This is a genomic window from Sediminibacterium sp. C3, from assembly GCF_000508085.1.
In the GTDB taxonomy this organism is placed as follows: Bacteria; Bacteroidota; Bacteroidia; order Chitinophagales; family Chitinophagaceae; genus Sediminibacterium.
The window spans coordinates 1707248-1764172 of sequence record NZ_KI669560.1; the positions used below are offsets into that span (position 1 = coordinate 1707248).

Consider the following 56925-nt stretch of genomic DNA (forward strand, 5'->3'; position numbering starts at 1 on the left):
CCATTAAGTAGATTTTTTAATAGAATATTTATTTTCTTTACAGGATGAATGCCATCATAGCTGCTATTATCCAATCGTATAAATTGTTGCCTCATCCTGAAGGTGGGTATTATAAGGAAACCTATCGGTCTGTAATGGAGCTGGAAGGGACTCACTTGCAGAATGGGATGAAGGGTAAGAGAAATTGTTCTACAGCGATCTTGTTTTTATTGGTTCAAAATTCATTCTCCGCCTTTCACCGGATTAAGTCGGACGAGTTATGGCATTTTTATGATGGGGATCCGGTACAGATTCATGTAATTGAACCTAATGGAAATTACCATTTGATTAAATTGGGAAAGAATGCTTTGAGGAATGAAGTTTTTCAGGCAGTCGTTCCTGCTGGTGCCTGGTTCGCAAGTAAAACAGAAGGTGTTTATTCTTTGGTGGGGTGTACTGTTGCCCCTGGTTTTGATTTTGCTGATTTTGAATTGGCTAATGGAGAAAGACTTGCAGCTGAATTTCCTGATCAAAAGGAACTAATATTTGCTTTTTGCAGGCATTAACGACTATAATGAATTAGAAAATATCCTAGAATAATCAGTAATAAAATAGAGAGTGTTACTACAACAATCCATTGCTGATTTTCTATTTTTCTATTTTTTCTTTTGGATTTGCTTTTGCTAATTTGTTTTTTAAGTTGTTTATTTAAGAGCTGCGTGGTACTTATAATTTGTGACTTGTCTTTGAATGCGGATAAGCCTTCCAATGCATCCATATTAAAATCAGAAGAAGCAATTTTTTCCTCCAGAACATGAATATCAGCGGCATTCACTTCGTTTTTCAGATAGTTCAGTAGCTCATCATCTGAAAGTGGCTCTTCCTGTTTAAATATGTTTTTCCAGCTTTTCATATTCTGGTTTGTTTTTTTAAAAGCAACAGTTTAAGATTTCGCTTTCCATTTTGAATATTGCTTTTTACCTGTAAAAGGGTATACCCGGTGATTTCACTGATTTGCTGATAGCTTTTTTTATGATGATAAAATAAAGTTATGCAGGATTTCTGTTCTTGATTTAATTCTTCAAGTGCTTCTTCCAACAGGTTTAAATTTATTTCTTTTTCGGCTATGTATTCTTTATCGGTATCTGTTATAAATAGCTTTTCATCCTGCTGATCTAGCTCTAAGGTACTTTTTCTATCTCTTAATTTCATTAAACAATAATTGCAGGCTATTTTATATAGCCAGCTTTTGGGATAGTCAACCTGGTATTTTTCCAGCTCATTCAAAGCCTTCAGAAATATTTGCTGAACTGCATCCTTTGCTTCCTCTTCGTTTTTCAGATACTTCATGCAAACGCCTAACAGAAGAAGGGTGTACCGCTGCAATAAAATACCCAGCCATTCTTTATTAAAATCTGACTGGTACTTTTTAAGTAATTCGTTATCGGTAATATGGTTAAAAGCAGCCTTATTCACAGTTTAAATAAAAGCATTTTTCTTAAGATGCAGGCATAATTAAATTCCATATCTTCCGTTTAAAATTTAAATGACATTTATAACTGCCATCGTTGCCGTAGTGCCTATCAGGGCAGAAGCGGCTCATCAATCGGAAATGGTATCTCAATTGTTATTCGGAGAACTGGCAGAAATTATTGAAGGGAATCCTCTTTTAGTTACAGGTAGCTTTGTTAAAATCAAAACCCAATTTGATGGGTATGAAGGTTGGTGTCAGGCTGCACAGCTGGCAAGGGTGCCAGAAGCATTGGCCATTCAATTTACAGCAGAAATTGCTGGGGGCTTTTTGAACCCAATTCAAGTGAATGGGACAAATATGCAATTACCTTTTGGTGTTTCATTGGGGCTTTTCAAGGATCAGCAATTGAATCTGGAGGGGTATCAGTTTACCTATCAGGGGCAATTAATCCATCCAGAGAATAATCTGCTAACAACAGAAAAAATAAAAGAAATTGCTACTCTTTTTTTGAATACGCCTTATTTGTGGGGAGGGAGAACCCTGTTTGGAATTGATTGCAGCGGATTTGTTCAGCAGGTTTATCGTTATTTCAATATAGCGCTTCCGCGAGATGCCTACCAGCAGGCAGAATTAGGGTCCGATATTGCATTTCTTGCTGAATCAAAATGCGGAGATCTTGCATTTTTTGATAACCCTTCAGGAAAAATTACACATGTAGGAATACTGCTCAGTGAGTCGCAAATAATACACGCATCTGGTAAAGTACGTATTGACAGTATTGACCAGGCAGGTATACTGAACACAGATACAGGAGAGAGAACACATTCCCTCAGATTGATAAAGAGATATTCCGGGGAGTAAAAATTACATCAAATCCATACCCTTGGCAAAATAGGTAACCACGCCAGGAAGGGCAAGCCAGAAGAATTCACGGTATACAATCAGGAGTACAATCATGGCAGTAAGCCAGAAAAAGAACAACATCCAATATTTACCAGTAGATTGTTTAGCTTCCATTGTATCTTAATTTTTAACAAAGATAAGGAGGGTGAATCAATTCACCCTCGTCTCTTCAATAGATTGTTTATTTTTTGTTGTATGATTCGTCTCAACCGGCTTTTTTTTGTCTAAAAACAACATTTTCAGACTCAGGAATAGCATTACTAATGCAAAAATCTTCTTCATTTTATCGTCGGAAAGATTCAATGCCAGTTTGCTTCCCAGATATCCTCCTGCCAGGAAAGCCAGCGCAATTACAAATACATAATTGAAATTAATTTGACCTTGCTTGTAATACTGCCATACAGCCAGTGCTACTACAGGTAAAACAAGCACCCCAAGCGAAGTGCCTTGTGCTTGTTTCTGGGTAAATCCCAATACAAAAACAAGCGCCGGCACCATGATGATTCCCCCGCCAATCCCTACCAAGCCACTCAGAAATCCGGCAGCAAGTCCAATGATGACCAATAGCAGAAGGGTGGTGGTACTCATAAAAATTATTGTCCAAAAATTTCCTTGTAAAAGCTGATAGCTTCTTCCACAATGGTTAAGGCTTTTGCCTTATCTCCAAAGTCTTCTACCAGTACTTCCTTTTTTTCCAGGCGCTTGTATTCCTGAAAGAAGTGTCTGAGTTCATCAAAAAAGTGTCTGGGGAGTTCTTCAATATTATTATAGTGGTTCACACCCGGATCGGTGGCGGCAACTGCAATGATTTTATCATCGGGTTCTCCTCCGTCAATCATTTGCATTACCCCGATTACTTTAGCTTCCATTAAAGTTAAAGGCTGCACGGGTAAAGAAGTAATCACTAAAATATCAAGCGGGTCTTTATCTCCACCATAAGTCTGAGGAATGAATCCGTAGTTAATGGGATAATAAAAGGAAGAGAAAATTACTCTGTCCAATTTTAAAAGTCCGCTTGGCTTGTCTATTTCATATTTACATCTGGATCCCTGAGGTATTTCAATTACTGCATTTACTATGCGGGGGGCATTTTCTCCATAATGAACTCCATGCCAGGGGTGTAATACTGTAGTTTGCTTCATATCTTGGTTCTTTATTGTTTGGGTTGGTTCAAGTTCACCAACCAACGGTTATTTTGTTTGATAATGATTGTCTTTTTCCCGGTTGTATCCAATGAAGTGCTATGATACATCAAAACAGTGCTGTCATTGGGTTCTGAAACTTCTTTAATATTAATAGAAGCAGTCCTTAATTCCTGTCTGCCTTCCTTGTCTTTTTCCCTGTATTCTTTTTCTATATTTTCAAGGATGGCTTTGTTTTCCTTAGAATCCAGCATATAGAAAGAAGCTCTTTCAAAATCACCTTTTAAGCAGGCATCAATAAATTCTCTTCCTGCATCCAGGCCGTTTTCTGCCGGAACCATGGGAGCGGAAGTTGTACTACAGCTTGCAAGCATTAAGGATATTCCTGTCAAAAAATGATTCAGTTTCATTTATCGAAGTTAGTTAATTAACCCCATTGCAAAGATGGTCCATTAAAACGCCAGATAGTAGGGTTTTAGTATGGATTTAAATACTTCTGAATAATCGGGACCTACTTTTATGCAGATTTCTTCCTTTATTTCAGTCGTATTGTTTTTTTTCTCCTTTTTTAATTTTCGAAGTAAAAACATTGATCTGAAAAATGGATGAGATTCTGATTGTTTTACATAGCAGCAGTGAACAAGGGATAGTTTTTCCCTGTGGGCCAATTCCCTCCATTCTTCAGTTCTTTGATATGGTATTAATACGGCTCCAATTCCGTCATCAGATAATAAATCTACCATTGCCCTAGCCAGAAAATTTAAGCTGAACTCCTGGCTGTGCATGGCCAGATTCCGGTTATGCTGACTGCTTTTTAGCTGATTTTCAAAAAATGGAGGATTCGAGATAATTAAATCGAATTTTCTGTTCTGTTCCTGTAGGTATTCTGCCATCGATTGATGATGAACAAAGAGTTGATTTTTCCATGGACTAGCATCAAAGTTTTCCCTTGCCTGAATAGCTGCATTTTTATCAATTTCTACAGCATCAATAGTTGATTGGGTAAACTGGGCAAGCATTAAGGAAAGTAATCCGGTACCGGTACCAATATCCAGTATTTGTTTTGTCTCAGGCTTAAGTGCATGCTTTACAGTCCATGCCCCGAATAAACAGGCATCTGTGCAAACTTTCATAGCAGTTTTATCCTGGTGTACAGTAAAGGATTTAAAAGAAAAATAAGTATTAGCCATTCTGTTATTCCATAATGCCTTCCAGGGCAAGCAGGAATGCAAAGTTAAAGGCCGTTTCTTTTAAGTAGTCAAATCTTCCTGAAGCACCGCCATGACCATAATCCATATTTGTCTTTAAAAGCAGCAAATTATTGTCTGTTTTCAGACTCCTCAATTTGGCTACCCATTTAGCAGGTTCAAAATACTGTACCTGACTATCATGTAATCCGGTTGTGACCAATAAGTTCGGATATTTTTTAGCAGTAACATTTTCGTAAGGAGAGTAGCTCTTCTGATAATCGTAATAGATTTTTTCTTTTGGATTACCCCATTCATCAAATTCATTGGTCGTTAACGGAATACTTTCATCTAACATGGTATTTACAACATCCACAAAAGGTACTTCTGCAATAACACCGTTCCATAAGTCTGGCGCCATGGTACTAACAGCGCCCATCAATAATCCACCAGCACTTCCTCCGTTGGCGTACAAATGTTCTTTACTGGTAAATTGCTCTTGAATCAGATACTCTCCGCAGTTGATGAAATCGGTGAATGAATTTTTTTTCTTCAATAATTTTCCTTCTTCGTACCATTGTCTTCCCAGATCTTCGCCTCCTCTGATATGGGCCAGTGCATATACGAATCCTCTGTTCAATAAACTGATAATCGTGCTGTTGAATTCAGCATCCAGCGAATATCCGTAAGATCCGTACGCATATAATAACAATGGAGATTTCCCGTCTTTCTTTAATCCCTTCTTATAAACCAATGAAATCGGAATTTTTGTGCCGTCGCTTGCTGGTGCATAAATACGCTCTGTTACATAATCATTGATTTTATATCCTCCCAGCACTTCCACTTGCTTTTGTAAGGTTTTACTCTTATTCTGAACATGATAATCGTAAACCGAGTAAGGAGTAGTTAAAGATGTGTAGATGAATCTGATAGAGTCTGTAAAATAATTAGGATTCGCCCCTAAATTTGCTGTATAAGCTGGTTCATCAAAGGCAATATAATGTTCTCCGGAACTAAAGCTCTGTTTGATATTCAGTTGGATGAGTCCATTCTTTCTCTCTGTAATAACGGTAAATTTTTTATATGCATCAACACTTTGAACCAGAATATCTTTTCTGTGTGGAATCACTTCTTTCCAGTTGGCAACACCGGTTTTATTGAGTGGACATTCCATGACTCTGAAATTCAGGGCATCCAAATTGGTCCGGATTAAGAAACGGTCATCCAATGCAACAACGTCGTATAGTACATTTTTTATTCTTGGCTGGAATGAAACAAAAGCATCATTGGGCTGATTGGCATTGATGAATAAAACTTCCGAAGAAAGGGTTGCCTGTGAAGTAATCAGAATAAACTGTCCGTTTTTGGTTTTGCTCACCCCGATATAATTGCTTTTGTCTTTTTCTTCGTAAACTATTTGGTCTGTGCCAGAACTTCCCAACTGATGCCTCATGATTTTTTCAGACAGTAAAGTAACTGGGTTATTTAAAGTATAAAAAATCGTTTTGTTATCGTTGGCCCATACGCCCTGGCCACTGGTTCCTTTAATGGCATCTGATAATATTTCTCCGGTCTCCAGATTTTTTATTTTTAAAGTATACTGCCTTCTGGACACTTCATCAACACCAAAAAGCAGGAGCCGGTTATCCGGACTCACTGTAATGCCAGTGATGTAGTAATAGGCTTTTCCTTCGGCCATCTGATCTACGTCAAGTAAAATTTCTTCTTTTGCGTTAAGGCTTCCTTTTTTCCGGCAATATTTATAATATTGTTTGCCTTCCTCTGCTCGGGTGTAATAATAATATCCATTATTGAATACAGGAACAGATTCATCTTTTTCCTTAATCCGGGCTTTCATTTCATTGAAAAGCTGGGTCTGTAAATCTCTGGTTCCAGCCATCAATTTCTCTGTATAGTCATTTTCTTCTGTCAGGTATTTGACTACTTCCGTGCTGTCAGGACCTTTTTTAAAATAGTCAATCATCCAGTAATAAGGGTCTGGAACAGTATCACCATGCAATATTCTAGTATGTTCTTTTTGGGCGGCAACCGGTGCCTGCACTTTCGGCCATTGATAGCTCATTTCTTTCTTGTTTTTTACATTGGAACAGCCTGTCAGCAGCAGGGAAAAAACGCATATAGACAAAATCAGTCTCATGGAATGGTTCATTTTTATGAAAATAATGAATAATGAGAAAACCGGATGGTATTATATTTCGTAGATAGGGCATAAAATCATCCCTATGGTTTCAATCATCTCCAAACAAAGAGCCGCTTCCCGCAGACTTATTTCCTTTGGTGTTGTTGCACTTACCGTTATTCTGGGCACAGGTATAACCAACCATATCAGAGGTCTTTGGTTATCTGCCTGTCTTTTATACGCATTTGCATTTGTTATTGGAATCATTATGTTGTTGGATTATTGGGGCTATAGCAGGTTTAAAAATACTTCAGTGGTATTAGCAGTAAACATATTCTTGTGTGCAATCACTTCGGTGGAGGGACTAAATGCTGGGGCTTATCTCTATATTATTCCCACCATTTTTGCCCTGGTTTTTATGCTGGGCAATACCAGGGAATACAGGGCAGAAGTAATTGGGTATTTTGTTATCAGCGTACTAACTTTTGCCGCAACCATTCTTTTTGTTCCCAATTCAAGTAAATGGCAGAACATCAGCGATGATATTTACCAAAAAATGTTTACGACCAATGCCATAGCCGTGGTTGTGCTTTGTGCAGTGTTTGCCTACATTGGTATTTATTTTGAAAGGAAAGTCTATGAACGATTGATTAATGAGCGAAATAAGGCAAGACACCAGGAGCAAATGATCAGAGAGCAAAATGGTTATTTAAGAGAGATTGCATTTATGAGTTCACATACGGTCCGCGCACCTTTGAGTAATATATTGGGTCTGGCAGCATTGATGCGGGATGTTCCGAATGATCCGGATACATTTATTTTGGTAAAAGAGGGGATTGCAACCGCTGCGCAGGATCTGGATAAAGCCATTCACCATATGGTTTCTAAAACAGGCAATTTGATTAAGCGATAATTGCAGGATTGTAAAAAAAGAAAAGTCCCAACATGTTGGGACTTTTCGCATTTATTTCAGTTTAATATTGAGAACTCAACAATACTAAAAAAATTATTTCTCTGCACTTAAACTCGCACTTAGGTATTCTGCGTTGAGTCTGGCAATATTCGTTAACGAAATTTCCTTTGGACAAGTTGCTTCACAAGCACCTGTATTGGTACAAGCACCGAAGCCTTCTTTATCCATCTGCGCTACCATGTTTAATACGCGGGTCTTGCGCTCGGGTTCTCCTTGTGGCAACAGCGCCAGATGGCTCACTTTGGCGCTCAGGAACAACATGGCTGAGCTGTTTTTACATGCTGCTACACAGGCCCCACATCCAATACACATGGCAGCTGCAAAACTATTGTCTGCATTGTCTTTGTTGATAGGTAAGGCATTTCCGTCAACCGCATTACCGGTGTTAACGCTGATATAACCTCCTGCCTGGATAATTCTATCAAATGAAGTTCTGTCTACTGTTAAATCTTTAATAACCGGGAAGGCATTGGCTCTCCAGGGTTCAACCACAATTGTGTCTCCGTCTTTGAATGCACGCATATGCAATTGACAGGTAGTATTTGCCTGCCAGGGGCCATGTGGCTTTCCGTTGATGTACATTGAACACATTCCACAAATCCCTTCTCTACAATCATGATCAAATGCAACTGGTTCTTCCCCTTCGCTGATCAATTGCTCGTTCAGTACATCGAACATTTCCAGGAAACTCATTTCAGATGAAATGTTTTTTACCTGATAAGTTTTAAAGTCACCTTTTGTATTGCTGTTTTTTTGTCTCCAAACTTTTAAGTTCAGATTCATATGATAGTGTTCCATTGCTAAAAATTAATTCGGTTTTTAATTTGCTTTAAATACAACGATTATTTGTAGTTACGTTGAGTTGGCTTGATAACATCGTAGTTAAGGGTTTCTTTAAGTAAATCCCACTGATGTTCACCCTTGAATTCCCAGGCTGCTACATACATATAGCCTGCATCATCTCTTAAAGCTTCCCCGTCCGGAGTCTGGAATTCTTCTCTGAAATGTCCGCCACAGCTTTCATTGCGATTTAATGCATCTATACACATTAACTCACCCAATTCAATGAAATCTGCTACACGGTTTGCCTTATCCAGTTCGGTATTCATTTCATTAATTTCTCCTGGAATTCTAACGTCGCTCCAGAACTCTTTTTTCAAAGCCTGGATTTCTTTAATTGCCTGCTCCAAACCTTCTTTATTTCTGGCCATACCGCACTTGTCCCACATAATTTTACCCAAACGCTTGTGGAAACTTTCAACAGACTGCTTTCCTTTGATACTCATCAATTGATGAATTCTATCGCTAACTGCTTTTTCTGCTTCTTCAAAAGCCGGGTGAGAAGTTTCAATGGATTTGTTATAAATCTCGTCTGCCAGGTAGTTACCTAATGTGTACGGAATAACAAAGTATCCGTCAGCCAGCCCCTGCATCAGGGCAGAAGCTCCCAAACGGTTGGCTCCGTGATCACTGAAATTGGCTTCTCCCAAGGCATATAAGCCAGGAACGGTTGTCTGCAATTCATAATCCACCCAAAGTCCCCCCATGGTATAGTGTACCGCAGGGTAAATTCTCATGGGAACTTCGTAAGGGTTTTCACCGGTAATCTTTTCATACATATCAAAAAGGTTACCGTATTTGGCTTTCACCACTTCCTTACCTAAGGCAATAATTTCTTCCTGAGAAGCATTCACTTTACCTTGCTTACCTGCTTCAATTTTGCCATATCTTAAAATGGCATCCGCATAATCAAGATACACCGCCTGCTTACTGCTACCAACACCGTATCCTGCATCACAACGCTCTTTAGCTGCTCTGGAAGCAACGTCTCTTGGTACTAGATTACCAAAGGCAGGATATCTTCTTTCCAAATAGTAATCTCTTTCTTCTTCAGGTATATCGGTCGCCTTTCTTGTATCGTTTTGTTTTTTAGGTACCCAGATTCTTCCGTCATTTCTTAAAGACTCTGACATTAGCGTCAGCTTACTTTGATGGTCGCCACTTACTGGAATACAGGTAGGGTGTATCTGAGTAAAACAAGGGTTAGCAAAAGCGGCTCCTTTTTTGTGTGCTTTCCATGCAGCTGTTACGTTGCTACCCATTGCATTGGTAGACAAATAAAATACATTACCATAACCGCCTGAACATAATAATACAGCATGCCCGAAATGTCTTTCGAGTTTGCCGCTTACCAGGTCGCGTGCAATAATACCTCTTGCTTTGCCATCAATGGTTACCACTTCCAGCATTTCGTGTCTGCTGTACATAGTTACATTACCAAGAGCAACCTGACGCTCCAAAGCCTGGTAGGCACCAATCAATAATTGTTGTCCTGTTTGGCCGGCAGCATAAAAGGTTCTCTGTACCTGTGTACCACCAAATGAACGGTTACTTAACAAACCACCATATTCCCTTGCAAAAGGTACACCTTGTGCAACGCACTGATCTATGATATTGGCGCTTACTTCGGCAAGTCTGTGCACATTTGCTTCTCTTGCTCTGTAATCCCCACCTTTAATGGTATCGTAAAACAAACGGAATACACTATCTCCGTCGTTCTGATAATTTTTAGCGGCATTAATTCCACCCTGTGCTGCAATAGAGTGTGCACGGCGAGGGGAATCCTGAAAACAAAATGCTTTTACTTTATAACCAAGTTCACCCAACGAAGCAGCTGCAGAAGCTCCCGCCAATCCTGTGCCCACAACAATTACTTCCAGTTTCCGCTTATTGGCAGGGTTAACCAGTTTGCAATGTCCCTTGTACTCAGCCCACTTATTTTCTAATGGTCCGGTAGGAATTTTAGCATTTAACATAGATCCAAAGGTTTATGATGATTTGAATATACTTTTTAAATAATGACCCACTATCCGATCCATCCTAGTTTAAAGCTCAACGGCATAAAAATGAATGCCAACGTAATGATGATTGAATAGGCATAACCCACAGTGGTTAATAAGGTGGTATAGCGTTTATTGTGCACTCCTAAAGTTCTGAAAGCACTCTGAAAACCGTGAGCCAGGTGATAAGCTAAAGATATACATCCTGCGGTATATACACCAATCACCCACCATTCAGTGAAAGTTGCCTGCATCAAAGCAAACATATTGTGCATTTCAACGCCATTATAGGTTACCGGAGCTAATCCTTCATGTGTAAAACGTGCGGAAACCCAGAAGTGGTAAAGGTGTAAAACAAGGAAAATCAAAATTAATGTTCCCAACAAACCCATGCTTCTGCTGTACCATTTGCTACCGTCCGTATAAGTGACAGCGTAGCCAACTGATCTTTTTTGCTTGTTTTCAAGCGTTAAAAGATATCCCTGGAAAATGTGTAAAATAATACCTGCAAAAAGTCCAATTTCCATGATTCTGATTAAAACCGTAGAACCCATAAAATGGGCGGCCTTATTAAACATTTCTCCATTCTCATTAGGATCGACCATGTCTGCAAAAACACAGGCATTGATACCCGCATGGACAATTAAAAACAAAACAAGGGAAATTCCGGTTAATCCCATAACCAGCTTTTTCCCAACTGACGATGTAAAGACTTGTTTCCAGGTCATATAGCAAGATTATTTTGGTTAAATCTCCGCAAATTTAACTCATTTATATATACAATAGGCGAAGACTTTGGTTGTAAAGAAATACAATAAATGCATCCTGTTGAATTCGTTGCTGTCATTTATAAAGACTGCTTGAACAGTACAATCAACCGTTTACATAAAACACCACTCAAAAGTGATGATTAAACGTACATTTGGGTATGGTTAAATTACTGAGTATTTTATGGAACAGTTTCCGCATGGCTTTGCAGGAGCTCAAAGTAAATAAATTACGTACTTTTCTTTCCTTGTTTGGAATTACCATTGGAATTTTCTGCATAATCGGGGTATTGGCAACTGTAGATAGTCTGGAAAGAAAAGTGCAGAACGACATTAAAACATTAGGGAGCAATACCATTTATATTGACAAGTGGAATTATGGTGGAGGGCCTGATTACCCCTGGTGGAAATACATGAAACGGCCGAATGTTAAAATTGAAGAACTGGACGCATTAAAGCAGAAAAGTGAGCTGGCGGCTTATGCAGCATTTTTTGTAAGTAGAAATGTAAACTACAGCTATCTCGACAATATTCTGAATAATACAAGTATATACGGAGTAACTGGTGAGTTCAATAATATTCAGACAATTGATATAGAAACCGGGAGATATTTAATTGAGTCTGACTTTTTAAGGGGATCTGCCGTAGGGGTTATTGGTTTTAAAGTAGCAGAAGAATTGTACGGGAAAGCAGAAAAAGCAGTGGGAAAAGAAATTTCTTTTGGGGGGAGAAAAGTGTATGTGGTAGGCGTCATAAAAAAACAAGGTCAGAGTTTCATTGGAGGCTTTAACTACGATGATTGTATGATTGTTCCCTATCGCTATTTCGCAAGCATATATAGCCCGGAAACCAGCAGCCCCAATATAATAGTTCAAGGCAAGCCCAAAATTGCCTCTTCTGCCTTGCAGGATGAGTTGAATGGGGTAATGCGACAATTGCGAAAATTGAGTCCCACACAAGAAGATAACTTTACTTGTAATGATGTGGCCATGTTCAGTGAGCAGGTGAACGGATTCTTTGGACAGGTTACGGCAGGCGGTTGGGCCATTGCAGGATTGAGTTTGATTGTAGGGGCTTTCGGGGTGGCCAATATCATGTTCGTAACGGTAAGAGAAAGAACCAGTCAGATTGGATTAAAAAAAGCAATCGGAGCCAAGAGAAGTACCATCTTAACAGAATTTCTGCTGGAGAGTGCTTTTCTATGTGTATTGGGAGGTTTAATAGGACTTACACTGGTTTGGCTTTTGTCACTGGTGTTAAGTTCAGTACTCCCGTTTCCTATTTATATAGCTCCCAATATCGTGCTACTTGGACTTAGTATTTGTATTGGGCTAGGCGTATTGGCGGGTATCATTCCGGCTTCCATTGCTGCTAAACTAGATCCGGTAGTTGCCATCAGAACTAAATAGTATTTTTGCCAGATGGGCATAACAATTTTGGCAATTGAATCTTCCTGCGATGAAACGGCAGCTTCCATTTGCAAAGACGGTGAAATTCTAAGTAATGTCATTGCGTCTCAAGCTGTACATGAACAATATGGGGGTGTAGTGCCCGAATTAGCCAGCAGGGCACATATGCAAAATATTGTACCCGTTGTAGATCAGGCTTTATTGCAGGCAGGATCAAAACTGTCGGATCTCAGTGCCGTTGCTTTCACACAGGCACCCGGTTTAATTGGCAGTCTTCTGGTAGGGACACAGTTTGCCAAATCACTTTCCCTTTCCTTACAGATTCCACTGATTGCAGTGCATCATATGCAGGCGCATGTGCTGGCCAATTTGATACCGGAGAATAGACCATCTTTCCCATTTTTATGTTTAACCGTTAGCGGGGGACATACACAGATTGTGTTGGCTAAATCGGCGCATGAACTGGAGGTAATTGGAGAGACCATTGATGATGCAGCCGGAGAAGCATTTGATAAAACAGCTAAGTTGCTGGGTTTGCCTTACCCTGGCGGTCCATTAATTGACCGGTATGCAAAATTGGGAGACCCCTTAAAGTTCAAGTTTGCCGAACCTCAGATTCCGGAACTTAATTTTTCATTCAGTGGTTTAAAAACTTCTGTGTTGTATTTTTTGCAGAAGCAGGAACCCGGTTTCATTGAGGCCAATAAAAATGATTTGTGCGCTTCCGTGCAACATACCATTGTACAGATACTTTTAAAGAAACTGGCCAAAGCTGTTCAGCAAACGAATGTAAAACAAGTATGTATTGCAGGTGGCGTAAGTGCAAATAGTGGTTTAAGAAACGGATTGATGGAATTGGGCCAGAAACGGGGTTGGAGAACTTTTATTCCCGATTTCAGCTATTGTACAGATAATGCTGCTATGATAGCCATTACTGCCTACCATAAATTTCAAAAAGGAGATTTTGCTTCTCTGTCTGTTAACCCCTCTGCAAGAGCGGAATGGTAATCAAAAGGCAAGTTCCTTCGGATTTCCCTTTTAAAGTCGTAATTTTGCAGCCCAAAACGGCCAATCAATGTTAAGTGCAAGGAATATTACACTCGCTTATGGTAAGCGGGTTCTTTTTGACGAAGTAAATATCAATTTTACCAAGGGTAACTGCTATGGCGTAATTGGTGCCAACGGAGCAGGAAAATCTACTTTCCTGAAGATTTTAAGTGGTGAAATTGAACCCAATAAAGGAACAGTCGAAATTACACCAGGTGAAAGAATGGCTGTTTTAAAACAGAACCAGTTTGAGTTTGATAATTGTACGGTTTTAAATACCGTTTTAATGGGACATAAAAGGCTTTGGGAAGTAATGCATGAAAAAGATGCCTTATATGCCAAGGAAGATTTTTCAGAGGAGGATGGCATGCGTGCAGGAGAACTGGAGGCAGAGTTTGGCGAAATGGGAGGATATGAAGCGGAAAGCAATGCAGCCAGCTTTTTAAACAGTCTGGGCGTACATGATGAGTTGCACAATAGTTTAATGAGCGAGATTCCGAGTAACTTAAAAGTAAGGGTATTGCTAGCTCAGGCATTGTTTGGCAATCCGGATATTCTATTATTGGATGAACCTACCAACGGTCTGGACATTGAAACAATAGGCTGGCTTGAGAATTTCCTTGCTGATTATGAGAATATCGTTTTGGTAGTAAGTCACGACCGTCACTTTTTGGATACTGTTTGTACGCATGTAGCTGATGTAGACCGTTCAAAGATTAAAGTCTTCACCGGTAACTATACTTTCTGGTACGAAAGTAGTCAGTTGATGAGCCGTCAAATCAGCGATAAGAATAAGAAGAACGAAGAAAAGCGCCAGGCATTACTCGATTTCATTGCCCGTTTCTCGGCCAATGCATCAAAGAGTAAGCAGGCAACTTCAAGAAAGAAGGCATTAGAGAAGTTGACAATTGAAGAAATTGAGCCATCCAACCGTAAATATCCCGGTATTATTTTTCAGCCATTAAGAGAAGTGGGTAATCAAATCTTAAATGTGGAGAACCTGAAAAAAACGATTGATGGCAGGGTTCTTTTTGATAAAGTAACCTTTAGTGTAAATAAGGGCGAGAAAATTGCATTCCTGAGCAGGGATCCATTAGCCGTTACTGCCTTTTTCGATACCATTACAGAAAATGCTCCATTGGAAGGTGGAAAGTTTGAGTGGGGGACTACCATTACAAAGGCTTATTTACCTCAGGAAAACAGTGAATTCTTTAAGGAAGGATTAAGTTTGATGGACTGGCTCCGTCAATATGTGCCACCACATGTAACCGATGCAGATGAACCCTTTATCAGAGGGTTCCTTGGCAAAATGCTGTTTAGCGGTGATGATATTCAAAAGAAAACAAATGTACTAAGTGGGGGAGAAAAAGTACGTTGTATGGTTAGCCGTATGATGTTGCAGAATCCGAATCTGGTGATTCTGGATCAGCCAACCAACCACCTGGATCTCGAAAGTATTCAAAGCTTTAACGAAGGTTGTCAGTCATTCCCTGGTATTGTTTTCATTACTTCTCATGACCACACTTTCATGCAAACCGTGGCCAACAGAATCATTGAATTAACCCCTAAAGGAATCATTGATCGTCTGATGACATTTGATGAATATCTGGAAGATGCAAGGGTGAAAGAGTTGCGTGCTGAAATGTATGCCTAGATAATTTTTCTTCAGTAACTTACCGCTTCAAATTGGTAAGGAATGAAAAAAATTACGATTGCATTTCTATTGTCACTTTTTGTTGCAGCAGCTTTTGCACAGGACCTGTCGTATTATTTACCCAGGAACGTTCAATACAATAAATCAATTCCAACGCCTGCAAGTATTGTTGGCCATGAGGTAGGGGAATGGCATGTTACCCATGACCGTTTGGTGCAGTATGTAAAAGCAGTTGACCAGGCTTCCGACCGAATGATCCTGAAACCACTCGGACTAACCAACGAGGGCAGACAGCAACTGGCGCTGATTATAACGTCTTCTGAAAACCAACAGCGATTAGAACAGATTCGTCAGCAACATCTGGCACTAACCAATCCTGATCAATCTTCTAGCCTCAATATCAGTGAAATGCCTGTTGTGGTCTGGATGGGATATAGTATACACGGAAATGAAAGCAGTGGAGCTAATGCTGCTCTTTTGGCTACTTATTATCTGGCTGCAGCACAAGGCCCTGAAATAGATGCTTTATTAAAGAATACAGTGATTATTCTGGACCCTTCTTTTAATCCAGACGGATTAAATCGTTTTGCCAATTGGGTAAATATGCACAAGAGTTTTACACCGGTGAGCGATCCCAATGCAAGAGAATTTAATGAAGTGTGGCCAGGAGGAAGATTTAATCATTACTGGTTCGATTTAAACCGCGACTGGTTACCGGCCCAGCACAAGGAAAGCAGAAACCGCCTCTCTCTTTATCACGATTGGAAGCCTAATATTTTAACGGATCACCATGAAATGGGAAGTAATTCTACTTTCTTTTTTCAACCGGGTGTTCCTTCCAGGGTTAACCCGAATACCCCTGCTAAAAATCAGGAGTTAACGGCTGCTATAGGAAATTATCATGCACAGTTTTTAGATAGCATCGGTTCCTTGTATTTTACCAAAGAAGGTTACGATGATTTTTATTACGGTAAGGGGTCTACTTATCCGGATATCAATGGAGCTGTTGGAATTTTGTTTGAGCAGGCGAGTAGCCGGGGGCATCTTCAGGAAACCGAGAATGGTTTATTGAGTTTTCCTTTTACAATCAGGAATCAGTTTACCACTACTCTATCCACACTGGCAGCAGCCAAGGGGCTAAGAAAACAAATGTTGGACTATCAGCGATCTTTTTTTAAAGATGTAATTAAGGAGGCTGAAGCTTATCCGGTAAAAGCCTTTGTTTTCGGTGACGCACAGGATAAGGCCAAGACCCAGATTTTTGTAGAAATGTTGTTAAGGCATCAGATTGAAATTTATCCGGTAAAATCGGAGATCAATGCAGAAGGTAAAATTTTTAAACCCGGTTCTTCCTTCCTGATTCCAACTGCTCAGAAACAATTCAAAATCATTAAAACAGTTTTTGAAAAAACATTCAATTATAAGGACAGCTTGTTCTATGATGTTACTGCCTGGACTATGCCGCTTGCCTTTGGCCTGCCATATGCAGAAATCAAAACCCTTATTTCAACTAATTCGCAAAAGCTGAACCAGCCTGTTGAACTAACTGCCGCTGTTATCGGCAGTGCCAATCCTTATGCATATGCCATTAAATGGAATGAGTATTACTCACCTAAAGTACTTTATAAGCTTCAGGATAGAGGAATTAAAACGAAAGTGGCATCCAAACAATTTAAAATGATGATTGCCGGCAAGGAAGAATTCTTCGATTATGGTACTATCATTGTTCCACTGAGTATTCAGTCTATGGATGCTCAAACCGTTGCAGGAATGGTAAATGAAGCCATACAACAGAATGGAGTAGATGCCTATGCATTGGCTACAGGCTTTTCTTCAGATGGGATTGATTTGGGAAGCAATAGTTTTGTTCATCTTAAAAAGCCATCAGTGATGATGTTTGGGGGCAACGGAACCAGTGCCACAGATGTGGGAGAAATTTGGCATATGATGGATACCCGTTTCAATGTTCCTGTGAGCATTGTAGACGTGGATCGTTTTGGTTCTATTAATGCAGACAGGTATAATGTAATTATTATGGCTTCCGGCACTTATAACAATTTAAATAAAAACGCTCAGGATAAGCTGAAGGAATGGATCAGCGCTGGCGGTACTTTAATTGCAACCGAAGATGCAACCAAGTGGCTCTCTTCCAATGGATTCACTAAAGTATTATTTAAATCCGGAGATGATAAAAGAGATTCCACTTTGCAATTGCCCTATTTCCTGCGTTCAGATGAGACCAGAGCGAAAGATATGACCGGCTCCCTGTTTGAAGCCAAGGTTGATCTGACACATCCATTGGGCTTTGGTTATAATAATCCATCGGTTACCATTTTTAAATCTAATACCTTGTTCATGGATAAGAACAATGGTGCCTATGACTCTCCCGTGATGTATACAGACCAACCTTTACAGAGTGGTTATCTTTACAGAGGCTATAAAAATGCTGTAAAAAATACCGCAGCCGTAAATGTTGATAATCTGGGCCGTGGCAGAATTATCTCCATGGTAGATAACCTGAATTTCAGAGCTTTCTGGCTGGGGACTTCTAAAATGTTTATGAATGCTGTTTGTTTTGGTCCTTTAATTCGATAATCGTATGAAATACTGTGTTGTTTTATTATTGTTATCCTTGCATTTTACTGGCAACGAACTGTTTGCCCAGGATTTTAAAGCATTGACCAAAAAAGAACAGATCGTTTTTAACAGAAGAGAGAATGCTTTAAAACAACAGTTTCAGGAGGCCAATCTAAGCTGGCCTGCAAAGCAGCTGTATATACGCAGTTTTAAACAGGATGGTGTGCTAGAATTATGGGTAAAGAATAGTTTAACCGAGCCATTTGTTTTATTTAAAACTTATAATATTTGTGCATTGTCCGGTAAGCTTGGACCCAAAAGAAGAGAGGGGGATAAGCAAGTTCCGGAAGGGATTTATTACATTAATGAGTTTAATCCAAACAGCGATTACCATTTCTCCCTTGGACTTAATTACCCCAATCAGAGTGATCTGGTTTTTGCAGACAGAAATGCTCCGGGAGGGGAAATTTATATTCACGGACAGTGTGCAACTGTGGGTTGTATACCCATTTTAAATAGTCCTATTGAAGAGTTATATGTACTGGCAAGTATTGTAAAAAAGCAAGGTCAAGATTATATACCTGTTCATATATATCCCATAAGATTCAATAATCATCAGTCCGCTAAAGCCATACAGATGCTGGTAGGAGCCAATCCTGAATACCATCGGTTTACCAGCCAATTGAAAGATATTTACGATTATTTTGAACAATATAAGCAATTGCCAATCATTGGAATTACACAGGAGGGTTCATACAAAATACTTGTCCGGTAAGCAATGTATTGCATTATTTAGTATTTTGTGACTAATTATTACAATCCTGATAGCCGCTGAAGACCTCTTGGTTTAATTATACAATTGTAGTTATCTAATGAAGCGAGCTAAGCTTTCCTTTTCAAATATCATATTAATTACAGCCTGTTTGGTAGTGGTGGTTTCCATTTTGTTCTTAAATGTAATCAACACCAGAAATATCATAACGCTTAAAAATTCCATAGACACTTTAAGTATTGAGAATAAAAACATCAGCTTATTGCGGAGTGCCAGTGATGAATTGGTAGAGTTAGAATTGGTGTATAATAAATATTTACAAACCGGTGAAGCTTCTTTAATTGATTTATCTTCAAAGCTGGTCGATAATACCCTTAAACGATTAATAAATCTGCAGCAGGAAAGTGATAGTGGCAGAGCTGCTCAAATTGTTCATCAGTTGGCAAAAGAACGTCCTTTGCCAGCAATGATTGCAGATTTTCAAAATCTTTCTTCGAAATTCAAAAAAAATCAGATTGGTGTATCCCGGATTAGTGAAACAGATTCTGTAAACATTTTATTGGCCCAATATAATCAACAGTTTAAAAGGGTATTAATAAAAGAAGATGCATTTAGGGAAAATTTAAATCAAACCATATTCAAAAATGCCGTTACGGGTACCGATGTAATTCAAAAGTTTTTCTGGATATCACTGCTTATCATCTTGTTTATTGTGGGAGTACTGGTATACAATATTTACAAGATGGTAAATTATGAGAATGAAATACTGGAAGCCAGGGAAAAAGCGGTAAAACTGGCGCAGGTGAAAAGCAGGTTTTTGAGCAATATGAGTCACGAGATCAGATCTCCTCTAACTGCAATTATGGGCTTCACGGAAATCATCGATAAAATTGAGACAGACGCAGAAAAAAGGAATTTTCTTCATGCTATTAAAACCTCATCTGAGCATTTATTGTCTACTGTTAATGACGTGCTTGATTTTTCAAAATTGGATGCAGGAAAACTGAAATTGGAAAAACAACCCTTTTATATTAAATCTGCCATAGAGGAAGTTAGCTTTGCTTTATCCAGTACCAGCGCAGCCAAAAAAGGCATCCGAGTTAACACCGTAATTAATTTGCCGGAAAGTCTTTTGGTTAAGGGAGATTTATTCCGTCTAAAACAAATTCTGTACAACTTATTAAGCAATGCTATTAAGTTTACAGAAAAGGGCGGGGTAACCATTGATGCTGTAATTGCATCTAAAACCCCCGATAAAGCGGTTATTCGTATTGCTGTAGCTGATACTGGAATAGGTATTCCCAATGATCAGATTAAAACCGTTTTTGAAGAATTTACGCAGGTGTCTAATAACACAGCCACAAAGGATAATAGAAGAGCCATCAAAGGAACAGGGCTTGGCTTGTCAATATGTAAAATGCTGGTAGAATTACAAGGGGGGACCATTGGTGTTGAAAGTAAGTTGAACCATGGTTCAGTTTTTACATTTTCCATTCCATATGAACTGGCAACCGAAAAAGTTGATACAGATAAAGAACAAACAACTATGACTAGTATTTCTCCTGTACTTCAGGGCAAAAAAGCGTTGGTGATTGAAGACAATGACGTGAACATTATGTTATTGACCATGTTGTTGAAAAAGGTCGGAATTGTGTACGATATTGCTAAAGACGGGGAGCTGGGATTGCAGATGTTTAAAGAGAATGTTTACGATATTATTCTCACTGATATTAATGTGCCAAAGTTAACGGGAGACGAAATCGCTGTTTTTGTAAGGCAGTATCCTGATGAAGTCAAGCGAAATATGCCAATAGTTGGCCTCACAGCAACCATTGTTCAGGATGATCTGGACGACTATCTGGCTGCAGGAATCAATCAGGTATTGGTAAAACCCTTTAAACAGGATGACTTGTATGCTACGCTGGAAAAATATTTAGCGTAATTTACTGGGTTCTGTAAATAGTCTGAATAGTTTCTTTTGTTTTTTGCTGAAGCAATATCTGCCGATTGGTTAATAAATGACTAATGATTTCCTCGTTGTAATGCCTGATGGTTATTAAAGTCAGCATTTTTTCAATCTGTACGTCAAATAGATGACTACATTTTTCCGCAAGCATTGCTATTTTTTCCTCGTGATCATCCAGACAAAGCTGCAAACTGATTGCTCCAGTCTGAATTAAATTGGGCTTCACTTTTATTTCACTGAAAATCTGATACAGAATACTCATAGGCTCTTCTCCTATAAAAGAGAAGTCTTTTGTTTTCAGGTGCATCAAAACCTGGTGTTCCTTGTTTACTATAATAGGAGGAAGGTTTTTTACGTGCTTGTGATGAATGATGGTTCCTTTAAGAGATGGGTCTAAAAAACATTTCACCAGTAAAGGAATATTTTTATTTTGTAGCGGCTTTATGGTCTTTGGATGAATTACCTGGGCGCCATAATAAGCCATTTCAATTACTTCATTAAAGTTTAGCTCTTTAATTAGCTGTGCATCAGGATATGATTTAGGATCGGCATTCATTACCCCTTCCACATCTTTCCAAATGGTTAATTCAGTAGCATCCAGAATATTGGCAAAAATGGCAGCTGTATAATCACTTCCCTCTCTGCCCAATGTAGTACTTTCATTGTCGTCTGTGGCTCCAATGAATCCCTGCGTTATGGTAATATGGCCGTTGAACTCTTCAATTGCTGCTTTAATTCTGGATGCAGAAAAATCAAATTGAACTCCCGCATCTCTGAAATTATTATCCGTTCTAAGCAAATCTCTTACGTCCAGCCATTGATTATTTATTTTTTCTTCTTTTAAAAAGTGGCTGATAATACAGGTACTGAAAAGTTCGCCTGTACAAACTATCTGGTCGTAATAGTAGTCATAGTTTCTTACTGGTTTATCATGTAAAAGCCATTCTACTTCTGTAAAAAAGTCGTTTAATTGCTGCACGCATTCGTTGTATTGTAATACCAGTAAATATTTAGCTGTAGTAAGGTGTTGGTTCTTTACCACGTTGAATAGCTGCAAGGCTTCTTCCTTATTTCCTTTAAAATAGGCATCTGCTACTTTTTCAAGTCCATTGGTTGTTTTTCCCATGGCAGAGATAATAATTACCAGGCGTTCCTGTTGATGGGAGGCAACGATTGATTTTAAGTTTTTTATTCTGTCAACACTGTTTACGCTGGCACCTCCGAATTTGAATATTTTCATACTTGATGGCTTGTGATAATCTTTTCAGTTCGTACAAATATACGTTCCGTACCCGCCCAATTATTATCTTTATATAAACGAAAGCGCTATATGACAATTAACAGAACCGTACTCACCTTAGATGAGTTTACGCTACAACAGTTAAGGCAGTTCCCGTCGGCTACAGGAGAACTGAGCCGTTTGCTTAGAGACATGGCATTGGCGGCAAAAAGGGTAAACGTAGAAGTGAATAAAGCAGGGCTAGTAGATATACTGGGAGATGCAGGTAGCATTAATGTTCAAGGAGAAGATGTAAAAAAACTGGATATATACGCCAATAACCAGTTTATGGGCGTATTGAAGCATGGCATCAGCTGTGCTGGAATTGGAAGTGAAGAGATGGATGATTTTGTAGTATTTGACGATGAAGTAAGCAATAACAGTAAATATGTAGTGTTATTTGACCCCCTGGACGGAAGCGGTAATATAGATGTGAATGTTTCCATAGGAACAATTTTTGGTGTGTATAAGCGGGTAAGCCCCTTAGGAAAACCCTGCACCAAGGAAGATTTTCTGCAACCAGGAAAAAATCAAGTGGCTGCCGGATATGTTATATATGGGTCAAGTACCATGTTTGTTTATGCAACCCGTAGGGGGGTCAACGGTTTTACCCTGGATCCTTCCATCGGAGAGTTTACCATGAGTCATCCCAATATTACCTGTCCCCCAACAGGAAAGTTTTATTCAGTTAACCATGGCAACTTTTTTCAATACGCAGAACCCGTTCGAAAATACATAGATGGATGTCAACGTAAAACCAAAGAAAACGGGGGGCCTTACACCCAACGTTATATTGGAAGTATGGTGGCAGACGTGCACCGTAATTTAATTAAAGGAGGGATTTTCATGTATCCGGGAACTACCGACAAACCTCAAGGTAAACTGCGTTTATTATATGAAGCTAATCCTTTTGCCTTTATTCTGGAAGTGGCAGGTGGGGTTGCAACCGATGGGGTTGGAAGGATTCTTGATATTGTTCCAACCTCTTTACATCAGCGAACGCCTTTGTTTATCGGTAGCAAAATGATGATGCAAGAACTTGCGGATGTGCTGGAAAAAAAATAGTGTTTATGAGATATACCATGATTTTTTTATTTGTATTTTTTTCTGTTTTTTCCAAGCTCTACGCCCAACAGCCACTATTGCCAGGGAAAATGAATTATACTATGATGACCAAGCCAAATAATATCATTTATAATGATACTATTTATAAAGGAAGTGCGCAATTCAAGCAATTGTTTTACAGATCGGGAAATGGTGAAATCATCGGGTCTTACCAGAAACATCAATCGAATAAAATAACCGGCCAGATTTTTAATTTTGCTGGTGCCATCACTTTGCTAGTTGGAGTGAATCAATTCTCAGGTAACAATAGCGGAACTGCCTGGACTTTGGTAGGCGCTGGATTCCTGAGCTCCATTGCAGGGGGGTATTTTAACCTGGTGGCACAGCGTCATCTGCTAACGGCCGTAGATTTGTTTAATCAGCAATACAATAAAAGACAAACCGTATCAATAGGGGTGGGGAACCAATCCCTGGGGTTGGTGGTAAAATGGTAAACATGGCAAACTCAATTATTTGTGTACACGATTTGCATAAAAAGTATGGTGACTTCCATGCAGTGAAAGGGATTAGTTTTGAGGTGATGGAAGGCGAAATCTTTGGTTTGCTGGGTCCAAACGGAGCCGGAAAATCTACCACGCTGGAAATCATTGAAACACTTAGAACCAAGACCAGTGGTCTGGTTGAAGTTGCTGGATATAATTTGGATGACTCTCCCAATGAAATTAAAAAAATCATCGGCGTGCAATTGCAAACGGCCGGGTACTATCCCAATCTGAATTTATCTGAGTTGATTGCTTTGTTTTCAGGTTTATACAACCAAAAGACGGATCCGGAAGAACTATTGAATCTGGTTAATTTAACTGATAAAGCAAAAGCAAAATTCAAGGAATTAAGCGGGGGGCAGAAGCAGCGTTTTGCTATTGCAACTACATTGATTAATCAACCCCGCATAATTTTTTTAGACGAGCCTACTACAGGTCTTGATCCTCAGGCGAGAAGAAATTTATGGGAACTCATTCAGTCAATCAGATCTAAGGGAACCACGGTAATTATTACCACACACTATATGGATGAGGCGGAAGTTCTTTGCGATCGGGTAGCAATTATAGACTCGGGAAAAGTAATCGCATTAGACACACCGGATGCCTTAATTGACAACCTTGTAGCCACAGGATTTGAAAGACCTAAGCAAGTAAAAAATGCCAATCTGGAAGATGTATTTATAAACCTTACAGGACATCAGTTAAGATCAGAAAATTAATCGCATGCTTGAAGCACAATATCCAATAGGGCAGTACCAGTCTAAGCCTTTCAGCAAAGAGGTAATGAATGACTGGGTGGCTGACATTTTGTTTTTACCTAAGGAGGTAGAAAATGCCGTACTTAATCTGGATGAAGCTCAATTGCATACGCCCTACAGACCGGGCGGGTGGACTTTGCATCAGGTGGTACATCATCTGGCAGATAGCCATATTAATGCCTATGCCCGCTTTAAACTGGCATTAACAGAAGATCAGCCTATCATTAAACCGTATGATGAAAATAAGTGGAATGAACTGGCGGATATAGATACAGTACCCATCAATACCTCTATCACTTTGCTGCACGCCCTTCATGCCAGATGGCATGCAACTATAAAAGGGTTAAGCGAAGCAGACTGGGAAAGGACTTTATATCATCCGGGTAGTAAAAAAATAATGACTTTATGGTATATGCTGGGAATGTATGCCTGGCATGGCAAACACCACACAGGACATATCCTGTATTTGAGAACTAAGAATAACTGGTAAATAACATCAATATGAATAAATGGGAGCTCTTGCATTCAGAACAGCTGATTAAAGACAAGTGGTGTGATGTTAGAAAAAACAGTTACAAGAAAAATGATGGTTCTGTAATAGAGCCTTTCTACATCTATGGGTTTCCGGATTATGCAACGGCATTGGCCATCACCAAAAGAGGAACCGTCATTGTAGAGAGAATTTACCGACCCGGTATTGACGAAATTATTCTTGAGTTGCCCGGAGGATGTGTTGATCCAACGGATACCATGCTGGAAACAGCAATTGAGCGCGAGTTGCTGGAAGAAACAGGGTACCGGTTTGAACAAATAGAATACCTGGGTAAAATTTCTCCCAATCCCAACACCAATACCAATGTAATGCATATGTTTCTGGCAACAGGAGGTGAAGAGGATCCAAGCGCAGTAAGAGATACAGAAGAAGAAGTTGAAGTGCTTGAGTTGGAGTGGGATCAGTTCATTGACGATTTTAAATCTCAGAAGTTTGTTCAGTCTATGCAAACCAGTACTATCCTGTATGCTTTGATGAAATTAAATAAGTTAATTGTGTATTAGTATGGATTATAATAGCCGAAAATGGGTACTGCTGGAATCCAAAGAGGTTTATAAAAAGAAATGGTTAACCGTATTGGAAGATCGTTGTCAACTACCGGATGGTTCTGTTATTGATCCTTATTTTACAATTAGTGTTCCGGACTTTTGCAATATTATTATGGTAACACCCAATGAAGAAGTTGTACTGGTTCGTCAATACAGGCACGCTGCAGGGATTGTTTCTCTGGAACTTCCAGGTGGTATTATTGAACCCGGGGAAGATCCGGCGTTTGCAGCAAAAAGAGAAATGGAAGAAGAAACAGGTTTCCAAACCCAAGAGTTTGAATTTTTATATAAAATTCATCCCAATCCTCCTTTGGAAAAAAACCAGGCATATTTTTTCTTAGCTAAAAATGTGGTACCAACAGGAACGGTTGCATTAGATCCGTTCGAAGACATTGAGCTGGTTTTTCTGCAGCGGGAAGCATTTATGCAGAAATTACTTCAACACGAATTTCAACACGGCATTCAACTGAGTGCCATGTATGCCGCGGCTATTCAATTGGGTTGGATAAAGGCTTAGTTCTTATTGAATGGAATCCGGTCTACTTCTGCAACCAGGAAAACACTGCCACAAACCAGAATCAAATCATTTTGATCGGCTTGCTCCATGGCAGCATTGAGTGCCAGATTTACATCCGCATAAGCATCTCCTGCAATACCGAATTGTTTTGCTTTTTCCTGAAGCTGTTTTTCGTCCAGTGCTCTTGGAATCTGTGCTTTGGTGAAATAGTATTTTGCGGTAGACGGAAGTAAAGATAAAACTTCATCAATCTCCTTGTCTTTTACCATCCCCATGATCCAGTGCAATTGTTTGTAGCTGCATAAATCCAGTTGAGCCAGTATGGCTTTTACACCATCTGCATTATGACCTACATCTAATACCACAGTTGGATAACGGTGAATCTGATCCCACCTTCCAAATAATCCTGTTGATTTTTTAACATTGGAGAGGCCTTTTTGAATGTCATCCTCTTTTATTTTCCATCCTGCTTTTATTAGCACTTCACAAGCTTCCAGAACAGTCAATAAGTTTTTGGTCTGATAAAATCCAGGCAAGTCCAGTAAGTACCGGTGATATTCATTTTTTTCTTTATCAACAATAGTTACCTGTAAATGCAAATCCTGAAACAGCCAGTCGTGAATGTATCTCTTTTCCTGTGCGAAAGAAATGTTGCTGGCATATGAAGCACCTAAAAAAACTGGTAAGGATTCAGGAAGCGTTTCTCCAATAACCACTGGTATACCTGGTTTAATTATGCCTGCCTTTTCAGCAGCAATGGCAGGGATGGAATTTCCCAGCAGGTTCATATGATCCATGCCAATATTGGTAATAATGCTTAGAACAGGCTGAATAATATTCGTGCTGTCTAATCTTCCTCCCAATCCAGTTTCAATAATGGCAATATCTACCTTTTCTGCTGCAAAGTATTCAAAGGCCATAGCAACCGTTATTTCAAAAAATGAAGGTTCTATCAATTCTATTTGTTCCTTCATTCTAGCTGTAAAATCAATTACAAATTCTTCTCTACAACACTTGCCATTTATTTTTATCCGTTCTCTGAAATCAGTTAAATGCGGGGATGTGTATAAACCTGTTTTGTATCCTGCTTCCTGAAAAATAGATGCAAGCATATGGCTGGTAGAGCCTTTCCCATTGGTTCCGGCAATATGAATACTGGGGAACTTTTTATGTGGATTGTCCAGAAAATTACAAAGAGCGATGGTATTGGTTAAATCTTTTTTGTAAGCCGATTCTCCCTGTCTGCTAAACATGGGCAGGCGGCTAAATAAATAGTCAAGTGTTTCAGAATAGTTCATGAAAAAACAATGCTTAGTTTCTCAGTTTAAAATCAAAAATCAAAGTGCCCGTTTGTTCAGAAGCTTCGGCTGCATTTAATTTTAAAGACTTTGCTTTTTGAATGGCAATATTTCTGATAGAAGGATTGGTTGTTGTAGTTCCTTTGGGATTAATACTGGCTGCAATAACAGACCCGCTTTCGTTCACTGTAATGTCTACAGCTACTTTTGCATTTTCATTAAAGTCATCTTCAAAAGAGGGTAGTCTGGTAATTCTTCTGCCATCCAGCCCGCTTCTTATTTTAACTCCCCCCGTTCCGCCCAATCCTCCGTTGCCACTGGCAGCATTGCCATTGTAGCTGTCCGATAATGGATTACCTGTTGGCTTGCCCTGATCTCCCTTACCTCCTGCAATACCCTGGCTTGCTGCATTTTTATAGCTATCGTTCATGGAGGCCCCGCCACTGGCAGTGTTCCTGTTGGTATTATTAGAAAATACAGCTTTGGGTTTAGGAGTAGGAGGCGTATTGTTAACTACCGGATTGAGCTTTTTATTTTCAATGGGTTTGTTTCTGTTTACGGCTATATCTTCTTCGTTGTTTACTTCTTCCGTTGCCTTGTCGTTATCAGTAGTAGCATCCGAATTGGTAGATTCGGCTTCTGAAGGATTATTATTGCCTGATACAGGAATATCCCCATAGCCAGTTTCTGCATTTCCCAGATTTACCTCAATACCTTCACCTTCCTGTATTACCTGTGGTTGTGGCAATTGATAGCGTACATAAAAAAACAGGGAAAATAAAATAATAGTAATGATAGCCGTGATGGTTGCGGCTTTAACCTGAATCTGCTGCGAATTTACATTTGCTGATTTCATCGGCACTAAAAGTACAATAATCCCCTAATTTCTTTAGGAATGAAAGGTTAATTTCCTGAATCTTATTTCAGAAAAATATCATAGCCAAATCTTACTAAAGTTGCTGCTACTACAAATAAAAAGAAAATGCGGATAAACTGATTGCCTTTGTAAATGGCCAGTTTGGCTCCGAGGATACCTCCAATTGCATTGCAAATGGCCATGGGAATAGCAACTGACCATAGAATAGAACCCTTTAGCATAAACAGGCTGATAGAGCCCAGATTGGTTGCAAGATTGATGAGTTTGGCATGTGTGCTTGCTTTTAAAAAATCGAAACCTAAAATTCCAATAAATGCCATGATGAAAAAACTCCCTGCGCCCGGGCCAATAAACCCGTCATAAAATCCTATGATCACACTTATCACAATCGTATATCTCCATTCCGTTTTAAGAGATAGCGGGGCAAGATTGGTCTGACCAAAATTTTTCTTAGAATAAGTGTATATGGCAACCAGGCAAAGCACTACAAAAATGACCGGCTTCATGTATTGATTGCTGATAACAGAAAGCAATTGAGAACCACTAAAGGCAGCAGTAAAAGCAATCGCACACATTGCTCCAACCTGTTTCCAGTTAACAGCCACTTTTTTAAGGTATTGCCTGGCTGCAAATGCAGTACCTGTGAATGCAGGTATTTTAAGTGAACCAACCACTGTTCCCACAGCATATTGCGGAAGCAGAATTAATCCAGCCGGCAATTGTATTAATCCACCACCTCCCACAATGGCATCTACAAATCCTGCAAGGAATGCGAAAAAACACAATAAGGCAATGACTTCAAATTCCATTATTGTTTATTTTTTTGAAGGGTTATATTGGCAATAATTAATCCTGCTATTACCAGAATTCCACTTGACAAATGAATCATTGTCATTTTTTCTCCCAATAAAAAAACAGCTTCCAATGTACTGAATACAGGTATCAGGTTTCCAAAAAGCACGGTTCTGCCTGCCCCTAGTTTGGCAATCGCCAGATTCCAGCTCCAGAAAGCCAGAACAGATGTACCAATACCCAAATAAAGAATAGATCCAAGTAAACCGTAAGACCAGTTAGTTTGGTAATTGGTAAAGTGTTGTTCCATTAAATAAAAAGGAAGTAGCATGAAAGTGCCTAAGCAAAACAATATCCAAAGAAAAGATAGCGGACTAATGCCGGAAGGTTTCTTGCGAACCAGAATATTGTAAACCGCAAAAGCAAAAGACCCTGCTAATATCCAGGCATCACCAATAGAAAATTTAAAATGTTTAAGTACATCCCAGCTGCCTTTTGAAATGAGCAGAATAATTCCAGCGATACAAATCAACATCCCTATGATTCTGAAAAAGCCCATTCTTTCTTTTAAAAAAAAAGCTGCCATGGCAGTGGCAAAAATGGGGGAGGATGTAGTGCCTATCAATGCCATATTAATGGCCGTTGTATGATGTCCGGCAACATACACAAACGTGTTAAACAAGGCTATGCCTGTAAAAGACAAGAGCAATAAAATTTTCCAGTTTAATTTCATTGCAGTTGATTCTGCCTTTATTTTATTCAATGCAAAAGGGAATAAGACGATGGTGGCGCAAGACCAGCGATAAAAAGCAAGACTCACAGGACCGATGCTTTCACTTGCTTTTCTGGCAATAATAAAATTGCCAGACCATAAAAGTGTAGCGGCAATTGCGAGTAAAACCCCATCCCTTGTTTGCGTATTTGCTTTGGCTTGCATGGGTTATTGTGCGCCGGCAAATTGATGATTAAAGTCTCCCTTTATTCTTTCCATTGGGGGATTGAAATATCCGAATTTTACAGCAGGGAACTCTTCATGAATCAGGTCCATTAATTGTTTAACGCCCAGCATATCACCTGTTTCACCCATCCCGATTTTACCCATATACCAGTCCGGATCAATGTTAAAATTCCTCCATTGAATCATATTGAGTTCAGTTTCTGATATCAGTTTCCTGAGTGCTTCATATTCTGATTCACTATCTGTGATACCTGGAAATACAAAGTAATTGATACTAGTCCAACCTCCATACCTGCGAACCACTTTTAAACTTTCAACAATGTCTTCAAAAGTATAATTGTTAGGGCGGTAATAAGCTTCATAAATATGCTTCTGTGCAGAATTCGTACTGACCCTGATGCTGTTTAATCCTGCTTTACAAAGTTCTTCAACTGCAGCAGGCTTTGATCCGTTTGTATTAATATTAATACTTCCTTTATCTGTATGCTTTCTGATTTCTATGATTGACTGCCTGATGGTTTCCCACATCAATAAGGGTTCTCCCTCACATCCCTGACCAAAACTGATAATGGGGAAAGGAGCATTCAATAAATGCGGAACGGTGAACTCTACAATTTCCTCTGCACTGGGTTTGAATGTTAAGCGATCTTGCGTGCTTACAATGGTTTCTTCTTCGGGCTGAAAAGAAATACAGCCAATACAGTTGGCATTACAAGCAGGAGAGGTAGGCACAGGGCATTCCCATCTGCCAAGCGAAAAGTTTCTGGCTGCCGGACAATGATAAGTCATGCAGCAATTGTCCATTAAATGCTTTACCAGCCTGTTATCTGGATATGCTTTGAGTAAATGAGCTGTACCTGATTCAATCGCTTCCGGATCAAATCCGGCAGCTTCCTGTCTGATGTCTTTTTCTATTCTTACTGCAGGTACATAGTTTTTGTCGTTCATCCAGCCTACTGCTGTATAACAGAACAAGGGTAGGGTTGGTGCATCCGGCATGGTTTCATATGCTGCAATAAATAATCCGGTATAAGCCGGTGGAATAAATGCTGCCACTGCCCATCCTTTTTCACAAAGCCGCATTTCACCTGTTTGCACATCAATCCCAATGCCTCTTCTTCCGGGCAATTCATATAAATTACCTCCCTGTGGTAATTCTATCCACTGATCAGGCTCTACCGGAAATGCATCCCAGCCGGCACGTCCCACTGCATAGAGGGTATCGTCTTCAAATATATTTCCTTCACCATCAGAATACAGCAGGTAGGGACTAATTTGCATAATTTGTTTTTTCTAGATTTAATTTGGCATAGGCATTGAATTCCTGTTCCAATGTTTCGGTAGTACCGGATTCCAGTTCCTTTTGAATGAGCTGGTTGTTTTTGAAGTCGATGGTTAGCAATCCATCTTTTAAAACCACATTGTTCAGTTCTGACCAGCTGTATCTTTTTTTAGGGAAACTATTTTTTACAATTTCGTTCTCATCAAAGGCAATTTCTTCCGGAAATTTTACCTGTTTTTCTAACATGGCAGCCAGTAAGTAAATCCATGCAACCCAGATACCATCTTCCAGCGAATACCAGCCAATGGCACCAATCAACAGTCCAAAGCGATAGAAAGGAGCAATGCCTCTCTTGTTTTGCCAGATACAATAGATAAGCCAGGCAAGTACTGCTGCCGCCATAACGATACTAATGGTGCCAATAATAAAACCGGTGAAATAAGCAGCTACAAATGCAATGGCAGCAATGATCAGCATGATTTGGCTAACCAGATCAACGGTGGCAAAACTTCTTTTCTTCAGGACAATGATGTAGTCGTAGGTTTTCATAATACCATCAAGTTACAAAGTCTCCACAAAATTCTTGCACCTACATTGCTGTCCCAGTCTGTTTGGCCCACGCCAATTTCAACCAGATCAAATCCAATCAGCTCTCTGCCACTTTGCTTTATCTTCTTAAATAAATAAATAATTTCTTCTGTTTCAAAACCGCCCGGAACGGGTGTACCCGTGTTGGGGCAAAGTTTTCTGTCTAATCCATCAATATCAAAACTGATATAGACTTTTTGAGGTAAATGTTGAATGATTTCGTCGGTAATTTTTCCCCATGTCTGGCCTTCAAACATTCTCTCTTTCACGTTTTTATCAAAATAAGTAATGACACGGAAATTACTGTTGCAGATATACTCCCATTCCTGTTCACAGTAATCGCGAATTCCAACCTGTACCAGTTTGCTTATTTCCGGTATTTCCTTCAAAGCATTATACATGATGGAAGCATGCGAATAAGTAAAGTCTTCGTATTTTTCTCTTAGGTCGCAATGGGCATCAATCTGAATAATTCCGAAAGAACCATGTTTTTCCGCCAGGGCTTTCATTAAGCCCAACGGGGTACTGTGGTCTCCGCCCAATATACCTACCAGCTTCCCTTTATCCAGCAAAGCTTTGCTTTGTTCGTATACCCAATTGTTAAGATATATACCCCCCTCGTTTATTTCCTTCAAACTTTTGCACATGAACTTATTGTTGGTTAGTTCAGCACCCTGGGAAATATAGTCAATGTATAATTCTGCTTCTTTTCTAAGGTAGTCTCCCTTCAATAGTAATTTCTTATCGATTTCCTTCATGAAGAAGCCTTTTTTCCAGCCAGCATCTCCATCCATATCCAGTAAGTCTACCTGCATGCTACTTTTAAAAACATGTTCTGCAGCCCTGGCTGTTCCTGCACCGTAACTAACCGTTACTTCCCAGGGAACAGGAAGGATTACAACGCTTGATTCATCTTCAGTGAAGGGGAGCCCAAAAATATTGTTGTTGGGGTTGGCAACCGCATTGGGGTTAAAGCCAGATAAGTCTGTCATATTGAGCAGTGTTGAAAACGGGATGCAAGTTAGGTGCTAAATGTTAAAACAACACTATTTAATCGGTTATCTGGGCTCAAAATGACTGTTAAATGAAACAAATAGTCGTTTAAAGGGTAAAAAAGGGACAAAATAAAGCAGATAAATTGGAAAGGCTGATAAATGGAGCCCTTTATTATAGGCGTCTACCATTGCAAATAGCGGTATAAACCATCTATACCTATTCAATAGATAAATTGACCGTACAGCTGAAAAACAAAGTGGAAGAATAGGTACCCACCATATGAAACTGTAATATATTTCTCTTTCTGTACCCAGATATGATAAATTGAATAGATACAACAATACAGTGGTTGAAATGGCTAAATATTTAGTCGGGATAAAAAAGGCGGCAATAACCAAACTGGAACTAACAACACTTAGGATGCCACTGATTGTGTTTGCTTTCAAAAGCATTGGATTTTGATCGGCACATTGATAGGGAAGTTGTTGCAAAATCAGCATTATCACAAAAACTATAAATACAGATCCCAACAGAATGCGGGCAATAAAAAGTCTGAAATCTTCTGCATTTTCAATGATTTTTTCTGCTTTTTCAGACATGTCGGGTTATTGTATAAGGTTAAAAATTTTAACAAGCCACAAGTAACAACAAATCATTGAACCTATTGTTTTTAAGTTACCTTTGCACTATAATTCAGATCATGAAAACAACGCATATTATCATTCTTGTATTAATTGCTGCAGCTATCGCGGTACTGGTTCAGTACAGTGGTGACCTGACTACTTATGAGACCATTGCTTCCGCAAAAGAAAAGGAGGGTAAATTTGTAAATTTGATTGCCAAGTTAGATACTACGCAGGCAATTGAATATGATGCGGTAAAAAATCCGAATTACCTGAGTTTTACTGCAATTGATACCCTTGGTAATTCCATCAAAGTGATTTACCACGATACCAAGCCCACCGACATGGAAAAAAGTGAAAGAATTGTTTTGAAAGGAAAGGTTCAAAATAATCAGTTTGAATGTGAACATATCTTATTGAAATGTCCATCCAAATACAAGGACGATCCTTCAGCCATGCAGAAACAGCTGCAAACCTCTAATTAATGTTATTCCATACCATAAGCTAACTTCATGAATTATATTGGTGAACACCTGTTGCCAGGTCAAATTGGACATTTTTTTGCAATCCTGAGTCTAGTTGCTTCTCTGTTGGCAACTTTTGCTTTTTATAAAGCCTCTAGTGTTGCGGCAGAAGAGCAAAAGTCTTGGAAAATACTGGCCAGATGGTCATTTGGCATTGAGTCTGTCAGTATTCTTGTTTTGTTTGGGGCTTTGTATTATATTATTTCCAACCATCTGTTCGAATATAAGTATGCTTATACGCACAGCGATTTAAGTCTTCAGTTTGAGTACCTTTTGAGTTGTTTCTGGGAAGGGCAGGAAGGTAGTTTCATGTTGTGGAGTTTCTGGCATTGTGTATTGGGTTGGGTTATTATATGGAAAAGTGGCAAATGGGAAGCACCGGTAATGACCGTTATTAGTTTTGCGCAGTTTTTCATAGCTACTATGCTTTTAGGCATGTACTTTTTTGGTACCAGAGTCGGAATCAGTCCTTTTGCATTGCTTAGAAATGAAATGGACGCCCCCATATTCAGCCAACCCAACTATCTCGATTTTATTAAAGATGGTACCGGATTAAATACATTATTGCAGAATTATTGGATGGTGATACACCCTCCGGTTTTATTTCTAGGTTTTGCCTCTACCATTGTCCCCTTTGCCTATGCAATGGCAGGTCTTGCCAAAAAAGAGCACGATTGGGTGAAGCCTGCTTTACCTTGGGCTTCTTTTTCAGCAGCGGTTTTGGGAACGGGTATTATGATGGGGGGGGCCTGGGCTTATGAAAGCTTATCCTTTGGGGGTTACTGGGCTTGGGATCCTGTTGAGAATGCATCCTTGGTTCCCTGGTTAACATTGATTGCCGGATTACATACCAATTTAATTTACAAGAGTAGTGGGTACTCATTAAGACCTACTTATTTCTTTTACATCATTAGTTTTTCATTGATTTTATATTCCTCTTTCTTAACAAAAAGTGGAATCCTGGGCGACACTTCCGTACACTCCTTTACCGATATGGGATTGAATGCACAGCTGTTGTTGTTTGTTTTGATTTTCTTTATACCCGGTATGATTTTGTATTTTATCAGATACAAATCAATTCCATCTATTCAGAAAGAAGAGAGCACCTATAGCAGGGAATTCTGGATGTTCATTGGTTCACTCGTATTGTTTTTGTCGGGTATGGTTATTATAGCTAAAACTTCCACACCTGTTTGGAACAAAGTTTTTGGAACCAATATTGCTCCGCCACAGGACCCGGAATTTGCCCATAACCAGATTCAGATTTTTGTAGCAATCATATTAGGTATCCTTACCGCAACCACACAATACCTGAAATACAAGGATACCCCCAGCGGTCAATTCTGGAAAAAAATTATGATCCCCACTTTTATTGCAGTTGCTATTTCTGCTGCCATCAGTATCTGGGGGGATATTTCCTACACGAAAAAGGGTGCTGGATTTTTAGCCGCTATTCATTTAGGGATTTTTGCCGCTGTTTACGCAGTAGTTGCCAACACAGCCTATATTTGGCTGGGAGTTAAGGGAAAGATTAAAGCTGCCGGGGCTTCAGTAGCACATATTGGATTTGGTCTGGCACTGGTAGGTATATTGATTTCCTCTGGTAAAAAAACCGTGCTTAGCTGGAACACAACAGGGGTAACACCTCTAAGTATGGAGAGCAAGGATGATAAGGGAAATCCAGCAGGTGATCCAGCAGAAAACTTAACGTTGTTTAAAGCAGTGGCAACCGATATGGGCAAGTATATGGTAACCTATACTATGGATACCACTAATTCCAGAGACCGCAAAAGATATTTTGAAATTGATTTTAAAGCCAAAGATGGTAGTGAGCAGTTCAAACTATACCCGGATGTTATAAAGAATAATAAGGGCATGGAAGGCTTTGCGGCCAATCCTGCAGCCAAGCATTACTGGCATAAAGACATTTTTGTCTATATCACTTCTTTCCAGGAGAACAGGGCAGCAGATACGGTTAGTTTTAAGAACAGAGCTGTGAAAGTAAACGATACTTTGTTTTATGGAAATGGTATGATGATCCTGAATAAAGTATCTGTAAATCCCGAAGATCTAGCTTCCAAGTACAATAAGGACGAAACGGCTTTGTTCCTGGATATGACCGTTATTTCCAAAGAAGGAAAACAGTATCGGGCATTTCCTGGGATTGCATTAAAAGGACAGGAGCTTAGATCCTTGCCCGACAGTGTTATTTCGCAGAGTCTGGTGTTGAAATTCAATAAAGTAATTAATCAGGATAAGGGTGAGTTGGAAATTGGAGTTAAGGAAAGTGGTAATATTACCGACCTGATTACCTTAAAAGTGTATGAGTTCCCGATGATTAATCTCTTATGGCTGGGTATAGTAATTATGGTCATTGGTTTTGTAATGTCGATTGTTCAGCGTGTTAAACAATTGGCAAAAAGCACCCTGTAATAGCGGCAGCAAAGGTTACATTTTGAGTGTCATTGTATTAATATTAGTCTGATTTGACTAAATTGAATTCATATGGGCACCAAATATTTCCCTGTCATTCTCCTTTTTTGCAGCATCTGCTGCACCGGGCTGTTAAAAGCACAGGACAAAGGTATATATGATACCGTAAGGGTATATGCTTATATCACGCCCCAAGGCGATACCATCGGAGAGTCCTGGCTTCCCTCTGTTGAAGTGATAGGGAAACTAAACGCCGCGGGTAGAAAATATTGGGCGGAATGGACCCGCCTGAGAAATGCGGTTTATGTTACTTATCCTTATGCTAAAGCTGCTTCCCGGATTATTAATGAAATTAATCTGCAACTGGTAAATGTTTCGGATAAACAGATGCGTAGGAAAATTATTCGATCCAGGGAAAAAGAAATGAAAAAGCAATTTACAGACCAGCTGACCAAATTGTCTGTTTATCAGGGGAGGGTATTAATGAAGTTGATAAACCGCGAAACCGGGAACAACTGTTATGAAATTATTGAAGAATACAAAGGTTTTATGACAGCAGCTTTCTGGCAAACTGTGGCATTTGTTTTTGGTAGTAACTTAAAGCAGCCATATGATCCCGGGACCAAAGATGCAGAAATGGAAAAAATAGTAAAGGACGTGGCCCGCATGTATGGCTATCCCGGCTAAAGATATTGTTGTAAATAGCTTTGAAAATCTTTCCTGGAAATCATTTCAGCACCCAGACTTTCCAAGTGTTCTGTATGTACCTGGCAATCTATCAATACAACCTTTTCCTGCATCAATTGAGATACCAATTGAATAAAGGCAAACTTGCTGGCATTGGAAACAAGACTGAACATGCTTTCTCCAAAAAATAATCTGCCCATTCTTATTCCGTATAATCCCCCTACCAATTGATTGTTTTTCCAAGCTTCTGCTGAAACGGCCAAACCTTGTTTATGCATTTCTATATAGGCCGCTTCTACTTCATCGGTTATCCAGGTTCCTAGTTGCCCGGGGCGTTTATTGACTTTGCATTGCCGGATTACTTCTGAAAAACGGGTGTTAAAAGAAAAACAAATTCTTTTCTTTTAATCACTTGTTTCATGCTTTTGCTAACAGTTAGTTTTTCGGGGAATAATATAAATCTTGGATCAGGACTCCACCACAATGGAGTACTTCCTTCATACCAGGGGAATATCCCTTTTTGATAAGCCAGTATTAATCGTTCTGTTGATAAATCACCACCAATAGCTAATAAGCCATCTTCGAGGGCATCTTCAACTGGGGGGAAATACAATCTGGAAGAAAGAATATGCATTAAGGGTTCAGTTCTACCGTAGCACCAATACCTCTTTCTGTAATGCTGTTACACATGGGTTTTAATGTATCGTAATCTCCTTTCTTTACAGCATACTTGCCTTTGTAATGAATAAACATAGCGCATTGTTCAGCCTGTTCAAGCGTATGCCCGCAGATTTCTACAAGCGTCTCAATAACCCATTCAAATGTATTGACTTCATCATTCCAGACAATCAAACTATACTGATCAGTAGTAAGCGTATCGGTATCTGCGGAGGGAGACTCCCAGATTTGCGGATTATTGGAAGAATAAACATTCGACATGCAGTAAAATTATAGAATCGGTGTTGATTTAAAGAAAAATGAAAATTTGTTTTGAAAAAAATAGATTTTTTTTTGCTGTTTACATTTCAGACCCTATTTTTGCACTCCCAAACAATAAGGGAGCATAGCTCAGTTGGTTTAGAGCATCTGCCTTACAAGCAGAGGGTCCGCGGTTCGAACCCGTGTGCTCCCACAAAGGTCTCGAGTTTTACTCGGGACCTTTTTTCTTGTCTCCTATTTAGCTGGATAACTGCATCCGATTAACTTTTATTGGTTAAATTGAGTTGCATCAACTTTCAACTATGCGATTGCTGATTCTTTTTACATTTTTTATTAGCAGCCCCATTGCCATGTTTTCCCAAGCATATCGTACCGCTAACCCCAACGCCAGCTTGCAGACGGTTAAATTATACAATAACTTATTCAGGATTTTGCCACAGGGTATTCTTTTCGGGCACCAGGATGACCTTGCATATGGACTTGGTTGGGAATATATACCGGGTAAAAGTTGTGTGCAGGATGCAATTGGAGAATACCCCGCTATGTATGGCTGGGAATTGGGTGACCTGGAGTTGGATGCAAGCTATAATCTGGATAGTGTTCCTTTTCAAAAAATGAAAACATTCATTCAGGAAGGTTATAGTCGCGGTGGAGTTATAACCATTAGTTGGCATGCCAATAATCCAGTTACCGGAAAAAACGCCTGGGATATTTCGGGGAATGCTGTATCAGCCATTATTCCCGGTGGTAGCCTGCACGAAAAATACAAAAGCTGGCTAGACAAAATAGCCAGCTTCCTTTTGGATTTAAAAGCTCCTGGAGGGGACTTTATTCCTGTTATTTTCAGACCTTTTCATGAGCTAACTGGAAACTGGTTCTGGTGGTGTCAGAATGTTTGTACTCCCGAAGAATACAAGTCTCTGTGGAAATTTACTTTTGACTATTTAACCAAGATAAAACAGCTTAATCATTTATTGTTTGCTTACAATCCGGAGAAGTTTGAGAATGAAGCCCAGTTTTTACAATACTATCCCGGGGATGAATATGTTGATATTATGAGTTTTGATTTTTATCAATATGGAGACCCCTCGAATAACAACGATTTTGAAACTACACTTGATAAGCGATTATCTATTCTAACCAAGATATCTAAAGAGAGAAAAAAGCTTCCGGCGCTGGCAGAAACAGGATTTATGAATATCCCTTATCCTGAATGGTTTACTAAAAAACTCATGAAGGGAATAGGGAATCATGCTATTTCTTATGTACATCTCTGGAGAGACGGAGGCCTAGTGAATGGATCCGGTCAATATCGCTTTGCACCTTCTCAGGATCATTTTATTCCAGTAGGCCGGGACCCTTCTTTTATGGATTTTTACAAGTTGTATATTTCAGATAAATTCATTTTTGGTAATAAAGTACAGCAATTAAATTTATACAAATGAAGCCCTTTTTATTCTTGATAGCCTCATTTTTTTCGTTGGGTGTTCTCGCTCAATCTTCTGCATATGATGAAAAGCTTGCCCAAAAACTGGGTGCAGACGAATATGGAATGAAACAGTATATATTCGTTATACTCAAAACAGGAACCAATACCTCTCAGGATAAAAAATTTATAGACAGCTGTTTTGCCGGGCATATGAGTAATATGGATGTGATGGTTAAAGCAGACAAATTAGTGGTAGCAGGGCCAATGGGTAAAAATGATAAATCTTTTCGGGGAATTTTTATTCTGAATGTTGCAACAAAGGAAGAAGCAGAAAAGCTATTGAAAACAGATCCTGCTGTAAATTCCGGATTATTGCAGGCTGAGTATTTCCCCTGGTATGGATCGGCAGCATTAGCCACTTATTTGCCCAATGTTGAAAAAATCACGAAGAAAAATTTTTAACATGAAGCGATTGATGCAATTGGTAATTGAACTGGAAACCTTTATACCAGCGGCAGAAAAATTAAATCCAGCTGTTTCTGCTGTAAATGTGGGATGGCATATCGATCATTGTTTGCTGGTCATCAATCAGATTGTGAAAGCGATGGAGATGTCTGATACAACTGAATACGAATATCAGTTTAATTTGAAGCGCTGGATTGCATTCACATTCAATAAATTTCCAAGAGGGGTAGCTAAAGCGCCCAGGCAAGTCAGACCTGTTGAAGCATTTGATGTTGATAAAGTTGCTGCAACCATTGAACAAACAAAAAACAGTCTGGCCATTATTACTACATTGCAGCCCAATCAGTTTTTTGTGCATCCTTTCTTTGGAAAACTCAATCAGAAAGCAGCACTAAAAATGCTAAAGATACATACGGCACATCATCTGGCCATTATAAAAGATATATTAAAACAGAAAAAATGATACAAGCAAAAGGATATGGTGCAACCAGCAAAGACAGTGAAATTGTACCATTGGAATTTAACAGAAAGCCGTTAAGGGCATCTGATGTATTGATTGATATTTTATACTGTGGTATCTGTCATTCTGATATTCACACAGCAAGAGGAGAATGGGGAGCCGCTATTTATCCGGTAGTTCCTGGCCATGAAATTATAGGTAAAGTGATACAGGTGGGGGAATCTGTGACCAAGTTTAAAGTAGGGGATATTGCCGGTGTTGGGGTATTTGTAGATTCCTGCAGATCCTGTAAACCCTGTAAAACAGGATTGGAACAATACTGCGAGGAAGGTATGGTGCCTACTTACAATGGTTATTACCGTGATAAGCAAACACCTACCTACGGCGGATATTCCAATTGCTATGTAATTGACGAGAAATATACTTTGCATATTCCTCAGACAGAAAATTTAGCAGGGGTAGCTCCATTATTATGTGCAGGAATTACAACCTACTCCCCATTAAAATTTGCAGGAGTAGGGAAAGGACATAAAGTGGCAGTACTTGGTTTGGGAGGATTGGGACATATGGCTGTTAAATTCGCGGCTTCATTTGGAGCAGAAGTTACCATGTTAAGTACTTCCCCATCTAAAGAAACAGATGCCAAAAAGTTAGGGGCACATCATTTTGCTCTGTCAACAGATCCGGCGCAGATGAAAGCCCTGAAAGGGAAATTCGACTTTATTATGAATACTGTAGCGGCCAAGCATGACATGAATAAATTTCTGGATCTGCTTACATTAGACGGTAAAATGCTGATTGTTGGTATACCGCCAGAAGAATCAGCTTACAGTGCGGCTAAATTAATTTCCAAGCGAAGAAGCATCATTGGATCCATGATTGGGGGGATTGCAGAAACTCAGGAAATGCTGGACTATTGTGCAGCCCATAATATTTATTCTGATATTGAGTTGATTCCGGTACAGGACATTAACAAAGCGTATGAGCGTGTTATTAAATCCGATGTGAAGTACCGGTTTGTATTGGATATGAAAACTCTTTAATCGGTTACTTCTACAATCAATTCTACTTCAACAGCCATATTAAAGGGAAGGGTGTTGGTTCCTATTGCGGAACGGGCATGCTTCCCTTTTTCACCTAAGGCTAATACCATTAAGTCGGAAAATCCATTCATTACTTTAGGTTGGTCATAAAAGTCTGAAGCACTGTTAACCAAACCCAGTACTTTTACAATTCTTTTAATTTTACCTAGTTCGCCTAATTCTTTTTTTAGTACAGCCAGCTGATTGATAGCCGTTAATCTGGCAGCGGCATATCCTTGTTCAATACTAAGGTCTGAACCCAGTTTGCCCGTGATGTATTTTCCCTGCGTATCGGAAGGGCCTTTGCCCGAGAGAAAAATCAGATTTCCTATTCTTACCGCATTTACATAGTTGGCTACCGGAGAGGAGACAGTTGGCAATACAATACCCGCTGCTGTTAGTTTTTCTTCTGGTGATTGTGCAACTAATTGCAAGCAGCTAAAAACTACAATCAGGCTGAATAGGGTTTTCATTTTAAATTGGTTTTTGAATAAAGGAAGGGATATGTCTGGGTTGATGAATTTTTATTTTCTTACTGGGAATAAATTCTCCGGAAATGAGTTCTACGGACTGTTTCGGAACTTTAAACAGCTCAGCAAGATACCCAATTAAAAAAGCTGTGGCTTTTCCTTTTTCCGGTTGGGTTGCAATGGCAATTTTTAATTGACTTCCTTTAATTTTTCCTACTTGATTTATTTTGGCGCCCGCTGTTACCAATACGTTCAGAATTAAATCTTCTCCCTGCCAGGTGTAAAATAATTCATTCATTGAGTTGAAATTATACCATTAATGTTAATGGTGTTCATACATTTTCTCACCTGCTGTAACAGCAAAGGGTAGCATATTCTGTGGCGGAGGAATGGGACAGGTAGCAAAAGGAGTGAAGACACAGGGTGGATTATAGGCCATATTAAAGTCTATGTGAAAATCATCTTTTTCTGTTTCTGACTTTGGGATATATAAAAATCTGCCTGCAGCATAAGTACTATTTCCCGAAGTTTGATCTCCCATAACTACCAGCAAATAATCGCCTTCTGATATTGCATCCAGTGTGTAAAAACCTCCCTTGTAGGCAAACCTTATTTTTCCCGCCAGCTCAGTTGGATTTTCCTGTCCTAAAGCATTTTTTATAATGATATTCTGTTTAAAAGCCGGTTTTATGAACTGTGCTTTTATTCTCCAGGAACTGTCGGTTGGAAAATAATTGATTCCTTTAAAATGCGTCAGGTTGCTTGATTGCAGGTCTCTTAACCGAATTCCAATTTTATCACTTCTCTTGATGATATTGAATTGAAGTGAACCGCTGGAAACCATTACTATTTCTTCCGGTTTACTGAATATCAGGGTTTTCTTTGTTATCTTTTTTCCGTTGATGGTGTAGTTGGTATTTGTATTGGGTACCAGCCAAACTGAATCTCCGTTTCTTAAAAAGTAACCTGCCTGTGTGCTGATTTTGGATGTTGGAAACACTATGGTGTTCTTATTGCCTGCACCTACGGTGTTCTTTCCTTCCTCTAGCCAGAACAATCCTTCCAGGTTTAACCATCCATCTGTGGCTTTTAGTGCCCTTACTCTTGCTCTTTTCCAGTCTTCTATGTTGTCTGAATGCGTTTTTTGTAAAAGTGCGTCCACATGATGATTAAAGCTGTCTTTGAACTGTTGATAATATACTCCTGTTGCCGGACCCGAAAATCCTGCATGAATATTTTGAATTGTTCTGTCAGATCGTATGAAAAGGGTAGTTGGAAATCCTGTGAAGTTGCTGAGAAAGGGGAAAGTCTTTAAAACAGAGTTGCCATTGGATTCTCCGCCGAATACCTGCTCGTATTCAATGCCAAATTTTTCTTTGAACCGGGTCATTGTTTTTTGAGCATAGTTAAAGTTGTTCACCACTTCAAACTGGGCAGTGATGATTTCAATTCCTCTTTGTTTGTTATTCTTGTACCAGTCCGATAAAAAAATAGCTTCGTCTGCGCAATTGGGGCACCAGGTACCACCAATTGTAAGGATAACCGGTTTATTGAAATAGGCTGAATCCTCTAAACTGATTTTTTTACCCTTTGCATTCATTAAACTGAATTGAATGGGGGCAGTAAAATCTTTCAGTCTGGTTAGGGTAGAAGGATCTGGAAGACGGGCGAATTCATTTTTATAAGCCCTGATCAGTTGAACGGTTTTTAGACCTTGTTGAACACCTTTGATGGAACCATCTGGTTCCCGACTGCCAGTGAACATCAGGGGCGAATATCCAATGAAAAGGGAAAACTTAAATTGATTTCCCTGTACCCGTCCAAAAGAGTAACGACTATCTCCGCTAGGTCTTATAAAAGTAACACCGCCTGTGTTTTTCTCCTGAGTAAATAAACCGATGGCTTTTACCTGTTTGCCTGAATCATTGGTGAACACAACCTCATATTTGCCACTCATATTGGCTGGTGCCTCATTGTTGTTCCAGTAAAATCTTTCAGTATTGTTGGGTTCTGCATATATGGGAAACGCATCCTCTCCGGATTGTCTTCTCCAGTTACCATGCCAGCGTTTCTCCTTTGTAATACCCAATACCATTATGCGGTCGAATTGATTGATCCAGACCTGAATGCTATCTTTTACTTTTACCAGCTTTCCCCCAAAATAAGATTCTTTACCATTTATGAAATAAACAGAAAGTTCGCTGGTACTGTCCTCCTGAACAGAGAAATTAAAGGGAATTTCTTCCCCATTGTATAAGGGAAATGCCCCCCGCCATATTCCTTTTAATTCCGGTTGTGACTGACCCTTTACTGACTGGAAAGCAAATACCATCATCATCATCCAGATCCAACTTAGATATATCTTATTCCTCATATTCGTTTTCAAATTTGAAATCCTTTTAAAAGGTTATTCTTACAACTTTCATGCTATAAATGTTTGATTCGCATTTTGTCTTTAATTTGAATGCAAAACAAATTTACCCAATATGGTTAAGACTATCACTTTGTTGTTGTTGTCTAATGTATTTATGACTTATGCCTGGTATGGACACCTGAAAGATCAGCAAGTGCCTTTGTGGAAAGCGATAGTCGTTAGCTGGTTTATTGCTTTTTTTGAATATTGTCTGATGGTCCCTGCCAATAGAATTGGCTATAATAGCGGGATGAACGGTTTTCAGCTGAAAATTACACAGGAAGTCATAACGCTGGTTGTATTTACTGTTTTTGCCGTTTTGTATCTGAAAGAACCTTTTCAAAGTAAATACCTGATTAGCTTTCTGTTTATACTGGGAGCGGTTTATTTTGCATTTAAAAAATAGGGTTATCCATATACGTCCTCAAAATGCCTGATTTCCGTGCAGGTTTCACCTGATATATATACTGACAATACATCATACTGAATTCTTTTGTACTGGGGATGCAGGAAATGATAGTGGGTAGCGGCTATTCTGATTCTCTTCATTTTTTTCTTCAGAATATTCTCTTCCGGGTAACCAAATTCTAATGAAGCCCTGGTTTTTACTTCTATAAAATAAAGTTGCCCGTCTTTCATGGCAATGATATCTATTTCAAGCCTTTTAAAACGCCAGTTTCGCTCTAGCAGTTTAAAACCCTTATTAATCAGGTATGACGAAGCTAATTCCTCTCCCTGTTTGCCTAAAGCAAGGTTATTCTTTTCCATATATACAAGATATTCAGCGAAATCACGTTAATAGGGGTATAAATACTGATTATGGAAAGCAAGGAACGGATTTTTAAACTGAAAGGAGTAGTGCAGCATTATGCATGGGGAGGGAATACTTTTATTCCTGAATTGCTGGGTATTGCACCAGATTTTTCAAAGCCCTCTGCGGAGTATTGGATGGGAGCGCATTCCTCTGCTCCTTCGCAGATTTACAGAACCGATTCCTGGCAGCAATTGAATGAACTCATCAGTTCCAATCCCTCCGATGCTTTACATCCTGCAGTGGTTGAAAAGTTTGGTGAATTACCGTATTTGTTTAAAGTACTGGATGTAAAAGATATGCTTTCGATTCAGGTTCATCCAACAAAAGCGAATGCCGAAATTGGATACGATGCAGAAAATGCAGCAGGAATTCCATTGAATGCCCCGCACAGGAATTATAAGGATAGGAATCACAAACCTGAAGTAATGGTTGCTTTAAGCGACTTTTGGTTACTACATGGATTTAAAAGCAAACAGGCATTGGAAGATACTTTGCAGAACACGCTGGAGTTAACGGTTCTACTGCCATTGTTTAGAAAAGAAGGAATCAAGGGATTATACCAGTTTGTGATGGAAATGGATCAGGTAGACGTAGATAATCTCCTTACTCCTTTGGTAAAGCGGGCCCTCAGATTTAAAAAAGAAGGTAGTATTACCAAGAGCAGTCCTTGCTGGTGGGCGGCTAAGTTATATGAAGAGACAGGAATCCCGGAACATATTGACCGAGGCATTTTCAGTATTTTCTTTTTCAATATTGTTCAGGTAAATCCTGGAGAAGCAGTGTTTCAGAAAGCTGGGGTACCACATGCCTATCTGGAAGGTCAGAATATTGAATTAATGGCCAATAGTGACAATGTTTTAAGGGGAGGTTTAACCCCTAAACATGTGGATGTTCCGGAGTTAATGAAGCATACACTTTTTGAAGAAGTGGTTCCGCAGGTAATGAAAGGTGTTCCTCTTATGCCCGGAGAGCTAAAATACCCTTGCCCTGTTCCCGATTTTGGGTTGAGTAAAATTTCTTTGAATCAGGGAATGGAATTTCAATCCGAAACCTATTCACTTGAAATTTTTATAGTTACAGAAGGTTCAGTGCTGTTAAATCAGCATATGGTGTTGAAGAAAGGAGAGTGTGCTGCTATCTTAGCTGAAACAAAATATTCACTACTGGCTCCGGGTCAAGCAACTGTTTTCAAAGCTTTTGTTCCAGTGCTTTAGGGATTATTCACATAATGGGTAAAAATGCCTGTGGTTCTTAATGTAATACGCTTATTTTTGCTTTGAAATTGATAAAGATGAAACTGAACAAACAATTTATATTTTCTCTGGTATTGATGGTTTTGGCTTCTGCTATATACCGTGTATTTCCTAACAGACCCATGGGCTTTGCACCCCAGATGGCCATTGCTATTTTCGCCGGCTCTTTGTTTGTGAAACATAAAAAACTGGCGTTTTTGATGCCATTATTGTCCATGTTTATTTCGGACAGCTTGTATCAGTTATTATACATGTATGATTTAACTCCAATTTCCGGATTTTATGCTGGTCAGTGGAAAAATTACCTTTTAATTATTGGTTTAACCAGCTTCGGCTTTCTGGTGAATCAAAATAAAATTGTTTCCATTTTAGGTGCTTCGTTGGCAGCCCCAACTGTTTATTTTATTCTTTCCAACGGATTGGTTTGGTTAGGAGGTGGCGGATGGCACAGACCTAAAACCTTGGATGGTTTGATGATGACCTACGCGGATGGTCTTCCATTTTACCCGAATAGCATTTATTCAACCTTATTTTTCAGCACCGTATTTTTTGCGAGCTGGATGTTGATTAAAAAAGCCAACAACGTAAAGTTAGCTTAATGCTGTAATGCTGATTTTAACCGTTTTCTAACTCGTACACTTCGTCTATAAGTAGCTGTTTCCCATCAGCTGCCTGTGTGGCCAATTCGTCGCAGCGGTTATTGTATTTATTATCAGCATGACCTTTTACCCATACAAATCTTACATGAAATTGAAGGGCAATGGCATGGTATCTTAACCAGAGGTCTTTGTTTTTTTTGCCACCTTTAAATTGAGTACGGATCCAATTTTCCAGCCATCCCTTCTGAACACTGTCCACTATGTATTTGCTATCTGTATAAATAGTTACAGGAATTCCTTTTTTGTTAAGAGATTCAAGGGCAACTATTACTGCCATTAGTTCCATTCGGTTATTGGTTGTTAACCGATAACCAGCTGAAATTTCTTTTTGCTTATCTCCCCAAATAAGTACGATGCCGTAACCGCCGGGTCCTGGATTCCCTCTGGCGGCACCATCTGTATAAATCAATAATTGATGCGACATGCCGCGAAATAAATCTTTTTTATTGATTATACCTGAAATACGCCGGTCTTAAATGATTCAAGGCTTGGATTATGATTGGCTGCATGAATTCCTTCTGCAATAACTTGTCTGGTTTTTACAGGATCAATAATTTCGTCTACCCAGATTCTTGCTGCTGCATAATAGGGCGATGTCTGTTGGTTGTAACGGTCTTTTATGGTATCCAGTAGTTTTTTCTCTTCTTCAGGAGTAGGAACGGTTCCTTTTGCTTTCATGGTCGCTACCTGAATTTGCGCCAGTGTTTTTGCTGCCTGGTCTCCGCCCATGACCGCAATCTTTGCAGAAGGCCATGCATATATAAATCTGGGGTCATACGCTTTACCGCACATGGCATAATTACCAGCTCCGTAACTGTTGCCGATGACAATGGTAATTTTGGGAACAACGGAGTTGGCTACTGCATTCACCAGTTTTGCTCCATCCTTGATAATGCCACTGTGTTCGCTTCTGCTGCCTACCATAAAACCAGTAACATCCTGTAAGAAAACCAAAGGGATTTTTTTCTGATTACAGTTCATGATAAAACGAGCCGCTTTATCTGCACTGTCGTTATAAATCACGCCTCCAATTTGCATTTCCCCCTTTTTACTTTTACACACGAGGCGTTGATTGGCCACAATTCCAACGGCCCATCCATCAATACGAGCATAGCCGCACAAAATGGTTTTGCCATAGTCCTGTTTAAATTGATTGAACTCACTGTTGTCTACAATGCGTTCGATAATTTCAAGCATGTCGTAGGGTTTCAGATTGCCTTCCGGAATTAAGCTGTATAATTCATTGGGGTCTTTTTTGGGAGGTGCCGGCGTAATTCTATCAAAGCCTGCTTTTTCCGTTTTACCTATTTTGCTCATGATTTTTTTAATCTGATCAAGACATTCCTGTTCAGTTGCAAATTTGTAATCGGCAATACCACTGATTTCAGTATGGGTAACGGCTCCCCCTAAAGTTTCATTGTCAATATCTTCTCCAATGGCAGCTTTTACTAAATAAGAACCAGCAAGGAAAATACTACCATTGCCCTCAACCATTAGGGTCTCATCACTCATGATGGGCAAATAGGCACCTCCGGCAACACAGGCACCCATTACAGCAGCAATTTGTGTAATGCCCATAGCACTCATTCTGGCATTGTTCCTGAAAACCCTACCGAAATGTTCCTTGTCAGGAAAAATTTCATCCTGCATGGGCAGGTAAACACCTGCACTGTCTACCAGATATATAATGGGAAGTTTATTTTCCATAGCAATTTCCTGCATACGGAGATTCTTCTTTCCTGTAATCGGGAACCAGGCACCTGCTTTTACCGTTTGATCATTGGCTACTATTACACATTGTCTGCCACTAATGTATCCAATACCAGCAACGGTTCCACCAGCCGGACAACCTCCTTCCTCTTTGTACATATCGTATCCTGCAAAAGCGCCTATTTCAATAAAGGGTTGGTTCTTATCACAGAGATATTCAATTCTTTCTCTTGCAGTGAGTTTATTTCTTTCTCTTTGTTTTTCTATTGCTTTTTTACCACCTCCCAAAGCAATTTTTTCCATCCGCTGTTTCATTTCGCTCAGCATCAGTTTCATCCAGTCTTCATTGCGGTTTTGTGTTAAATTCATATGCGAACAATTGTTAGTTTACAAATATAAGAGTGATTTAATTATATTTAAGATATGACTTACGACTTTATCATTATTGGCGCGGGATCTGCCGGTGCAGTATTGGCGAACAGGCTTTCTGAGAATCCCGAAAACAAAGTGCTTTTGATTGAAGCAGGTTCTCCTGACACCAAAAAAGAAATTCATATTCCAGGTGCCTACGGAGAATTACACCGAACCAATATTGACTGGCAATTCTGGGGAGTACCCCAAAAGACGCTTGGAAATCGTAAGCTATATATTCCAAGAGGCAAAACATTGGGGGGCAGCAGCTCCACCAATGCCATGGCCTATGTGAGAGGTAACAAAGAAGATTTTAATGAATGGTCTGCGCTGGGAAATAAAGGATGGTCCTATGAGGAAGTGCTTCCTTATTTCATCAAGTCGGAGTACAACGAACAAATTGAATCTGAATACCATGGCCAGGGCGGTCCCTTGCATGTTAGTTATTCCAAACAACCCAGCGTTTTTGCAGAAGCGTTTGTTGCTGCTTGTAATGAGAATGGAATTCCTTCGAATGGGGATTATAACGGTGCGGTGCAGGAAGGAGCTCATCTTTTACAGTTCAATATAAAAGACAATAAGCGATTCAGCACGGCCGCTGCTTTTTTAAAACCCATATTGAAACGAAAAAATCTGACCATTAAAGTCAATACCAGAGTCAATAGAATTTTGATTGAGAACAGTACAGCAGTTGGTGTGGAAGTAAGCTATGGATCGGTAGTAGCAGAGAGAATCAATTGTAATAATGAAGTTTTGCTCTCTGCCGGAGCTATTCAATCTCCCCAGATATTGATGTTATCGGGTATCGGCGACCCTTTGGAATTGAAGAAAGTTGGCATAGATGTGCTTGCTTCTTCGCCTGGCGTTGGAAAAAATTTGCAGGATCATTTCTGGAGTGGGGTAAGTATGGAAACCAATACTCCTTCCGCCAATTCATTATTAAAACCCTGGAATAAATCCAAAGCCATTTTGCAGTATCTGTTGCTGAAGTCAGGACCATTGGGGAACAGTCCACTGGAAGCCAATGCCTTCATTCGTTTGCAGGAGAATCAAAACAGACCGGATATTCAATTTCATTTTGCTCCATTGGGTGTTGCGAGAGATTATTCAACAGATTTGTATGATTTGAAAACCTTTCCATTGGTAGATCAAGTTTCTGTAATGTCTATTCTATTACATCCTCAGAGTAGGGGCACCGTTCTTTTAAAAACATCCAATCCCAAAGACAGCCCACTAATCGATCACAAAGCCTTGGAATCTGAAACAGATCAGCAATTATTAATTAAAGCTTTGCGAAAATCAATGGATATTCTGAGAGCCTCATCTTTGCAAGCCTATGCTAAAGAGTCAGATTTATTTCCTTCGGCCGATGCGTCTGATAATGAGATGTTAGCACATATTCAACAAACATTGGAAACCCTGTATCACCCGGTAGGCACTTGCAAAATGGGAGTGGATGAAATGGCCGTAACAGACCCGAGTTTGAAAGTAAAAAAAATCAAAGGGCTTAGGGTAGTGGACGCTTCTGTGATGCCAACCATTGTATCCGGTAATACCCATGCTGCTACCGTAATGATTGCCGAAAAAGCAGCAGACCTTATCCTTTCGGGTAATTAAAGTGTGAGATATACACATTGTTTGTTATTTTAGCAGTCATAAATCCACTCCATTGGCTACTACAAAAAAAACGATTGCTGTAAAGAAGACTGTTACAGATAAAAAAGCTACTGCTGATTTTCTAACAGTTCAGTTTCAGTTAAAATACCATACTGAATTCGGACAAAATCTATTTATTGTTGGGGATCATCTTTTGTTGGGTAATGGTGATATTGCCAATGCCATCCCCATGCAATATTTAAATGAACAAGCATGGACGGCTACTGTTCAATTGTCAACTACTGCACTTAATCAAAAGATAAGCTACAATTATGTTTTGGTTAACGGAGATGGATCTGTAGTAGTAGACTGGGGATCGGACAGATTGCTGGATTTTCAAAAACTATCAGCACTTAAAGTTCATATTCTGGATACCTGGAACCATGCAGGCTATTTTGAAAATGCCTTTTATACAGAACCTTTTCAGCAAGTTTTATTAAAACAAAATGAAACGGTAGCAAAGGTTAGGTCTTTGAAATCAGCAACTCATATATTCAGGGCAAAATATCCCTTACTAAATAAGGATGAAATAGTCTGCCTGACTGGCTCTTTTAAATCGGCCAATAACTGGGATACTGAAGGGGTGCTTTGTATGGGCAAGGAAGCTGACAACCCTTATTTCGAAATACAATTAAATTTATCTAAAGAGCAATTCCCAATTGCTTATAAGTATGGAGTTTATAATGTTAAAACAAAAAAACTGATTCAGTTTGAATCGGGGGATAACAGAATATTACAGGCAGCTCCTGAAACTAAACAGGTAACAATGGTACAGGATGGATTCCTGTATCTCCCCAATCATACTTGGAAAGGAGCTGGTGTTTCCATCCCGGTTTTCAGTATCAGAACCCATGACAGTTTTGGGGTAGGAGAATTTTCTGATCTGAAAAAAATGATTGATTGGGCTGAAACGGTGGGATTAAAAATGATACAATTATTGCCTGTCAATGATACTACTGCAACGCACACCAATAAAGATTCTTATCCCTATGCAGCCATTTCTGCTTTTGCACTGCATCCACTTTACTTAAATCTGAAGTCGATAGCAGGTAAAAAGTTTGCAGCCGCACTAAAAAAGCTGGAATCAACCAGAAATGAATTGAATCAGTTGCCAACCGTAGCTTATGCAGATGTACTGAAATATAAAATTGATTTTGCAAAAAAAGTATATGATGCAGTGAGAGAAGAAGTGCTTGCACAGGAAGATTTCAAAAACTTTTTTAATGAGAACAAGGACTGGTTAACTCCCTATGCTGTATTTTGCTATCTGCGGGATAAGCATGGCAGCGTAGATTTTGCCACCTGGCCTTCACATTCACAGTATAATGAGAATCAGGTTGCGAAGCTTTTAAAGGAGGGATCTAAATCGCATAAAGAAATTGCTTTTCATTATTTTCTGCAGTATCAGTTACATCTGCAATTAAAGGAAGCCACTTCCTATGCGCATAAGAAAGGAATTATTATTAAAGGAGATATAGCTATTGGGGTATATCGTTATGGGGCTGATACCTGGCAACATCCTCATTTATTTCATATGGATTTTCAGGCAGGTGCACCTCCTGATGATTTTGCCGTAAAGGGTCAGAACTGGGGTTTCCCCACTTATAATTGGCAAATCATGCAGGATAGCGGGTTTGCCTGGTGGAAACAGCGTTTTGCGCAAATGGGGCGCTATTTTGATGCTTTCAGAATTGATCATATACTCGGGTTTTTCAGAATCTGGAGTATACCTATGCATGCAGTGGAAGGGATTATGGGACATTTTGTGCCTGCCATTCCGCTGACCCTTCGGTCTTTTGCAGAAAAGGGAATCTGGTTTGATTATGATCGATACACAAAACCCTTCATTTCTGATTCTGTTTTATGGGAGATATTCGGCTATGACAATGAATTGGTGAAGAGCCTTTTTCTTACGGATAATAAAAACGGACTCTATCAGCTAAAAGAAGCTTTTGATACACAAAGAAAAATTGAGGCCCATTTTGCTACTCTGGAAAATGATGCACAACATCAGAAAATTAAACAAGGCCTTTATAGCTTAATCAGCAATATCATTTTATTTGATGCGAATGGTGATGGTCAAGAATTTCACTTTAGATTTGGAATTGAAAATACGTCCTCGTTTAAGGCATTGGAGTTTGGCACTCAGCAGCAGCTGAAGGAATTATATGTGCAGTACTTCTATAAAATGCAGGATGATTTCTGGAAAAAAGAAGCCTATAAAAAATTACCTTCCTTAAAGCGGGTCACAAATATGTTAATTTGTGGGGAAGATCTGGGAATGGTTCCTGGTTGTGTTCCGGAAGTAATGCAGCAATTGGGTTTGTTGAGTCTGGAAATACAAAGAATGCCTAAGAATCCAGAACGTGCATTCTTTCATCCCAATGATGCTCCTTACTTAAGTGTTGTAACCCCCTCCACGCACGATATGAGTACCATCAGAGGCTGGTGGGAAGAAGACCGAAAAACGATTCAACAATTTTATAACCAGGAATTAGGACAATGGGGAGATGCACCTGCCTATTGTGAAGCTTGGATCAATAAAGCAGTTGTATTGCAGCATTTATTTTCTCCAGCCATGTGGGCTGTTTTTCAGTTACAGGATTTAATGGGAATGCATGAGCAGATCAGAAGGGAAAATCCATTGGATGAACAAATTAATGTTCCGGCAGATCCCAATCATTTCTGGCGCTACCGGATGCATTTGCCATTTGAAACTTTGCAGGAGACCCAAGCGTTTAATGAAGAATTGAAGTCTTATATTCAACAATCAGGAAGATAATCGGAAAACAGTGGAGTTAAGATATACCAAAACCAGTTTGCCATTCGCTCATCCCTTTACAATTTCGAATGGTAGAACCAAAACGCATCAGGAAGCCTTGTTGGTTGCATTAAAACTGGGCCCTTTTACCGGATATGGGGAAGCTCCTGCAATTGCTTACTATGATATTACAGTAGATAAAATGATAGCCGATCTTGAGGCTAAGCATAAAATGGCAGAGAAATTTGCCATGACCGATCCGGAAAGGTATTGGCATTATCTGCATCACCTTTTTCCACAAAATCCATTTTTGGTAGCCGCTTTGGATATTGCCGGTTGGGACTTATTTGGTCAGATGAAAGGCAAGCCCCTTTATGAATTATGGGATACCAGCTGGTCGGATGAATTGCCCGTATGTGATTTTACAATCGGTATAGATGCCCCTGATAAAATGGTTGAGAAAATGCTGGCGAAACCCTGGCCAATTTATAAAATTAAGCTGGGTACGCCTGATGATATTGGTATTATTAAAGCGCTTAGAGAAAAAACAGAAGCTGTTTTCAGGGTAGATGCCAATGCTGGCTGGACTACAGAACAGGCAGTTGCACTTATACCTCAACTAGCCGAATTAGGGGTAGAGTTGGTGGAACAGCCTTTGGCAAAAGACAACTGGGAGGGTATGAAGCAACTGTTTACAATATCATCCCTTCCTTTGATTGCAGACGAATCCTGTGTGAGTGAAAAAGATGTAGCCAGGTGTGCAGGTTATTTTCATGGAATCAATATTAAATTAACAAAGTGCAGTGGTATAACACCTGCCAAAAGAATGATTAAGGAAGCCAGATCTTTAGGATTGAAAGTTATGATGGGGAGCATGAATGAGTCGGTTATTGGTTCAGCTGCCATTGCCCATTTTCTGCCACAGCTGGATTATGTGGATATGGATGGCCCGTTGTTGCTGACTGAGTCCAATGCGAAAGGAGTCGAATACAATAATGGAAGAGTAGCGCTTACAGGTAAACCTGGTTTAGGTATTTTCTTTTAAAAGCTTTACCACTACTTTGTCAATCGGAAGTGTCATGTCTTTTTCAGATAAAGTTTCCAGCGGAATCCATCTGAATACCTCTGCTTCTCCGTTGGGGTCTTTTATCTGCTCTGGCTGAAAAGAAAACGGAATTTCACTTGTGGGTAGAATTGAGGTATTGGCGGCATGCACGCGATAATAAATAGATAAGATTTGATCTTTATTATTGAATGCTGAAATCTGAAAAAAATCAGTGGTATAAAAGTGCTCCCCAATGCTTACTTCTAGTCCGGTCTCCTCCCTGAATTCTCGCTTTAAACAGTCTCTGGTTCCTTCACCAAATTCCAATCCACCGCCCGGAAGTTTGGTAATAAAAGCTCCTCTGATAAATTCATCGGTTACCAGTAATCGCTGGTATTGATCAATTAGAATTCCGTAGACGCGTACATTGAAAAGAGGCATAGCTTAGAACCATTTTTTCTTATAAAAATATCCTCCGATAATGATAGAAACGCAAAGAGAAATAATTACAGGGATATAGAAAGCATGATTGGAATGTTGGTAAGGAATATCTACGTTCATGCCATAAATGCTGGTTACCAAAATGGGTAATGATAGAATAATGGTAATGGATGTTAATCGCTTCATAACATTATTCAGGTTATTACTGATGATACTGGCAAATGCATCCATGGTGCTGCTCAGGATATTGGTATAAATATTCGCCATTTCCAACGCCTGACTGGTATCTACAATTAAATCTTGCAGGAATTCTCTTTCGTCTTCATTTAGTCCGAGAAAATTGGTTCTTTCCAGTTTCATCATCAGCATTTCATTACTCCTCAATGCTGTAACAAAATAAACCAGGCTTTTCTGTACACGCATTAATTTCAACAAGTCTACGTTACTATTACTGTCATATAAACTTTGCTCGTACTGATTTCTGCTATGGTTGATTTCTTTCAGGTAATCCAGAAAAGTTTGTACCACTTTCTCGAACACTTTTAATACCATCATATTTCTCTTGTCAGGGTGTCTTTTCTGAAAAGTGTTCAGGAATTTTTTAATGGCACCATTGTCGAAAGAGTTTACTGTGATAATTTGATTGTGGGTTAGAATGATACAGATAGGTATCGTAATATAAAATGCGTCCGAATCATTAAACGAGTTGTTTTCTGTTGGGGTCTTGATGATAATGATTTTTACATTGTCCTCCATTTCATAACGGGGGCGTTCATCAATGTCCAGGGAGTCTCTTAAAAATTCAATGGGAATTTCCAGCTCTTCACTTAATTCTACAAATTCTTCTTCTTTAAAAGGAGGAACTAAATTTACCCAGACACCCTGATCTGCTTTCTGTATCTCAATGGTCTGTCCGTCTATATTTTTAAAATACTGGATCATTTTTTACACTTTAGATGTACCGTTTAAATCAATGGTTCCTTTGAATACCAATTCCGCAGGTCCGCATAGCCAAATATTCTGAAAGCTTTCCGTTCCTGTTCTCTCAAATTCAACGGCAAGATTTCCGCCTTTGGTCTTGATTTGCACGGTTTGTTGGGTAGTGTTATTTTTCATTGACATAATTAAAGCAGCTGCAGTTACGCCAGTACCGCAACTGTAGGTTTCATCTTCAACCCCACGTTCGTAGGTTCTGACGTAGATTTTGCCTTCATCTAATTTTTCAACAAAATTTACATTGATGCCTTTCTCTTTATATTCATTGCTGTATCTGATGTTTTTGCCTTCTGTAACTACATCCAAATCTTCCAGATTCATTACTTGTTGCACATAATGAGGGGAGCCTGTATTAACGGTACATGCTGTAGAAAGCTGGCTTATACTGTTTACATCAATCATTTTAAGTTTTACCCAGTCATGCTCTGTTACTATGGCTTCATGTGGTCCATCTGAAGCAATAAAACAATATTTTTCTTTAATTATACCCGTGTCAAATGCGAATTTAGTCAGACACCTACCTCCATTTCCGCACATGCTACCTTCGGCGCCATCCGCATTATAGTATTTCATTTCGAAATCATAGCCAGCCTTGCTATTCAACAGCATTAATCCATCTGCTCCTATACCAAATCTTCGATGGCATAAAAGCGCAATTTGCTTTTGATTGAGTTTAATAAGATTGTTTCTGTTGTCCAGAATAACAAAATCGTTACCCGTTCCCTGGTATTTATAGAACACTAAATGCATGTTGCAATTTAGGTTGAAATA

58 protein-coding genes, 1 tRNA gene and 1 pseudogene are annotated in these 56925 nt (G+C 39.4%); 29 read left to right on the top strand and 31 right to left on the bottom strand.

From position 1 onward, the window contains the following. Positions 1 to 44: 44 nt before the first annotated feature. On the top strand, positions 45 to 545 hold the full coding sequence (locus F777_RS0107870) for a cupin domain-containing protein (RefSeq protein WP_026751561.1): 501 nt from the start codon (positions 45 to 47) through the stop codon (positions 543 to 545). Here the strand turns inward: F777_RS0107870 and F777_RS0107875 are convergent. Then, entirely contained in the window at positions 542 to 892 is a 351-nt protein-coding gene (locus tag F777_RS0107875) for a hypothetical protein (protein ID WP_026751562.1), read from the bottom strand. The two genes, F777_RS0107870 and F777_RS0107875, sit on opposite strands and share 4 nt — an antisense overlap. Beyond that, positions 889 to 1455, bottom strand: a complete 567-nt coding sequence (locus F777_RS0107880) for an RNA polymerase sigma factor (RefSeq protein ID WP_026751563.1) — start codon at positions 1453 to 1455, stop codon at positions 889 to 891. Before F777_RS0107880 ends, F777_RS0107875 begins: the two co-directional genes overlap by 4 nt. A 70-nt stretch (positions 1456 to 1525) precedes the next feature. Here F777_RS0107880 and F777_RS0107885 point away from each other — a divergent pair, with 70 nt between their 5' ends. After that, positions 1526 to 2314: a C40 family peptidase gene (locus F777_RS0107885; RefSeq protein ID WP_026751564.1), complete on the top strand. Its 789-nt coding sequence runs from the start codon at positions 1526 to 1528 to the stop codon at positions 2312 to 2314. A gap of 3 nt (positions 2315 to 2317) precedes the next feature. On the opposite strand, the gene F777_RS17995 is transcribed toward F777_RS0107885, so the two are convergent. From F777_RS17995 to F777_RS0107915, 6 genes are read right to left on the bottom strand one after another with little or no spacing between them, the layout of a single operon-like run. After that, positions 2318 to 2470 carry a hypothetical protein gene (locus tag F777_RS17995; protein WP_161631499.1) on the bottom strand — a complete coding sequence of 51 codons (153 nt, stop codon included), beginning with the start codon at positions 2468 to 2470 and terminating at the stop codon, positions 2318 to 2320. A gap of 36 nt (positions 2471 to 2506) precedes the next feature. Continuing rightward, on the bottom strand, positions 2507 to 2944 hold the full coding sequence (locus F777_RS16155; RefSeq protein WP_071790315.1) for a sulfite exporter TauE/SafE family protein: 438 nt from the start codon (positions 2942 to 2944) through the stop codon (positions 2507 to 2509). 5 nt (positions 2945 to 2949) lie between these two features. Then, the gene (locus F777_RS0107900) at positions 2950 to 3498 is read right to left on the bottom strand and encodes an inorganic diphosphatase (RefSeq protein ID WP_026751565.1); all 549 of its coding nucleotides are present in this window, start codon (positions 3496 to 3498) and stop codon (positions 2950 to 2952) included. Positions 3499 to 3509: 11 nt separating this feature from the next. Continuing rightward, positions 3510 to 3908, bottom strand: a complete 399-nt coding sequence (locus tag F777_RS0107905) for a DUF4878 domain-containing protein (RefSeq protein WP_026751566.1) — start codon at positions 3906 to 3908, stop codon at positions 3510 to 3512. 42 nt (positions 3909 to 3950) lie between these two features. Next, complete coding sequence (locus F777_RS0107910) at positions 3951 to 4688, bottom strand: tRNA1(Val) (adenine(37)-N6)-methyltransferase (RefSeq protein ID WP_026751567.1); 738 nt, start codon at positions 4686 to 4688, stop codon at positions 3951 to 3953. Between the two features lie 4 nt (positions 4689 to 4692). Then, positions 4693 to 6843: a S9 family peptidase gene (locus F777_RS0107915; RefSeq protein WP_026751568.1), complete on the bottom strand. Its 2151-nt coding sequence runs from the start codon at positions 6841 to 6843 to the stop codon at positions 4693 to 4695. An 85-nt stretch (positions 6844 to 6928) separates the two neighbouring features. Here F777_RS0107915 and F777_RS0107920 point away from each other — a divergent pair, with 85 nt between their 5' ends. Then, entirely contained in the window at positions 6929 to 7738 is an 810-nt protein-coding gene (locus F777_RS0107920; RefSeq protein WP_026751569.1) for a hypothetical protein, read from the top strand. 93 nt (positions 7739 to 7831) lie between these two features. On the opposite strand, the gene F777_RS0107925 is transcribed toward F777_RS0107920, so the two are convergent. The 3 genes from F777_RS0107925 to F777_RS0107935 are packed head-to-tail and all read right to left on the bottom strand — an operon-like array spanning position 7832 to position 11366. Continuing rightward, positions 7832 to 8596, bottom strand: a complete 765-nt coding sequence (locus F777_RS0107925) for a succinate dehydrogenase/fumarate reductase iron-sulfur subunit (protein ID WP_026751570.1) — start codon at positions 8594 to 8596, stop codon at positions 7832 to 7834. A 44-nt stretch (positions 8597 to 8640) separates the two neighbouring features. Then, the gene (locus tag F777_RS0107930) at positions 8641 to 10614 is read right to left on the bottom strand and encodes a fumarate reductase/succinate dehydrogenase flavoprotein subunit (protein WP_026751571.1); all 1974 of its coding nucleotides are present in this window, start codon (positions 10612 to 10614) and stop codon (positions 8641 to 8643) included. Between the two features lie 50 nt (positions 10615 to 10664). After that, complete coding sequence (locus F777_RS0107935; RefSeq protein WP_026751572.1) at positions 10665 to 11366, bottom strand: succinate dehydrogenase cytochrome b subunit; 702 nt, start codon at positions 11364 to 11366, stop codon at positions 10665 to 10667. 200 nt (positions 11367 to 11566) lie between these two features. On the opposite strand from F777_RS0107935, the gene F777_RS0107940 reads away from it, so the two are divergent. The 6 genes from F777_RS0107940 (at position 11567) to F777_RS16160 (ending at position 20806) form a co-directional block, all read left to right on the top strand. Next, the gene (locus F777_RS0107940; protein ID WP_026751573.1) at positions 11567 to 12814 is read left to right on the top strand and encodes an ABC transporter permease; all 1248 of its coding nucleotides are present in this window, start codon (positions 11567 to 11569) and stop codon (positions 12812 to 12814) included. Positions 12815 to 12826: 12 nt separating this feature from the next. Further along, positions 12827 to 13822, top strand: a complete 996-nt coding sequence (tsaD, locus tag F777_RS0107945) for a tRNA (adenosine(37)-N6)-threonylcarbamoyltransferase complex transferase subunit TsaD (RefSeq protein ID WP_026751574.1) — start codon at positions 12827 to 12829, stop codon at positions 13820 to 13822. A gap of 67 nt (positions 13823 to 13889) precedes the next feature. Further along, complete coding sequence (locus F777_RS0107955) at positions 13890 to 15515, top strand: ABC-F family ATP-binding cassette domain-containing protein (protein WP_026751575.1); 1626 nt, start codon at positions 13890 to 13892, stop codon at positions 15513 to 15515. Positions 15516 to 15557: 42 nt separating this feature from the next. Further along, entirely contained in the window at positions 15558 to 18110 is a 2553-nt protein-coding gene (locus tag F777_RS0107960; RefSeq protein ID WP_026751576.1) for a M14 family metallopeptidase, read from the top strand. Positions 18111 to 18114: 4 nt separating this feature from the next. Next, positions 18115 to 18867: a L,D-transpeptidase family protein gene (locus F777_RS0107965; RefSeq protein ID WP_026751577.1), complete on the top strand. Its 753-nt coding sequence runs from the start codon at positions 18115 to 18117 to the stop codon at positions 18865 to 18867. Between the two features lie 97 nt (positions 18868 to 18964). Next, positions 18965 to 20806: a hybrid sensor histidine kinase/response regulator gene (locus F777_RS16160; protein ID WP_051408508.1), complete on the top strand. Its 1842-nt coding sequence runs from the start codon at positions 18965 to 18967 to the stop codon at positions 20804 to 20806. 1 nt (position 20807) lies between these two features. Here F777_RS16160 and F777_RS0107975 read toward each other — a convergent pair whose 3' ends face one another. Next, positions 20808 to 22070: an aspartate kinase gene (locus F777_RS0107975; RefSeq protein ID WP_026751578.1), complete on the bottom strand. Its 1263-nt coding sequence runs from the start codon at positions 22068 to 22070 to the stop codon at positions 20808 to 20810. Positions 22071 to 22160: 90 nt separating this feature from the next. On the opposite strand from F777_RS0107975, the gene fbp reads away from it, so the two are divergent. From fbp to F777_RS0108005, 6 genes are read left to right on the top strand one after another with little or no spacing between them, the layout of a single operon-like run. After that, positions 22161 to 23174, top strand: coding sequence for a class 1 fructose-bisphosphatase (gene fbp, locus F777_RS0107980; RefSeq protein WP_037369241.1), 1014 nt, complete (start codon positions 22161 to 22163; stop codon positions 23172 to 23174). A 5-nt stretch (positions 23175 to 23179) separates the two neighbouring features. Then, the gene (locus F777_RS0107985) at positions 23180 to 23668 is read left to right on the top strand and encodes a hypothetical protein (protein WP_026751580.1); all 489 of its coding nucleotides are present in this window, start codon (positions 23180 to 23182) and stop codon (positions 23666 to 23668) included. A 2-nt stretch (positions 23669 to 23670) separates the two neighbouring features. Continuing rightward, a complete protein-coding gene (locus tag F777_RS0107990) occupies positions 23671 to 24435 on the top strand; it encodes an ABC transporter ATP-binding protein (RefSeq protein WP_026751581.1) in 765 nt (254 codons plus the stop codon). Positions 24436 to 24439: 4 nt separating this feature from the next. Continuing rightward, a complete protein-coding gene (locus F777_RS0107995; protein WP_026751582.1) occupies positions 24440 to 24964 on the top strand; it encodes a YfiT family bacillithiol transferase in 525 nt (174 codons plus the stop codon). A gap of 11 nt (positions 24965 to 24975) precedes the next feature. Next, positions 24976 to 25530, top strand: a complete 555-nt coding sequence (locus tag F777_RS0108000; RefSeq protein ID WP_026751583.1) for an NUDIX hydrolase — start codon at positions 24976 to 24978, stop codon at positions 25528 to 25530. Between the two features lies 1 nt (position 25531). Further along, complete coding sequence (locus F777_RS0108005; RefSeq protein WP_037369244.1) at positions 25532 to 26092, top strand: NUDIX hydrolase; 561 nt, start codon at positions 25532 to 25534, stop codon at positions 26090 to 26092. On the opposite strand, the gene F777_RS0108010 is transcribed toward F777_RS0108005, so the two are convergent. The 8 genes from F777_RS0108010 to F777_RS0108045 form a co-directional block, all read right to left on the bottom strand. Continuing rightward, positions 26089 to 27390 carry a bifunctional folylpolyglutamate synthase/dihydrofolate synthase gene (locus F777_RS0108010; RefSeq protein WP_026751585.1) on the bottom strand — a complete coding sequence of 434 codons (1302 nt, stop codon included), beginning with the start codon at positions 27388 to 27390 and terminating at the stop codon, positions 26089 to 26091. The genes F777_RS0108005 and F777_RS0108010 overlap by 4 nt on opposite strands. 13 nt (positions 27391 to 27403) lie before the next feature. Then, positions 27404 to 28246 carry a hypothetical protein gene (locus tag F777_RS0108015; RefSeq protein WP_026751586.1) on the bottom strand — a complete coding sequence of 281 codons (843 nt, stop codon included), beginning with the start codon at positions 28244 to 28246 and terminating at the stop codon, positions 27404 to 27406. 62 nt (positions 28247 to 28308) lie between these two features. Beyond that, the gene (locus F777_RS0108020; RefSeq protein ID WP_026751587.1) at positions 28309 to 29076 is read right to left on the bottom strand and encodes a sulfite exporter TauE/SafE family protein; all 768 of its coding nucleotides are present in this window, start codon (positions 29074 to 29076) and stop codon (positions 28309 to 28311) included. Beyond that, positions 29076 to 29996: a DMT family transporter gene (locus F777_RS16165; protein ID WP_037369246.1), complete on the bottom strand. Its 921-nt coding sequence runs from the start codon at positions 29994 to 29996 to the stop codon at positions 29076 to 29078. Before F777_RS16165 ends, F777_RS0108020 begins: the two co-directional genes overlap by 1 nt. Before the next feature lie 3 nt (positions 29997 to 29999). Continuing rightward, the gene (locus F777_RS0108030) at positions 30000 to 31298 is read right to left on the bottom strand and encodes a radical SAM family protein (RefSeq protein WP_026751588.1); all 1299 of its coding nucleotides are present in this window, start codon (positions 31296 to 31298) and stop codon (positions 30000 to 30002) included. Next, complete coding sequence (locus F777_RS0108035) at positions 31288 to 31848, bottom strand: hypothetical protein (RefSeq protein ID WP_026751589.1); 561 nt, start codon at positions 31846 to 31848, stop codon at positions 31288 to 31290. Before F777_RS0108035 ends, F777_RS0108030 begins: the two co-directional genes overlap by 11 nt. After that, complete coding sequence (locus F777_RS0108040) at positions 31845 to 32879, bottom strand: agmatinase family protein (protein ID WP_026751590.1); 1035 nt, start codon at positions 32877 to 32879, stop codon at positions 31845 to 31847. The genes F777_RS0108035 and F777_RS0108040 overlap by 4 nt, the downstream gene beginning before the upstream one ends. A 66-nt stretch (positions 32880 to 32945) precedes the next feature. Continuing rightward, positions 32946 to 33482 carry a hypothetical protein gene (locus F777_RS0108045; RefSeq protein WP_026751591.1) on the bottom strand — a complete coding sequence of 179 codons (537 nt, stop codon included), beginning with the start codon at positions 33480 to 33482 and terminating at the stop codon, positions 32946 to 32948. 101 nt (positions 33483 to 33583) lie between these two features. Between F777_RS0108045 and F777_RS0108050 the strand changes: the two genes are divergently transcribed. From F777_RS0108050 to F777_RS0108060, 3 genes are all read left to right on the top strand, one after another. Continuing rightward, the gene (locus tag F777_RS0108050; RefSeq protein ID WP_026751592.1) at positions 33584 to 33991 is read left to right on the top strand and encodes a cytochrome c maturation protein CcmE domain-containing protein; all 408 of its coding nucleotides are present in this window, start codon (positions 33584 to 33586) and stop codon (positions 33989 to 33991) included. Positions 33992 to 34018: 27 nt separating this feature from the next. Next, on the top strand, positions 34019 to 36463 hold the full coding sequence (gene ccsA / locus F777_RS0108055) for a cytochrome c biogenesis protein CcsA (protein WP_026751593.1): 2445 nt from the start codon (positions 34019 to 34021) through the stop codon (positions 36461 to 36463). A gap of 72 nt (positions 36464 to 36535) precedes the next feature. Further along, the gene (locus F777_RS0108060; protein ID WP_037369248.1) at positions 36536 to 37150 is read left to right on the top strand and encodes a DUF4294 domain-containing protein; all 615 of its coding nucleotides are present in this window, start codon (positions 36536 to 36538) and stop codon (positions 37148 to 37150) included. Here F777_RS0108060 and aat read toward each other — a convergent pair. Both aat and F777_RS0108070 read right to left on the bottom strand, forming a co-directional pair. Beyond that, positions 37147 to 37784: pseudogene (gene aat / locus F777_RS18585) on the bottom strand (leucyl/phenylalanyl-tRNA--protein transferase). The gene F777_RS0108060 and the pseudogene aat sit on opposite strands and share 4 nt — an antisense overlap. Continuing rightward, positions 37784 to 38089, bottom strand: coding sequence for an ATP-dependent Clp protease adaptor ClpS (locus F777_RS0108070; protein WP_051408509.1), 306 nt, complete (start codon positions 38087 to 38089; stop codon positions 37784 to 37786). Before F777_RS0108070 ends, aat begins: the two are co-directional and overlap by 1 nt. A gap of 118 nt (positions 38090 to 38207) precedes the next feature. On the opposite strand from F777_RS0108070, the gene F777_RS0108075 reads away from it, so the two are divergent. From F777_RS0108075 to F777_RS0108095, 5 genes are all read left to right on the top strand, one after another. Next, positions 38208 to 38282, top strand: a tRNA-Val gene (locus tag F777_RS0108075). Positions 38283 to 38391: 109 nt separating this feature from the next. Continuing rightward, positions 38392 to 39534 carry a glycoside hydrolase family 26 protein gene (locus tag F777_RS0108080; protein ID WP_037369251.1) on the top strand — a complete coding sequence of 381 codons (1143 nt, stop codon included), beginning with the start codon at positions 38392 to 38394 and terminating at the stop codon, positions 39532 to 39534. Beyond that, positions 39531 to 39980, top strand: coding sequence for a YciI family protein (locus tag F777_RS0108085; RefSeq protein WP_026751597.1), 450 nt, complete (start codon positions 39531 to 39533; stop codon positions 39978 to 39980). Before F777_RS0108080 ends, F777_RS0108085 begins: the two co-directional genes overlap by 4 nt. A gap of 1 nt (position 39981) precedes the next feature. Beyond that, positions 39982 to 40446 carry a DUF1569 domain-containing protein gene (locus F777_RS0108090; protein ID WP_026751598.1) on the top strand — a complete coding sequence of 155 codons (465 nt, stop codon included), beginning with the start codon at positions 39982 to 39984 and terminating at the stop codon, positions 40444 to 40446. Continuing rightward, the gene (locus F777_RS0108095) at positions 40443 to 41486 is read left to right on the top strand and encodes an NAD(P)-dependent alcohol dehydrogenase (protein WP_026751599.1); all 1044 of its coding nucleotides are present in this window, start codon (positions 40443 to 40445) and stop codon (positions 41484 to 41486) included. The genes F777_RS0108090 and F777_RS0108095 overlap by 4 nt, the downstream gene beginning before the upstream one ends. Here the strand turns inward: F777_RS0108095 and F777_RS0108100 are convergent. From F777_RS0108100 to F777_RS17260, 3 genes are read right to left on the bottom strand one after another with little or no spacing between them, the layout of a single operon-like run. Beyond that, positions 41483 to 41998 carry a RidA family protein gene (locus F777_RS0108100; RefSeq protein ID WP_026751600.1) on the bottom strand — a complete coding sequence of 172 codons (516 nt, stop codon included), beginning with the start codon at positions 41996 to 41998 and terminating at the stop codon, positions 41483 to 41485. The genes F777_RS0108095 and F777_RS0108100 overlap by 4 nt on opposite strands. A gap of 1 nt (position 41999) precedes the next feature. Then, the gene (locus tag F777_RS0108105; protein WP_026751601.1) at positions 42000 to 42293 is read right to left on the bottom strand and encodes a DUF167 domain-containing protein; all 294 of its coding nucleotides are present in this window, start codon (positions 42291 to 42293) and stop codon (positions 42000 to 42002) included. A 24-nt stretch (positions 42294 to 42317) separates the two neighbouring features. Beyond that, the gene (locus tag F777_RS17260; RefSeq protein WP_051408512.1) at positions 42318 to 44369 is read right to left on the bottom strand and encodes a DUF1684 domain-containing protein; all 2052 of its coding nucleotides are present in this window, start codon (positions 44367 to 44369) and stop codon (positions 42318 to 42320) included. Positions 44370 to 44481: 112 nt separating this feature from the next. Between F777_RS17260 and F777_RS0108115 the strand changes: the two genes are divergently transcribed. Then, on the top strand, positions 44482 to 44814 hold the full coding sequence (locus F777_RS0108115; RefSeq protein WP_037369253.1) for a DMT family protein: 333 nt from the start codon (positions 44482 to 44484) through the stop codon (positions 44812 to 44814). 2 nt (positions 44815 to 44816) lie between these two features. Here F777_RS0108115 and F777_RS0108120 read toward each other — a convergent pair whose 3' ends face one another. Continuing rightward, the gene (locus F777_RS0108120) at positions 44817 to 45176 is read right to left on the bottom strand and encodes a YraN family protein (protein WP_026751603.1); all 360 of its coding nucleotides are present in this window, start codon (positions 45174 to 45176) and stop codon (positions 44817 to 44819) included. A gap of 51 nt (positions 45177 to 45227) precedes the next feature. Here F777_RS0108120 and manA point away from each other — a divergent pair, with 51 nt between their 5' ends. Continuing rightward, the gene (gene manA / locus F777_RS16180) at positions 45228 to 46436 is read left to right on the top strand and encodes a mannose-6-phosphate isomerase, class I (RefSeq protein WP_037369255.1); all 1209 of its coding nucleotides are present in this window, start codon (positions 45228 to 45230) and stop codon (positions 46434 to 46436) included. 77 nt (positions 46437 to 46513) lie between these two features. Then, complete coding sequence (locus tag F777_RS0108130; protein ID WP_026751604.1) at positions 46514 to 47074, top strand: DUF6580 family putative transport protein; 561 nt, start codon at positions 46514 to 46516, stop codon at positions 47072 to 47074. A 16-nt stretch (positions 47075 to 47090) separates the two neighbouring features. Here F777_RS0108130 and rnhA read toward each other — a convergent pair whose 3' ends face one another. Together rnhA and F777_RS0108140 are read right to left on the bottom strand one after the other, a co-directional pair. Further along, positions 47091 to 47558 carry a ribonuclease HI gene (gene rnhA / locus F777_RS0108135; RefSeq protein WP_026751605.1) on the bottom strand — a complete coding sequence of 156 codons (468 nt, stop codon included), beginning with the start codon at positions 47556 to 47558 and terminating at the stop codon, positions 47091 to 47093. Between the two features lie 26 nt (positions 47559 to 47584). Further along, a complete protein-coding gene (locus tag F777_RS0108140) occupies positions 47585 to 49213 on the bottom strand; it encodes an acyl-CoA carboxylase subunit beta (protein WP_026751606.1) in 1629 nt (542 codons plus the stop codon). A 54-nt stretch (positions 49214 to 49267) separates the two neighbouring features. On the opposite strand from F777_RS0108140, the gene F777_RS0108145 reads away from it, so the two are divergent. The 3 genes from F777_RS0108145 to F777_RS0108155 are packed head-to-tail and all read left to right on the top strand — an operon-like array spanning position 49268 to position 54717. Beyond that, the gene (locus tag F777_RS0108145) at positions 49268 to 50872 is read left to right on the top strand and encodes a GMC family oxidoreductase (RefSeq protein WP_026751607.1); all 1605 of its coding nucleotides are present in this window, start codon (positions 49268 to 49270) and stop codon (positions 50870 to 50872) included. A 52-nt stretch (positions 50873 to 50924) separates the two neighbouring features. Continuing rightward, on the top strand, positions 50925 to 53693 hold the full coding sequence (locus tag F777_RS16185; RefSeq protein ID WP_235785911.1) for a 4-alpha-glucanotransferase: 2769 nt from the start codon (positions 50925 to 50927) through the stop codon (positions 53691 to 53693). Between the two features lie 10 nt (positions 53694 to 53703). Further along, positions 53704 to 54717: a dipeptide epimerase gene (locus F777_RS0108155; RefSeq protein WP_026751608.1), complete on the top strand. Its 1014-nt coding sequence runs from the start codon at positions 53704 to 53706 to the stop codon at positions 54715 to 54717. On the opposite strand, the gene F777_RS0108160 is transcribed toward F777_RS0108155, so the two are convergent. From F777_RS0108160 to dapF, 3 genes are read right to left on the bottom strand one after another with little or no spacing between them, the layout of a single operon-like run. Next, positions 54700 to 55158: an NUDIX domain-containing protein gene (locus F777_RS0108160; protein ID WP_026751609.1), complete on the bottom strand. Its 459-nt coding sequence runs from the start codon at positions 55156 to 55158 to the stop codon at positions 54700 to 54702. The genes F777_RS0108155 and F777_RS0108160 overlap by 18 nt on opposite strands. Positions 55159 to 55161: 3 nt before the next feature. After that, the gene (locus F777_RS0108165) at positions 55162 to 56100 is read right to left on the bottom strand and encodes a magnesium transporter CorA family protein (RefSeq protein WP_026751610.1); all 939 of its coding nucleotides are present in this window, start codon (positions 56098 to 56100) and stop codon (positions 55162 to 55164) included. A 3-nt stretch (positions 56101 to 56103) separates the two neighbouring features. Beyond that, on the bottom strand, positions 56104 to 56904 hold the full coding sequence (gene dapF / locus F777_RS0108170) for a diaminopimelate epimerase (protein WP_026751611.1): 801 nt from the start codon (positions 56902 to 56904) through the stop codon (positions 56104 to 56106). Positions 56905 to 56925 lie beyond the last annotated feature (21 nt).

Excerpts from the sequence above, each read along its gene's own strand:
- F777_RS0108145 (WP_026751607.1), top strand. The coding sequence starts at position 49,268 with ATGACTTACGACTTTATCATTATTGGCGCGGGATCTGCCGGTGCAGTA.
- dapF (WP_026751611.1), bottom strand. The coding sequence starts at position 56,904 with ATGCATTTAGTGTTCTATAAATACCAGGGAACGGGTAACGATTTTGTT.
- F777_RS0108005 (WP_037369244.1), top strand. The coding sequence starts at position 25,532 with ATGGATTATAATAGCCGAAAATGGGTACTGCTGGAATCCAAAGAGGTT.
- fbp (WP_037369241.1), top strand. The coding sequence starts at position 22,161 with ATGACAATTAACAGAACCGTACTCACCTTAGATGAGTTTACGCTACAA.
- F777_RS0108120 (WP_026751603.1), bottom strand. The coding sequence starts at position 45,176 with ATGGAAAAGAATAACCTTGCTTTAGGCAAACAGGGAGAGGAATTAGCT.
- F777_RS0108010 (WP_026751585.1), bottom strand. The coding sequence starts at position 27,390 with ATGAACTATTCTGAAACACTTGACTATTTATTTAGCCGCCTGCCCATG.
- F777_RS0108105 (WP_026751601.1), bottom strand. The coding sequence starts at position 42,293 with ATGAATGAATTATTTTACACCTGGCAGGGAGAAGATTTAATTCTGAAC.
- F777_RS0107940 (WP_026751573.1), top strand. The coding sequence starts at position 11,567 with ATGGTTAAATTACTGAGTATTTTATGGAACAGTTTCCGCATGGCTTTG.
- F777_RS0107925 (WP_026751570.1), bottom strand. The coding sequence starts at position 8,596 with ATGGAACACTATCATATGAATCTGAACTTAAAAGTTTGGAGACAAAAA.
- F777_RS17995 (WP_161631499.1), bottom strand. The coding sequence starts at position 2,470 with ATGGAAGCTAAACAATCTACTGGTAAATATTGGATGTTGTTCTTTTTC.
- F777_RS0107875 (WP_026751562.1), bottom strand. The coding sequence starts at position 892 with ATGAAAAGCTGGAAAAACATATTTAAACAGGAAGAGCCACTTTCAGAT.
- F777_RS0108020 (WP_026751587.1), bottom strand. The coding sequence starts at position 29,076 with ATGGAATTTGAAGTCATTGCCTTATTGTGTTTTTTCGCATTCCTTGCA.
- F777_RS0107910 (WP_026751567.1), bottom strand. The coding sequence starts at position 4,688 with ATGGCTAATACTTATTTTTCTTTTAAATCCTTTACTGTACACCAGGAT.
- F777_RS0108045 (WP_026751591.1), bottom strand. The coding sequence starts at position 33,482 with ATGTCTGAAAAAGCAGAAAAAATCATTGAAAATGCAGAAGATTTCAGA.
- ccsA (WP_026751593.1), top strand. The coding sequence starts at position 34,019 with ATGAATTATATTGGTGAACACCTGTTGCCAGGTCAAATTGGACATTTT.
- F777_RS0107975 (WP_026751578.1), bottom strand. The coding sequence starts at position 22,070 with ATGAAAATATTCAAATTCGGAGGTGCCAGCGTAAACAGTGTTGACAGA.
- F777_RS0108050 (WP_026751592.1), top strand. The coding sequence starts at position 33,584 with ATGAAAACAACGCATATTATCATTCTTGTATTAATTGCTGCAGCTATC.
- F777_RS0108115 (WP_037369253.1), top strand. The coding sequence starts at position 44,482 with ATGGTTAAGACTATCACTTTGTTGTTGTTGTCTAATGTATTTATGACT.
- F777_RS0107995 (WP_026751582.1), top strand. The coding sequence starts at position 24,440 with ATGCTTGAAGCACAATATCCAATAGGGCAGTACCAGTCTAAGCCTTTC.
- F777_RS0107965 (WP_026751577.1), top strand. The coding sequence starts at position 18,115 with ATGAAATACTGTGTTGTTTTATTATTGTTATCCTTGCATTTTACTGGC.
- F777_RS0108035 (WP_026751589.1), bottom strand. The coding sequence starts at position 31,848 with ATGAAAACCTACGACTACATCATTGTCCTGAAGAAAAGAAGTTTTGCC.
- F777_RS0107870 (WP_026751561.1), top strand. The coding sequence starts at position 45 with ATGAATGCCATCATAGCTGCTATTATCCAATCGTATAAATTGTTGCCT.
- F777_RS0108080 (WP_037369251.1), top strand. The coding sequence starts at position 38,392 with ATGCGATTGCTGATTCTTTTTACATTTTTTATTAGCAGCCCCATTGCC.
- F777_RS0108070 (WP_051408509.1), bottom strand. The coding sequence starts at position 38,089 with ATGTCGAATGTTTATTCTTCCAATAATCCGCAAATCTGGGAGTCTCCC.
- F777_RS0107985 (WP_026751580.1), top strand. The coding sequence starts at position 23,180 with ATGAGATATACCATGATTTTTTTATTTGTATTTTTTTCTGTTTTTTCC.
- F777_RS0107900 (WP_026751565.1), bottom strand. The coding sequence starts at position 3,498 with ATGAAGCAAACTACAGTATTACACCCCTGGCATGGAGTTCATTATGGA.
- F777_RS16155 (WP_071790315.1), bottom strand. The coding sequence starts at position 2,944 with ATGAGTACCACCACCCTTCTGCTATTGGTCATCATTGGACTTGCTGCC.
- F777_RS0107990 (WP_026751581.1), top strand. The coding sequence starts at position 23,671 with ATGGCAAACTCAATTATTTGTGTACACGATTTGCATAAAAAGTATGGT.
- F777_RS0108015 (WP_026751586.1), bottom strand. The coding sequence starts at position 28,246 with ATGAAATCAGCAAATGTAAATTCGCAGCAGATTCAGGTTAAAGCCGCA.
- manA (WP_037369255.1), top strand. The coding sequence starts at position 45,228 with ATGGAAAGCAAGGAACGGATTTTTAAACTGAAAGGAGTAGTGCAGCAT.
- F777_RS16165 (WP_037369246.1), bottom strand. The coding sequence starts at position 29,996 with ATGCAAGCCAAAGCAAATACGCAAACAAGGGATGGGGTTTTACTCGCA.
- F777_RS0108000 (WP_026751583.1), top strand. The coding sequence starts at position 24,976 with ATGAATAAATGGGAGCTCTTGCATTCAGAACAGCTGATTAAAGACAAG.
- F777_RS0108030 (WP_026751588.1), bottom strand. The coding sequence starts at position 31,298 with ATGCAAATTAGTCCCTACCTGCTGTATTCTGATGGTGAAGGAAATATA.
- F777_RS0108095 (WP_026751599.1), top strand. The coding sequence starts at position 40,443 with ATGATACAAGCAAAAGGATATGGTGCAACCAGCAAAGACAGTGAAATT.
- F777_RS0107920 (WP_026751569.1), top strand. The coding sequence starts at position 6,929 with ATGGTTTCAATCATCTCCAAACAAAGAGCCGCTTCCCGCAGACTTATT.
- F777_RS0107960 (WP_026751576.1), top strand. The coding sequence starts at position 15,558 with ATGAAAAAAATTACGATTGCATTTCTATTGTCACTTTTTGTTGCAGCA.
- F777_RS0107885 (WP_026751564.1), top strand. The coding sequence starts at position 1,526 with ATGACATTTATAACTGCCATCGTTGCCGTAGTGCCTATCAGGGCAGAA.
- F777_RS0108090 (WP_026751598.1), top strand. The coding sequence starts at position 39,982 with ATGAAGCGATTGATGCAATTGGTAATTGAACTGGAAACCTTTATACCA.
- F777_RS0107955 (WP_026751575.1), top strand. The coding sequence starts at position 13,890 with ATGTTAAGTGCAAGGAATATTACACTCGCTTATGGTAAGCGGGTTCTT.
- F777_RS0108160 (WP_026751609.1), bottom strand. The coding sequence starts at position 55,158 with ATGCCTCTTTTCAATGTACGCGTCTACGGAATTCTAATTGATCAATAC.
- F777_RS17260 (WP_051408512.1), bottom strand. The coding sequence starts at position 44,369 with ATGAGGAATAAGATATATCTAAGTTGGATCTGGATGATGATGATGGTA.
- F777_RS0108130 (WP_026751604.1), top strand. The coding sequence starts at position 46,514 with ATGAAACTGAACAAACAATTTATATTTTCTCTGGTATTGATGGTTTTG.
- F777_RS0108085 (WP_026751597.1), top strand. The coding sequence starts at position 39,531 with ATGAAGCCCTTTTTATTCTTGATAGCCTCATTTTTTTCGTTGGGTGTT.
- F777_RS0107935 (WP_026751572.1), bottom strand. The coding sequence starts at position 11,366 with ATGACCTGGAAACAAGTCTTTACATCGTCAGTTGGGAAAAAGCTGGTT.
- rnhA (WP_026751605.1), bottom strand. The coding sequence starts at position 47,558 with ATGTCGCATCAATTATTGATTTATACAGATGGTGCCGCCAGAGGGAAT.
- tsaD (WP_026751574.1), top strand. The coding sequence starts at position 12,827 with ATGGGCATAACAATTTTGGCAATTGAATCTTCCTGCGATGAAACGGCA.
- F777_RS0108040 (WP_026751590.1), bottom strand. The coding sequence starts at position 32,879 with ATGACAGACTTATCTGGCTTTAACCCCAATGCGGTTGCCAACCCCAAC.
- F777_RS0107915 (WP_026751568.1), bottom strand. The coding sequence starts at position 6,843 with ATGAGACTGATTTTGTCTATATGCGTTTTTTCCCTGCTGCTGACAGGC.
- F777_RS0108060 (WP_037369248.1), top strand. The coding sequence starts at position 36,536 with ATGGGCACCAAATATTTCCCTGTCATTCTCCTTTTTTGCAGCATCTGC.
- F777_RS0107905 (WP_026751566.1), bottom strand. The coding sequence starts at position 3,908 with ATGAAACTGAATCATTTTTTGACAGGAATATCCTTAATGCTTGCAAGC.
- F777_RS16160 (WP_051408508.1), top strand. The coding sequence starts at position 18,965 with ATGAAGCGAGCTAAGCTTTCCTTTTCAAATATCATATTAATTACAGCC.
- F777_RS0108140 (WP_026751606.1), bottom strand. The coding sequence starts at position 49,213 with ATGAATTTAACACAAAACCGCAATGAAGACTGGATGAAACTGATGCTG.
- F777_RS0108100 (WP_026751600.1), bottom strand. The coding sequence starts at position 41,998 with ATGAAAACCCTATTCAGCCTGATTGTAGTTTTTAGCTGCTTGCAATTA.
- F777_RS0108165 (WP_026751610.1), bottom strand. The coding sequence starts at position 56,100 with ATGATCCAGTATTTTAAAAATATAGACGGACAGACCATTGAGATACAG.
- F777_RS0107930 (WP_026751571.1), bottom strand. The coding sequence starts at position 10,614 with ATGTTAAATGCTAAAATTCCTACCGGACCATTAGAAAATAAGTGGGCT.